The sequence below is a fragment of the Gammaproteobacteria bacterium genome (assembly GCA_009838035.1).
Lineage (GTDB): Bacteria > Pseudomonadota > Gammaproteobacteria > Steroidobacterales > Foliamicaceae > Foliamicus.
On sequence record VXSK01000002.1, the window covers coordinates 288,358 to 346,028 of the forward strand.

Sequence of the window (57,671 nt, forward strand, 5' to 3'; positions counted from 1 at the left end):
CGGCATGCCCACCGGAACGGCGCCCAGAGCCTCGATCGTGGCGGCGCTGGCGTGCGAAGGGACTCGAATCTTCACACCCGAAAGGTCCTCGAGCCTGCGTATCGGCCGATTGGTGGTGTGGATGTGGGCGGGCGCGGTGGTATGAAACACCAGGGGAACGGTATCCGGGTACTCATCCTGCATCCATTTGCGATAGAACTCCATCATGGCCTGGCTGGTCGCTTCCGCGCCGCTGCATACGAACGGCAGTTCGAACACCTCCGTCAATGGAAATCGTCCCGGCGAGTAGCCCGGCGAGGTCCAGACGATGTCCACAACGCCATCGCGAGCCTGTCCATAGAGGTCCGATAACTTGCCGCCCAACTGCATCGCCGGAAACACCTGAACCCGCACCTTCCCGCCGGAGCGCTCCTCGAGTTCCCTGGCCCATGGAACAAGAAACGAACGCACGGAAAGGGCATTGGGAGAATTGAAGGTATGCAGCCGAAGCGTGATCGGTTCGGCGTCTGCAGCACTCGGCAACGCGCACAGCATTAGCGCGGCAGCCAAGCCGATCGACAAACGGCCAAGCCCGTGATCGCGGCAGGAAATCGTTTGCGAAGGTTGTGCGCTTGCCATTGAGAATCACTAGCCCTGCGTGTGCGAAAATGCCTCGACGAGCAGCGGGGGGTCTCGCCAGGTACCCCGGCGGCCAACATACAGTACCCGATTATTCGCCGCTGCGCTCCTCAGGAACAGGAATCAGGACATGGGACCCGACGAATCCGGCACGCGCTCCCGGAACCGCCTCCATCCGGACGCGAAGATCCCGTTTCCGCTCAGCATGGGGCTCGCCCTGCAGATTACCTGCCTGGTACTGCCCGGCGCGGTGATGATCCCGACGGTCGTGTTCCGGGCCGCCGGCCAGCCCGAGGAGGTCCTGCTTTGGGCCGTGTTCGCCTCCGTTGCGATCTGCGGCGTTACCGCGATAGTCCAGGCCCGGCGGATCGGCCGGTTCGGCGCAGGCTACATCCTCGCAATCGGAACATCCGGGGCCGCCATCGCCGTCAGCATCGCCGCTCTCGCTGCCGGCGGCCCCGCATTGCTCGGTACCCTGGTCGTCATTCTCGCCCTGGTCCAGTTCGCGTTCGCCGCACGCCTATCGCTGTTCCGGCGCATCCTCACGCCTACCGTAACGGGGACGGTGCTGATGCTGACGCCCGTCACGGTCATGCCGATCATGTTCGACCAGCTGGCCAATGTGCCGAGCGGCACGCCACCGCTGGGTGCGCCGCTCAGCGCGTTGACGACCCTGGTCGTCATTGTCGGCATCACACTCACGGCAAAGGGCCGGGCTCGGCTGTGGGCGCCGATCATCGGAATCGTCGCGGGCTCGACCGTCGCCGGGACATTCGGTCTGTATGATTTTGAGCGCGTCTCTCTGGCTCCCTGGATCGGCACTCCAAGTCCCGCATGGGCGGCCCTGGACCTGCGTTTCACTCCCGACTTCTGGGCTCTGCTTCCTGCATTCGTGTTCGTCGCCCTGGTCTGCACGATGCAAACCATCGGCGGGGCCGTTGCGATCCAGCGCGTGTCCTGGCCCGAGAGTCGCGCTGTGGATTTTCGCTCGGTACAGGGTGCCGTGGCTGCCGACGGGGTGGGCAACCTGCTGTCGGGCCTGGCGGGCACGATGCCGCTTGGGTTCCGGCCTACAGGCGCGTCCATGGTCGAGATTACCGGAGTCAGCTCTCGCCGCATCGGCCTTGCCCTCGGGGCGACACTGATCGTTCTGGCATTCGTTCCCAAGGCTCTGGCCGTGATTCTTGCCCTGCCGGGTCCGGTCATCACGGCCTTTATCACCGTCACCATGGCGACGATCTTCATTATCGGCATGAGGGTGATCATTCAGGACGGAATCGATTTTCGGAAAAGCCTGATTGCCGGCGTCTCGTTCTGGATCGGCGTGGCTTTTCAGAGCGACGCAATCACTCTCGAGCAGGTCTCGGAATTTGCGGCCGCTCTATTGAAAAACGGGATGCTGACCGGAGGCATGGTTGCGGTCGTCATGACCACTTTCCTTGAGCTGACGAAACCGCGCCGCCGCCGGATGGAAGTGGAACTCGATCCCTCCGTACTTCGTGAAATCCGGAAGTTCATCGGTACATTCGCATCGCGAAGAGGTTGGAACACGCAGATGAGGGATCGCCTTGATGCCGTCTGCGAAGAAACACTGCTGACTCTCCAGCAACAGGAGGAGCCCGGTGCAACCAGCGGGCGGCGGCTCCTCCTCACGGCGCGTATTGAAGACGGCGGAGCGGTGCTGGAGTTCGTTGCCTCGAAAGGGGAACAGAACATTCAGGATCGGATAGCGCTGCTGGGCGAGGCCAACGCAGCAGCAATGATCGAACAGGACGTCTCGCTGCGGCTGTTGCGGCACCTCGCCTCCTCGGTCCGCCATCAGCAGTACCATGACACGGATATCGTGACCGTTCGTGTGGAACCCCCCGGAGGGCGGATGGCCCGTGGGATGTAGCGGGACGGTCGATTGACAGACAGGAATGAGTTGGCCTATTGTCATCGCGACACGTTATCCAGTGCGGGGGAATTCTTATGCACGTCGTCGCTTTCGTCACTCACAAGCCGGGACTGGTACAGGAAGGCAGCGAAATTCAGGGCGCTTATACCGACTATCTGCGTGATCATCCTGAACACCCGGAAATTACCGTTCTCCACGCCGGACCGACCCTGGCCGACGACGCTGAGACCATCGTGGGCTTGCTATTGGTTGTCGAAGCGCCCTCATTGGAGGCGGCGCGTGCGTTTCTGGCTGACAGCCCCTACGGCAAGGCGGATGTCTTTGCAGAAACCCGGATCCAGCCCTGGAACTGGAAAACGGGCAGCCCGGGATAGTGACCTGTCCCTGCTGATGGGGCCATTTATTCGCTAGTGGCCTGACTCGGAAAAGCAGGCTAAAGACACTGTGTCTGAGGCGGTTGCAACTCCGTCGCCTCCAGAACTCCTTATCCGGTTGTGAATCGGCATTCCGGGACGCGCGCGAACTTATGGACATCCAGGACCTGATCATCGACGACCGAAAACGCGGGTTTTTTCGGGTCCATCGATCATGCATGACCTCCCACGATCTGTTCCGCCGGGAACGGGAATTGATCTTCGACCGGTGCTGGATCTACCTCGGACACGAATCGGAAGTGGAGAACCCCGGAGATTACCGCCAGCGCACGGTGGCCGGCCGGCCGCTGTTTTTCATCCGAAGCAAAGACGGCCGTGTACGGGTGTTCCTCAATTCCTGCCCGCACCGCGGTGCATTGATCTGCCGCCGCAACGCCGGGAATGCCAAAGTTCTGCAATGCTTCTATCACGCCTGGTCTTTCAACACCAGCGGTGAGCTGATCGGCGTTCCCGGACAGGACGCCTACGGCCCCCACTTCCAAAGAAGTGAACACGGGCTGAAGGAGCCGCCCAGGGTCGAAAGCTACCGGGGTTTTTACTTTGTGAGTTTCAATCCAGACGTCGAAGACCTCGTGACCTACCTGGCGGGGGCGAGAGATTATCTTGACCTGGTCGTCGACCAGGCCGAGGAAGGAATGCGGGTGATTTCCGGCTCCAACAAGTACGCGATAAATGCCAACTGGAAGCTGCTGGCCGAGAACAGCCTTGACGGATACCACCTGATCCCGACGCACCGGACTTACGTGGATTACATGTCCGGCCTTGGAACGGACGACAGCGGCGACACGCTGGCCACCCGCCCGCCCGGCGCGGGGCTGGCACTGGGCAATGGCCACTGCGTGTCGGAGAACATATCCCGGAACGGCCGCCCCATCGCCCGCTGGCATCCGGTATTCGGCGAGGAGGCCAAGCCGCGGATAGCGCGGATCCGCCGCCGCCTGGTGCAGAAGTACGGAGAAGAGCGCGCCTACCGGATGGCCGACACCTCCCGCAATCTGCTCATCTATCCGAACCTGTTGATTATGGATTTCGTGGCCATCAGCATCCGGTATATCGAACCTCTGGCTCCGGACAGAATGGAGGTGACAGCCTGGCATCTTGTGCCCAGGGAGGAGTCAGGCGACACGCTGGCCACCCGGCTCGACAGCTATCTGACCTTCCTCGGACCCGGTGGCTTTGCCACACCGGACGACGTGGAAGTCCTGGAATCATGTCAGATAGGATTCCGGGCCTCCGGTACCGAGTGGTCCGACATCTCAAGGGGTATGCTCAAGCCCAACCCGGGAACGGCGGATGAGCTCCAGATGAGGGGATTCTGGCGGCAGTGGCACGCCAATATGCAGGGCCTGAGTCAAGCCAACGTGCAGGACGGACAACCTGTGGAATCGCAAGCCGCAACGGCTTCGGAAACCGGCCACCGTGACCGTAGCCGGACCAGTGGACGATGACAGCCAACAGCAACCCCGCGTTGCGAGCAAGCGTAGAGGAATTCCTTTTCCGGGAAGCGGCTCTTCTGGATGAATGGAGACTGGCAGAGTGGGTCCATCTGTTTACGGACGACGCCCGCTACGTGGTTCCCTCCACGGATTTGCCGGAAGGCGACCCCGCGCGCGACCTGGTGTTCATCGACGACGACATCGTCCGTCTGCGCGCCCGCGCGGCGCGGCTGAATAGCCGGCATTCTCATCGCGAGAATCCGCGGTCGCGAACCCGCCGGTTTGTTTCAAACGTGCGGGTAGAAGAAACCGACGACGGACAACTCTCCGTTTTCGCGAACGTCCTGGTTTACCGTTTCCGCAGCGGCGAAGGAGCGCCCTACGTCGGCACCATCGAATACATCCTGCGCAGAGACGGCAGCGATTTGAGAATTGCGTACCGCCGCGCAGTGCTGGATCTGGAAGACCTCTCCTGGCACGGTGCGGTCAGCATCATATTTTGAATGACAGGTGATCCGGGCTTCCGGGATTTCAATGACTGAATCGAGCATCGATAAAGGGCTGCGTTTTGAAGCGAACGACCGGCCTTCCCTGCCCCTCACTATCGGCCTGGGGTTGCAGAACACGGCGCTGACGCTGGCCGGCGTCGTGCTGACTCCCACAATCCTCATCACAACCGCCGGCGCGGGCGATGCCTATCTCCGTTGGGCCCTGTTCGCCGCGCTGGTGGTCAGCGGCATGGCCACGTTCATTCAGGCCGTGCGATTCGGCCGCATCGGCGCCGGTTACATCCTGGTGATGGGCAGCACCACGGCTTATCTGGCGGTCGGCATAAGCGCCGTGCGCAGCGGAGGTCCCGAGCTGATGGCCACGCTGATTGTCGTGGCTGCCTTCACGCAGTTCATTCTCGGCTCGAGGATGGCCATGTTGCGGCGCGTGTTTACGCCGACGGTTGCCGGCACGGTGCTCATGCTGATACCCGTGAGCATCGCCCCGATCATTTACGGCAAGCTGATCAATGTACCGGCAGGCGTCGCACCCGCTGCGGCGCCGGTAACTGCGCTGGTGACGCTTGCCGCCTCCGTTCTACTGGCGCTCAGATTGTCCGGCATCTGGCGGCTCTGGGCTCCCGCGATCGGCCTGGTATCCGGGAGCCTCGCGGGCGCGTGGTTCGGAATCTACGACACCGCGCGCGTTGCGGCCGCGCCCTGGATGGGGCTGCCGGATTTCAGTGCCTATCCGGGGCTTGACCTCAGCTTCGACGCCACTTTCTGGGCGCTGCTTCCGGGTTTCATCCTGGTCACGCTGGTCGGCGCCCTTGACACGCTGGGCGACGCGATCGCGATCCAGCGCGTGTCATGGCGCAAGCCGCGCGCAACCGACTTCCGCTCGATCCAGGGCGCAATCTATGCCGATGGGGTCGGCAACCTCCTGTCCGGATTGGGCGGGACGGTACCGAACACCACTTACGGCAATTGCATCGCAGTTGTGGAAATCACCGGAGTGGCCGCCCGCCGTGTCGGCGTCTGCGTCGGGGCTGTTTTCGCTGTCCTGGCTTTCCTGCCGAAAATCGTCGCCGTGGTTGTCGCAATACCGGGACCGGTCGTGGGGGCTTACCTGGCCGTAATCATGGCGCTCATTTTCGTTCTTGGACTGCGAATCGTGATTGCCGATGGATTCGATTACCGCAAGCGCCTGATCGTCGGATTCGCTGTCGTTGTGGGCATATTGTTCCAGTTCGACCTGGTCTATCCGGCTCTTCAGGAAGGAGCGTGGGGTGAGATTCTCGGTCAGGGCATGACGGTCGGAGGCATCACCGTCATTCTTCTCTCGGCCTTCGTGGATCTGACCCGGTCCAGACCGCTGCGCCTGCGGACCACGCTTTCCGTCGCGGCGGTTCCGGCAATCGATGCGTTCCTGCACGATTTCGCCCAACGGGCGCGTCTGGATGAACGGACCACGTTCCGGCTTCGCGCGGTCGGCGAAGAAGTCCTGCATATCCTGCTGGACGACCGGGTGGAGGAGGCCGAGCGCGACCTGTTGCTGATTGCGCGGGCGGACGGTCTGGCCACGGACCTGGAATTCATCGCCGGCGGCTCGGAATTCAATCTGGAAGACCAGCTCGCGATGCTGAGCGAGGGAGGCGCCGACCTCCCCAACGAGTCCGAGGTGCCGCTGCGCCTGCTGCGCCATTACGCCACTTCGGTCCGACACCAGCAATATCACGGAACGGACATCGCCACGATCCGCATCGAACCGGAGGGGGCCCCCAGCGGCGAAACGCGGGCTAGTTCCTGACGAAATGGCCCAGGTAATGGCGGCTTTCCGCTCGAGTGCCGCCTTCGCTTACGCAAGCATCGTGAACCAAGCGCTCGGAACAGCAGACGTACGCGACATTCGCCGACTGCAGCATCCGCAAACAGGGAGCCTGTCGGGTATTCCGGATATAAGCGTCGGCCACTTCGCCGGGATGGAGGCGTTCCGGTGAAGCCACGGACTCCGCCATTTCTTCGATGGGTACCGGCACCAGATAGACATACCGGTCCGCGGGGCCCCTGTTCACGACGATCCGGTTCCGGCTTTTCCATCGTGAGGACACTTCGAGCCCGTCCCACGAGTCGAGGTGCAAGCCCAACCTCAACCCCGATACCCGATCCACCGTAATCGAAGGATGATTCGCGTCGTCGATGGACGGGTCGAGCGCGGCGACAGGCGACAGGCTGAGAAATGGCGAGAAGTCCAGCGCTCGCTCGGATTTCAGGTCGCAGGGAAAGATTGCGACAAAGTCCAGTGCGGCCTCGATTGACAGTTCGTCAAGAGAAGCGGTGAACTTGTTGATTTCGACTTTATTCATCCTTCGAAAGTCGACCGGCAATCTTGCGTCAGGCCGATAGTCAACGGCATTCGGGTAATACTCCTGCGCGCAGACCAGCGTTTCGCTGACCGAAATCAGGTCGTGTGCATCGCCCAGCCTGCGGTCAATGTAGATTTTCATTGAAGATTTGGCGGCGCCGGCGCGATAGCGCAGCGACCCCGCCAACTCAGACCAGGTCTGCGCCGACCTTTTCCAGCGGTTCGCCGTGCAGGGCCAAGTGCCTCACGACGTGGGTATAGAACTTGTCCAGCCCTTCGCAATAGACCGTGGGGTTGTCGAACCCATTGCCGCTGGCATACCGGTGCACCGGCTGGCCGCCGCCGCAGACGTCACGCCAACAGCAGTCGGAACATTCAGGCGCCGGCGTCTTCTTGAAGTGCTCGAATTCGTGAAACAGCGGGTCCGCGATGATTTCCCCAATGCTGGCGCTCTTCAGGTCCCGGTAGTCATACCCGTTCCAGTACTTCGTGGATCTCAGCGTGTCGTCCGGCCCGACTCCCCCGTCGGACGACACGGTAATCAGCAGATGGTCCGGGGCATCCCTCCCGTCGCCGAACAGGAAGTTGCCCTGCCCGTAGAGCCGCGCCAGAAAATGATCGATGAACCGAACGCCCACCGACTCCTCGTCATTCGCCATCCTGTCGAAAACCTCGATCAGGAAATTGCCGTAGGCTTCCGCGTTGCCGGAAAAATTGTCGTGATTCAGATCAGGCAGCAGGAAGTCGAGCTGACGCACGTTCAGGTCATGCCGGAAGTGATCGTAGATTTCCCCGGGATCGAATTCCGCCCCGATGACGGCCAGGACTGCCGGAGGTTGATTCAGGTGTTCCTGACACAGTGCCAGACCGCGAACGGTCGCCTGGTAAGACGACCTTCCGTTGTGGTCGAGGCGATGGGCGTCGTTGTGCGCCTTTGCCCCGTCCAGGCTGACACCCACCTGAATGCGATGCTTGTTGAAAATCTCTATCCACTCGAGATCAACCAGCATTCCATTGGTCTGGATTGTCATCGACACATCAACGATGGGATCCAGATTTGACCTGATTTCTTCGCAGATCCGGTCGAGCCGGGCTTTCGGCATCAGAAGCGGTTCGCCGCCATGCAGGTGAATCGCTATTCGCTGAAGTTCGTACTCCTCGGCGAATTCCCTGAGCCTTTGCACCAGCAGCGCAACCGTGTCATTCGCTATGAGCGCCGAGTGGCCCTTGTAGCTGTCGTCTCCTGCATTGAAGAAATAGCAGTAATCGCAATTCAGATTGCATCGCTCGGTAATCTTCAGTATCACTTCCAGCGTATTCAACTCGCGGAAGTTCACTGTTCTTCCTTCAGTAGCCACAGGCACGCTCGCTTTTACTCCCTGAAGCTTCTCCAGCTTCAGGGCCAGGCAACAGGCTCAGGACAGTCGGGTTTCTGCTACTTAAGCATCCGGCGCAGGTGGCGCCGAAACAAAATTGCCGCCTGCCACTGCCTGACGTCCCGCCGCGACAGCATCGTCCACGGGCGGAGCGGAGACAAAATTGCCGCCTGCTACCGCACGGCTTCCCGTCGCCACGGCATCGTCCATGGGTGGCGCAGAAACGAAATTGCCGCCTGCTCCCGAATAGCTCGAGATCTTCGTCCGCAGATTCGGACCGATTGCCTTGCCCGCTGCTTCCTTCTGGTCATTGGCGGAGATTCCCAGCTTCTCCCGGAGCTTTCGCACCTTCATGTCTTCCATAGTTCCCCTCGCTTATTTGCCAAAAGTGATTTCATTCTACATGCTCACGACGTCCCCGGAGCAGACACTTTGGCGGTCCCGTTCTGGAGCTCACGGAGCTTTCGCCAGCGATTGTATTGATTCGCTCTCGCCGGATCGTTGTTTTCTTCATCCTTCAGCCAAAAAGCGAACCAGTCAACGGCCCCTTGCTGCGACTCCAGGCGCTCCCAGGGGCGCTCGGGGTTGTGACTCGCCTCAGGCAGTACGATCATCTCCACCGGTCGGCCGAGCTTGCGCAGGAGAATATAGGTGTCCCAATACGAAGGGATCTGGTGCGATTCGATACGGAGCGGCGTGATCATTTCCTCAAGGTTGAACACGGGGTTCCGCTCAATCCAACTCGTGACCCCATCACCGACCGGAGCACCGTCCAACATCCGCTCATAGTCCCGCTGAAAGCCGCCGAAACCATAGCCGGTCATGTACATCCACCAGCCGAAATCGCTCACATCGGCAACAACGGCGGCCGCGAACTCGAAGTCCCCCATCGTCAGCGCGTGCTGCACGTAAAAACCGGTCCGGCTGAAACCCGTAATGCCAACCCGTTCCGGATCGATGAGCCCCATTCCGTCCAACACGCGAACGGCGTCGATATAGGAGGCGGACACCTCCTCGGCCTCCTTGGGAAGCTGCAGCGATTCGCGCGGGCCGTCGGGCACCTGTAGCACCACGAAGCCCTCGTTGGCAAGCGCCCGCGCAGCCATGGCGGCCGACATGCCGCGCGGCCCGTCCACGAGGAATTCCCACTCATGAAAGCCATGGGTCTGGACCACCAGCGGATACCGCCGACCCTCTTCGAAGCCTATGGGACGGAGCAGTCCCCCCATCCAGGTCCGGCCTCCCGACTCCCAGTCAAAGGACTCCACGACGCCGATTGCAAGATCCCGCAACTGTGGATTGAAATCGGTGATTTTCCGGCTCTTCCCGCTAGGGCTGTGCGTGGCCACGATCTCGGGCGGCTCATTCAGCTCCAGAGCCAGCGAGAAACTCAATCGCGGGCCGTCGTCTTCATCCTGTTCGCCACCTTCGATTGGCGTCCATCCCGACTCCCCTCTGAAGACCGTTACCGGCGGACCAAAGCGTGACCCGAGCGTTACGGTGGTCAGTGCGCTGTCGGCGTCGAGCGAGTTGTGCTCGCCCAGCGCAACGATTTCCAGGCTGCCGGACTCAACTTCAATTTCGATCGTCGCGTGCTTGCCCCCGGTTTCCGCGTCGCCGGCCGAGAATGGCACGAATTGATCGGACACCACGACACGCCGCGAGTCGGGCGACCATCGGATGACGGACGTCAGGCCATTGGGCGAATCAAGCAGCGGACGCGTTTCGCCGGTCTGCATGTCCACCAGCATCAACTGCGTCATCCAGAGAATGGTCACGCCCTCTTCGCGCATGCCGGCGATCATGTCGGACAGCAAACCCCAGTCGAGTTCATACCAGTGGTCCGGTATGACCGGCATTCGCCTGGGAACGATCGCCCATTGTCCCGACGGCGATACCGACATAACCGGGTTGACGAGCGTCTGCGGGGCAAGGTCCACGGTGACCGTTTCGCCACCACCAGTGCGGGCCACGAACACCCCGTGAGGATAGATGTCGCTGATGATGTCGCGCCCCTCATTCATCAGGGTCCAGACCGGCTCGAAGTCGTGGACATAACCGTACTTCTGCCGCCGGAGCCGTTCCGCTTCGTCATCCGCCGGCACGAGAACGAGCAAGCCGCCTTCGCCAGCGCCCGCGGCAAAGTCGATCACGCCTTCGGGATCGTCAGTCCATTGCCGCATTTCGCCGAACCCGGGATCGACGCTGAACACCTGCGGTTGCCCACTCGGGTTCTCGGCCACGAACATCAGCGTTGGACCGTCCGCGAGCCACCTGACTTTCTGGATCGCGGGCCGGTTCGTGGAAGAAGAAAAACGGGCGATAACGCGACCCGGCCAGGCGCTTCTGCCGTCGCCGATCACAAAGGCTTCGACTTCGTGGAGCGGAAACAGCCAAAGCGAGTAATCGACGGTTTCGTTGTCGATATTGCCTTTCTTGGTGACGGCGGTGAGGTATTCGCCTCCGGGCGAAACATTGAACTCCAGGGCCAGGTAGCCGTAGGCCTGCAAGTTCGGCTCGGCCAGCCGGGTCATCTCGATGGAATCCCTGACCGTGAACGGCTCCCTGGCCGTGCAGACCGCCGAAACCGCCAACGCTACCGGGAGCAGGAACGCGCCTGCCAGTCGTGGTTTCCGCATTCAGCGCTCCTCGCTATCGGCGCCCAGGTACCGGCCGTACCAGTCGAAAATCCGCGACCACATGTCGCGGATATTCGCCGGCGAGTTGTAGACATGGCCTTCGCCCCAGTAACGCACGAACAGGGCGTCCTTGTTCTCACGCAGCAGGGCCGTAAACATCTGCTCGCCCTCCGTCATAGACACGTAATCGCGGTCGCCCTGCATGATCATCACCGGCGTCTCGATATCGGGCGCGGTGAACAGAGGGCTGTTCCTGAGGTAACGCTCCGGATCGTCCCATGGCGGCGCACCCATGCCGCCCTGACTGGTTTCCGACCAGCTCGCGCCGAAAAGGCGCGGCCCGTTCAACTCCGCGGCTTCACGCAGGCGCACATCAAAAACGCCGTACATGCTGATCAGATTGGCGGGCCCGGCAAGCGCGACCGCCGCCTTGAAACGGTCGGTCTGGGCAATCGCGCCCAGCGTCGCGTAGCCGCCGTAACTCTGTCCCTGGATCGCCAGTCTGTCCCCATTCGAATAGCCAGCCTCGATGGCGAGGTCGACCACCTCAAGGATTCGGTCCGCCAGTCCCTTGAGCGGGTCCCGCGGCACCTCGTGGTAGGCCTCCGGGAGACTGGGGAAGAGGACCGCATAACCCCGTGCGGCCAGCAGGTGCCAGTTCAGCGCATGCATGTCCCAAGGGTCGAACCGGTGCCATTCGTTGCGATATACCCCACCGGGATAGACATCGACGATCGTGGGCAGACTTGCGCCCTCGCGATAGCCGGGCGGCATGAGGATCCAGGAATAGAGCTGCCGCCCGTCCGCACCCTCGTGATCGATGCGAACGGGAGTGCCGGCCGCAACGCCCTCAAGATGCCGGTTAATTCTCATCAGCTCGCGGCATTCGCCACCACGCGCGCATGCACTCAATACGCCAACGTTTCCCGCAACGTCTCGGTACAGCACGCGTCCAGCGGTGAAAGACGCGGCTATGGGCGTTGCGCGCTCCGATGGCGCAACCACGCTGCGGACGGTTCCGTCCGCCGCATCCAGAAATACAATTTCGCCGTTGTCTCCCTGCAATACAAGCTGCGGATCGTAGCCTGCAGCAAACGGAGATGGCGGCCCGAAGCCGTCATGCGCCTGCCAGGTCTTGAGCGGGAAATCGATATCCACCGTCAGCAGGGTGCGTCGGCCATCGGAACCGATCGACCACACATCGCCGTCTGCGAGCGCGATGAGACGGTTACCGAGCACCGCTATGAGGTGAATAGGAGAGTCGCCGAACTCGCCGCTCAGCTTTCGCGCCTCTCCGGCCGGGGAAACAATGAACCACTCAGGCCTCGCCTCCCCTTCCGGGTCCGAAGCGAACACGGCCAGGCTGTCTCCGAACCAAGCGGTCTGCGGCGCCAACAGTAATTGCAGAGGTCCGGCGCGGGTGACGAGCTTCAGTCCCCCCAGTTTTACCGGCTCGGCCCCGTCGGAGTGCGCGTCGAAGCGCCAAAGCCTCCCGGTGCTCCAGGCCTCGCCGAGCAGGCGTGCAAAAAACACCAGGGACTGGCCATCCGGCGACCACTTTGCGGTACCCATCGCTATATCGCAGTCGGGGCAAGGCAGAACGGGGGCGCTTCCTTCTCCCGTTTCGATCACCAGCAGGTCTCTGTGCACTCCGCCGAGGGCCGCGTGCTCCAGAGGCAGTGTCGGGTCAGGCGCCAACGGCCGGGTGCGTACCGCTGCGAACCGGCGCCGATCAGGCGAAAGTTCCCAGGACTCGAAATTGCCGTCCGCCATTGTTGTGGTGGCTCCGGTCTGTGCATCAGCCAGCACCAGTTTTCCCTGTACTTTCCGGGATTCGGTAAGCAGGTACTCGCCGCTCCCGATCTCGCTTGACGTCGCCATCCTTCCCCTTCTCGCCTTTTGCCACTCGGCATACAGCTCGTCGCGCGATTCGGCGTGCAGGTAAACACCCAAGGGCAATGATCCCTCCCGGGTCGTGGCAAATCCCAGCGTCGAGTCCGATATCCAGACAGGCCCCACGTAGAGAACGCTTGCTTCCGGTATGGCCTTGAGGGCCACGGAGCCGCCCTTCACAAAGTCGTGGATTCCCGTCACGAAATGGCTGCTGCCCACACGGAAGTACTGGAGTCGGCTGCCGCCCGGCGAAAGGGTTCCGATCCTGTAACCGTCGCCCGGTACCTGCGGGAAAGCGGACCTCGGGACCGCGTCTCCTTCCAGATCGGCAACAAGGATCCTGGAACGCTGCTGCCCGCGCACGAAGACGCGGCTGAAATCCTGCATGTCTTCGTAGGCGGGAAAATGCTCGAAATACACGTGGCGGCCGGTGGGGCCGAACACCGCATGGCCGAAGTCCTCGTTGCGGAGCATGTGGTCCACCGTAAAGACCTCGGCCGCCGTGGCCGCTCCGACGGAGAGCAATGCACCGCAGACGAACGCGTGGGTAATATTCTTCATGTGTGGAGTCTCAATTGGCCGGCGCCGCTCGCGAAGCACAGATCTCCATGTGCAGATCAGCAACCTGCGCGAGAGATTTCCGGCAGCGATCCGCCGGAAAGCAGAGCCTTTACCAGCGATTCACCAGACGCAATGAGACATAGCGGCCCATCGCGTTCGCGTTTGTTGCATCATAAAGAAGACCCGTCGAATTACCCGCCACCTTGGGTGGGCTTCGGTCAAACAGGTTGGTAACGCTGAAGGTCGCGGAAAAACCACCCAATACCGGCATTGAAGCCAGTTCGGCGCCATCGAGCCGAAGGCTCAGATCCACGGTAGTGTGGGATCTGATCGCCTGCTCCGGATTAATCAAGACATCCACATAGTTGTCCGTGTAGTTAACATACACATTGCCGCTCAACAGGCCTCGGTCGAGTCCGGCCCGGGCACGGAATTGCATGTTTACCGGCCGGCCCGCACGATCGAGTTCGGATCGGAACGGAGAAACCACGGTAACCGCGCGATCAAACTCGAAATAGTACGAAGCGTTGAATCCGACGGAAAGTACACCGAAGCTGGTGGAACGCTGTGAATTGACGGATAGATCCAGCCCCCTGATTCTTTCGAGTCCTATGTTCTGCCGCTGATTGTTGAACAGCACGAGCCCAGGCAAAGCGACAAGCGGATCGTCCACTCCGTGCGCGTAGGGAAGACCGCTCTGGTTGAAGAAGCGAAAGGCTTCCGGCAGGGACGTATTTGCCAGGGCAACGTCGACTAACGCGTTTACCTGCTCGCGGGTCGGCATCCGCGTGATGACGGGAGCATAGATTGCTTCGTTGTTCAGGGAAGCGAAGGCGTCGTTGATGCCCGTGGGTTCGTCGATCCGGTTCTCGTAATCGATATCGAAATAAGAGAGGGTAAGGGTGGTGTTGTCGAGGAATTCGGGTTCATAATCGAGCGAGAGCGTAAACGTTTCCGCTTCTTCCGGCGTCAGGTCGGACGAAGCGCCCGCCAAAACCAGAATCGGCGCAAATCCTCCGGGCGCCATCGGATCGGGGCCCATTCTCAGGATGGCTTGCGCGGAATCCGGCGCAAAATCGAACAGGAACAACGACGGCGCGCGAAAGGACGTGCCCCAGGTGCCGCGCAGGGTCACTTGTTCGCCCGGCGCGTAAATCACCCCTACCTGCGGCTCCGTCGTATCGCCGATGTCGCTGTAATCGTCGTAACGGACTGCTGCATTGATCTCGAAACGGCGCAGTCCGGGCTGATCACCGTCAGTTATGAATGGAAGGCGTAGCTCGCCGTACCCCGAAGATACGTCGCGGTCGATGTCGGTGGTCACCCCGCGGCCATCGAACCTTAGTTCCCTGAACACCTCAGTCCGGTGTTCAATCCCGAGCGCAAACAGAACGTCAGTGGTCCCCATCGTAAGGGCCGTGCCATCGAGATCCAGGCTCAATTGAGTGCTTCGCACGGACTCTTCGCCGGCCGTCTCCCGGTCGCCGAATGAGCCGCCGCTGATTGCCTTGAACCACGAATCACGCTCTCCGTAAGTGCCCGTGAACTGCAGGTTCCAGTCGCCTCTGAAGCCGACCGTCAGACCGGCGGTGCCCCGGAACGAGTCGCCCCGAGTTTCAGTTGCATTGAGAAGCGTGAAGGGGCCCACCGTCCGATTGGACTCGGAGTAACTCTCTTCTTCGGTAAAGATGATGTCGCCCTGCAAACGGATGTTGTCGGCAAGATCGTAATGACCCGCAACAAAAGCGGTTTGGCGATCCCGTTCCGGCAGGAGGTCCCACTCGTCGGCAGTGGGCAGCGACGAGCCAAACGGGAACGGTACGCCTTCGCCTGCGACACCCGCGGCGGTCGCGTCCAGACGGGAGTTGTTCTGATAATCGTAGGCAAGGACAAAACCCGCGTTTTCGAATTCCATGCCTCCAACCACGCTGGCCTGCCGCCGGTCGCCGCCATCGCGACCAAAACCACCATAGACTTGCGCTTCCAGGCCGTCATAGGACTTGCGTGTAACGAGATTCACTACGCCCGCTACGGCGTCGGAGCCGTAAATCGCCGAGGCGCCGCCGGTGAGGACATCGACACGTTCAATCACGGACAAGGGGATGGCGCCCACGTCGAACACCCTGCCGTTGATTGCAGCGGGATAACGGCGCCCGTTTAGCAAGCTTAGAGTGGATTCTGGGCCGAGCCCCCTGAGCGAGATCGCCGTGGTGCCGTCAACATTGGAGTTCGCGATTCGCGAAACACCCGCGGCGTACCTTCCGGATGCGGATATTTCCCCAAGGTTCTGCGGCAGCGCCTCGAGGAAGTCCTCGACGCTGTTCATTCCGGAGTCATAAAACTCGTCGCGAGTGAACGAAACCGAAGGGCTCAGGGTTTCTATTCCGCGGATGCGCGTGCCCGTGACCACGATTTCTTCCAGGGCCAGGGCATCACGATCAACCTCGGGTTCTGCAGTTTCGGCGGTAACCGGCTGAGCCTGCGCCAACCGTGCCGGTTCGACGGTCTGCGCCCCCGCCAGCCGAGGTGATTCGGGCCGAGGATTGTTGCTACCGATCGAAGCTTCCATAATGTCGGCGCTGCGCCCCTTTATCGTTACTGCTTCGCCCACGGTGCTGAATTTCAGGCCGGTGCCGTCGAGCAAGGCCACAAGAACCTTTTCCGCCGTTCCCTCGCCGGTGAAGCCCGAAGTCTCGACCCCTTCAAGCGACCGGGCCGCGACGACAAGTTGCAGTTTTGCCTGTACCGAGAATTCGAGGAGCGCAACGTCCAGAGGCTGCGGATCAATGTCGAATTGCCTGCTCTCGGCGGGTTCGGCCTGCAGGAGCGGAACGGCGCCGAAAACCAGCGATACTGCCAAGGCGACACGAATTAAACAGGATTCACTTTGGCGCATGTTGTTCTCCTCACTAAGGTCTGCCGCATCACTGCCCGGCTTCGCGTGGCCGTTTGCGGATAACGACTTTGTTTTCGTCCACCAGCTGCACCTCAAGATCAAATACGTCCTCAAGGGCCTGCAGCCAGTCGCCGGTCTGGTCCTGAAACACCGATCCGGTAAAGAGCATTTCTTCAATCTCGGCGTCAAGAATCATGATTTCCTTGCCGGAATAGCGGCTCACACCCTCCATGACGTACTGGAGGGGTTCCGCCCGATAGCGCAGAAGCCCGGCCTGCCACTGCGTTGCCTCGGTGGGATCGTTCAGTTCGACCACACTCAGTTCCGTTGGGCCGACCACGGCCTGGGCGCCGACCCCAATCCGCGCGGCCGTCTGTTGACGGTATGACGGCGCGTCTCGCGCACCGGCATGGGCCCCGTCAACCGTGCGCCTGACCTCAACACTCCCCTCGGTCACGGTCACGACGACCCGATTGGCATCGCGGCGCACGTTGAATACCGTCCCCAGCGCCGTAATGGTCCCGGCGCCCGCCATGACGATGAAGGGACGGCCTGCATCTTCCACTACACGGAAAAGGGCCTCGCCGGTTTCCAGCATGACGACGCGCTGCTCAGCGGAAAAGTTCACGGAAAGCGACGACCTGGCCCCCATCGCAATGGCGGACCCGTCGGGCAGCGTGATGCTTTGATGTTCCGCGACCTCGGTCTGGTGGGCCTGAATGGATTCATCCGCCTGCGGCGGCAGCACGTAGAAACGGACCAGCAATACGCCAGCGGCCATCACGGCGGCGGCGACTGCCGCTGTCGCGGAGCGGCGAACCCAGGGAGGCATTGCTGCCCAACGGCCCCATAAGTCGAGCGCCGCGATGCCCGCCGCCGCCCCCGCCTTCCCGGAAGAATCCGCGGCTGCCGGTGCAGGACGAACGCGCTCACGCCCGGGATGTGACGGCACCGGAATGTCCTTCAGATCATCGGCGTAATCCTCCACTCGGCGCGAAAGCCGCTCCACCTCGGCAAACGCCTGTCTGTTGCGCGCGTCTCGGTTGATCCACGCCTCCCATCGAAGCAGTTCGCCAGCGGAAATATCCGGCTCCTGCAATTTCATCAGCCATGCGGCCGCTTGTTCCCGTCTGTTGCTCATGGTTCCTTGTGGGTATCGAAGACCTGGGCTAGGTTCGGATCCGGTGCCGCGGATTCCAGCCTTTCCGCGCAGTGGGCCAGCGCGCGCGCAACGTATAGCCGCACCATGCGCACCGACAGCTCCATCCTCGTTGCTGTCTCCGCAATCGAGAGCTGATGGACCTTGTATAAGAGAAAGGCGGTTCTGCACCGGGGCGGCAACTCCGCGAGCGCCTCCCGGACTATCGCAAGTTCCTGCGCTGCAAGCACCGCCTTTTCCGGGGAGGGGCTGGACTCCTCGGCGCCGACAAACGCGGTCTTGCGCAGTGAGGCGCGACGCTTGCGCTGCTTCAGCCGGTCATTGGCAAGATTGGCCGCCACGCGAAAGAGATAGGCCCGGAAGTGATTGACCGCGTCCGGCTCATTCAGCCCCAGGAGCCTGACGTAGGCCTCCTGAGCTATTTCCCGCGCTTCCTCGTCGGAATGAAGCCGGGCAGCAAGGAACCGCACCAGGGCGGCATTGTGCTCCTCAAAGAGCGAGACTACGCGTTCCCTGGGATCTTTCGTTCCGCGCCCTGATGCCGCCCGAGTAGAGGTCGGGTCATCGACTCGCTCGCTCTGGTTGTTCTTTCGCACGCTCTGACCCTAGTCCCCTTAATACTAAGACGACCGAGCAGCCAATTGGTGCAATGCACAATGCGATGCTATCGAAGCCCCGACAGCCAAAAGCAGACGTCTGGTTCGGACAGGATGAGCGCGACGGCAACTCCGCTCGCGACGGCAATCCCGCGCGCGCCGGGGCGCCTGTGTTTCACGCTTGCCGCTGTGGAACGCTGGTTCACGCGACCCTGCCCGTCTGACTGAAACCGGCGCTCAGCCGTCCTCTTCGGTCTCGGGCGCCATGTTCGCCTGAGCCCCTGCGTCCGCGCGTAGCGCAAGTTGGCCCTCTATTCTTGCGGCCCTTTCGCGCAGACTCACAAGGTCACCGCTGATGTTCTCGAGACGGACGTTGACCTCCGCAAAGCGGCCATTGACTTCCGCAAAGCCGCTGCGAAGTTCGGCCCTGACATCGGCCATATCGCTGCGCTGCTGTGCCTGTCCCTGAAAAACCGCGCCCAACAGAAGGGCTACCGCGGCAATCGCCGCGGACACCTTTCCAGCGCTGATCCATGCGCTCTTGCTCACTGCACTACCCTTACGGCGGACAAACAATACGTTTGACAATATCACAGCAGCGCCACAAGGTCGCGTTGAAATACTCGACAAATCATTCAATAAGGCGCACGCCGCCGTGTTTGTCTTGGTATCCACTATACTTCCCGACTTGATTGCATTGCAATCATCACGTAAATTTGGATTGCCGGACTGTCGGAGCGCATGACCATGGCAAGCATCACGATCCGAAATCTCGACGACAGAGTGAAGACGCAGTTGCGCGTGCGGGCGGCGGGCAACGGGCGTTCCATGGAAGAGGAAGCGCGGTTGATCCTGCGCGAGGCCGTCGGGCGCAAGCCGAGTTCCAAAAACCTTGCGAGTATCGCCCGCTCGTACTTTGGCCCGGACAATGGTGTGGATCTGGAACTGCCTCCGCGCGGTCCGATGCGCGAGCCGCCATCCTTCGATTGAGCGTCGCTCGTGTCTGTGCTGTTGGACACCAACGTCGTGTCCGAGTTGATTCGCAAGTCGCCCCACCCTGCCGTCAATGCGTGGGCCGCCGGCCATCCGCTCGAAGATCTGTTCTTCTCGGCGGTCGGCGAAGCGGAGCTACGCTACGGCGCAGCGATTCTGACCGCCGGCCGGCGCCGGGAAACGCTGATTGCGAATATCGAACGGATGCTGCGCGAGGCCTTCGATGGCCGGGTGCTGCCGTTCGACAGCGATGCGGCGCGTGATTATGCGGAAATTGCCGCCGCGCGCCGCTCGGCCGGGCGCCCTATTACGCCGGCGGACTGCCAGATCGCGGCGATCGCCCGCTCTCGCGGCATGACCGTAGCGACGCGCAACGTCCGGGACTTCGAGAATCTCGGCGTCGAGATCATGGATCCCTGGTCGCCCCCATGACCGGTAGCACCGAAGCGTCCGTTGACTTCCGCAAAGCCGTTGCGAAGCTCGGCCCTGACATCGGCCATATCGCTACGCTGTTGGGCCTGTCCCTGAAAAACCGCGCCCAGCAAAAGAGCGACCGAGGCGGTCGCCGCAGACACCTTCCCGGCGCTGATCCATGCGCTCTTGCTCACTGCACTACCCTGGAGGGAACGGTCATCATTACTGCAACTCCATTAGTTTTGAAAAAGGTCCGCGTGTGTTCCGGTGCGGCGAAGAATCAAAAGGGTCTTCGCTAATCTCGTAAATCAGTATCCAGTCTCCAGCCAGATGAAGATCCCAGGCTTCTTTGAAGTTGCCTGACAACTTGTGAGGCCGGGCCTTGGGTGGTAGTGGCTGGCCCCTCGCCAGGGAATCAACGATGGCTTCAAGCCTTCGGACGTCCCAGCCTCGTTTCTTGAATCTTTTGTAGTCTTGGCGAAATCTCTTCGTGTAGGCAATTTCTCTCATCGGTCCTCTTGATCGGCGTCGCTGGCCGCTTCAAGGTCAGAGAAGACCGCGCGTGCGGACGGGAATCGTTTCAGTTTCTCCGCAGGTTCCGCCAGTGCGTCAATCGTGCCGGCGTTTGGGATTCGCGCGTCAAAGGGCAAGCCCTTGCGCATCACGAGTTGTCGCAAGGACATGCGAATGAATTCGGTGGGTTTCAAACTGCCTCAACCCTGATTGATGCGGAAATGTCATTCATCCGGCACGTCCTCGATGATAACGACAGGCTCGCCACGGTTCCTCTCACTGGCAAGCGGAGAAAGCGTCACATCCACCAAGCGGTAGCCCCCGCCGATGGACACAAGAAGCGAAAGCTCCGGCGACTCGCAGTAGAACTCGATGCGTTGCCGCAAACGAGCATCGTCCACCCACCGGCGAACATCAAGCGGCCTGTCGCCCGGCTCCCATCCCACAGCCTCAGCCATGAACTCCGCCCTGTTCTCATCATCCGCAAGAACACGACCCAACCGCTCGGTGTATCGCGCGCAATCCGCCTCCCTGGCAGACAAATCAGACGGCTTCTCCTTTTCAGGAATCTCGCCCTCCATGACGTTGACGTTCATGCAATCCGCTATCGAACCGCCCTTGGCAATGCAATCCTGAATAGCCTTCGCACGCGCGTCTGCGTCTTCGTCCGCCAACCCCGCATTCGCCAGCAGCGCGACGGCGAACAAGGTCAGCGTCAGTCTCCTCATGGCTCTCTCTCCTCGAAAAATGCCCGGGGCCGGACTCGAACCGGCACGGGGTTTCCCCCGGGGGATTTTCTTACCCGCTACGGCTTTCGCCGCGGGACGCGCGTCGCAACGCGCTCCCTTTGGGGTCTGGACTTTCCCTCTGCCCTATCGCCGTTCCGCGACGTAGGCCGGAGCCGTCAAGTCTCTACACTTTCCCCGTGAAACCGGGGCTTAGCTCGGGATTGCCACCACCTTGCGTGCTGAGGTTTCCCCGAATTTGACTCCTGGTGCATCGGGCGGTTTCCCGACCGGCGCTCAATATCAAGTCCCCTGCGTATACCCATTTCGCCACCCGGGCACAGGCGGCGAAGTTTAGCAAAGTCCCGTCAGCCGGCTGGCAGAACGTCGCGCAGCAGCCCCCAGAGCACGATCAGGATCAGGATGGGCGCCAGCCACAGGAGGGCGCGCCAGATCGTGAGAAGCGAACCGCTCAAGGACGTTTCCACGCGTGCGGAACCCAGCGACCAAAAATAGCCCAGGAACACGGCCAGCAGCAGGGCGTTGACCGGGAGCAGCAGGTTGGCGACCAGGAAATCGACGAGCTGGAAAAGGCCCATCTCGCTGAAAATGCCGCCCAGCGGCTTCACGTCGGCCCATACGTTGAAAGAGAGCACGAAGACCATGCCGACCGGCCAGGTCAGGCATCCCATCAGCAGCGTTGCCAGCGGACGCGAGAGGAACGTGTCCCGCGACAGCCAGGCCACGGCCGGCTCGATCATGCCGAATCCGGTCGTGATCGCGGCCAGGCTCAGCATCACGAAGAACAGAGTCCCCAGGAGCACGCCGCCGGGCATGCCCGCGAACGCGACCGGCAGAGTCTCGAAGATCAGCCCGGGACCGCTGTTGGCTTCCAGGCCCACGGCGAAAACGATGGGGAAGATCGCCATTCCCGCGAGCAGGGCCACCAGCGAGTCGGCGCCGGCAATGATCGCGCCGGCCCGCGGCAGCGACACGCGTTGCGGCACGTAGGCCCCGTAGGTGATGAGCATGCCCACGCCGATCGCCAGCGAAAAGAGCGCCTGCCCGAGCGCCATCAGCACGCCGTCCAGCGTAAGGGCCGAGAAGTCGGCGCTGAACAGGAACGCCATGCCGTTGCCGAAGTCGCCGGCGACCGCGGCCCAGCCCACCAGCAACAGCAGCAGCGCGAAAAGGCCCGGCATCATCAACTTGCTGGCCCGTTCCAGCCCCTTTCGGACCCCGCCGGCGATGACCGCCACGACGATGGCGATGAACAGCCCGTGCCAGAACATGAGACGCCAGGGATCGCTCAGCAGTTCTCCGAAAAGCGCCTGTGAGCCCTCGGCGCTGATGCCCCGGAACGTGCCCTGCGCCGCCAGCAGCGTGTAGTTCAGCGACCAGCCGGCGACGATGCTGTAGTAGGTGATGCCCACCAGGGGAACGAGGATCGACAACCAGCCGATAAGCACCCAGGCGCCGCTTCGCCCTTCGCGCGAGGCCACTTCGCGCATCGTGTGCACAGCATTGCGACCGCCGCGCCGCCCCAGGGCGAGTTCGCCGATCACCAGCGGCAGGCCCAGCAGCAACACCCAGCCGACATACACCAGGACGAAAGCGCTGCCGCCATTGCTGCCGGCAATGTAGGGGAAGCGCCACAGGTTGCCGAGACCGACCGCGGCCCCCACCGAGGCCAGGATAAAGCCCCGCGTCGAGGACCAGGTTTCCGTCTTCATGGCGAACGGCGGTCAGCGGCGCGCTGCGCTCGCTGCCGGTACCGCGCTTCGATGAAATCGAGGCGCTCCCTGGAGACGCCCCGGCGAACGCTGTCCTCAATGCCGAACACGAGCCAGCGGTCGTCTTCCTGTCGGTATTCCGGCCATTGCAGGCGGCTGCCCCCGTTCGGATTGCCGTTGCGCGCGAAGTCGAGCCAATAGCCGAACAGGCGGCCCGCCAGCGCCTGCTGCCTGGCATCGGGCAGATCCGCGCCGGAAAAGAGCAGCCTGCGGTCGTAACCGTGCGGCGCGCCCGGCGAGTCGTTCGGGGGCCCGGCGACGGGCACATCCAGGTAGTAGATCCAGGCCGGGGAGTTCCTGCGCGCCGTCCCCAGCGCCAGAGTCCGCGCGGCAAACAGATAGCGATTGTCGCCGAACAGGCGCTTTATGCCGATATCCGGAGACTTGTCGAAGTCTTCCCGGTAAAGCGCCCGCGCGGCCGGATAGTCCGCGCCCCAGATGCGTTTGTACGCTTCCGTCGATATCCCCGAAACCGGCATGATGATGCCTTCGTAGCTGGTTCCGCCGGTCATGACGGGCACATCGTGCTGTTGGCCGGCCAGGAACAGGATGCCGGGTTCTTCACGCAGCGTGACGCCATCGACCAGCGGCAGGTGAAATCCCTCCACGGCTCTCATCAGCGCCATGGCGTCCAGGGCCCGCAACTCTTCGGCCGTGTCGGCATCGGGAGCAACGTGTTCGATCAGCTCCCGGGCCAGCGATTCCGCTCTCTGCGCCGGATCCAGGTCCATGCCCAGCGGGGCGGGCGTGGGAGCGTTTCCGGTACGCGGAAGGGCCCAGGTTCCATAACCGCTCTGCGCAATGGCGCCGTGGAACAGCCCTCGCGCCGCGTCGTTCGCCAGCAGCATGCTCACCGCCATACCGCCGGCGGACACGCCGAAGACGGTGACCCTGCCGGGATCGCCTCCGAACGCCGAAATGTTGTCCCGCACCCATTCCAGCGCCATGACCATGTCCAGCAGGCCAAAGTTTGCCACCGGGCCCTCCAGCGCCGGATGCGCGAAGAAACCCAGCGGTCCCAGCCGGTAATTGATCGAAACGAAGACGACGCCCCGCGCCGCGAACAATCCGCCCGGCACATCGCTGGAGCCCGCAACGAAGCCGCCTCCGTGAATCCAGACCATGACGGGACGTGCGTCGTCGTCAACGTCGGGCGTCCAGACATTGAGCGTCAGGCAGTCTTCGTCCATTGACCTGGCGGGCCGGACCTGCGGACAGGACGGACCGAAATCGAGCGCCTGGCGAACGCCATTGTGCTTCGCCGCGGCCTGCGGCGGCAGCCAGCGCCGATCTCCCGCCGGCGGCATGCCGTAGGGAATGCCGCGATAAACATGCACGCCATTCTCGACGGTCCCTTCAAATGCGCCTTGCGGCGTTTCAACTACGTTTTCGGCGGGCGCCGCACCAGCCTCCAGCACCCAAAGAAGAACGGCGCCAAGTAAAAGGCGGGCGCCCACCCTGCAGCTGGCTGGAACCTGCATTCTCGTGCCGCGCCGACCGTGCCGTTTTATCTTCGGCGAGCGGTCAAGAAGGCGTGCATGCGATCCATCGCTTCTTCGATCCGATCATAGGGCTCGGCGCCGAAACACACGCGAAGGTGCCCAGCCCCAGCCTGTCCGTAGAACGATCCCTCCTCCACGCAGACGCTGGTCTCCTTGAGCAGCGCCCGCGCCAGGGCAGCGTCGTCCCAGCCGGTTCCGGTAATGTCCGGAAAGGCGTAGATGCTGCCTTCCGGCGCCGGACAGCGCACGCCCGGCATCGCATTCATGCGTTCCACCACAAGGTCGCGGCGGCGGCAGTCTTCGCGCACCATTTCCTCGACCGCCTCCTGGGAACCGGACACGGCCGCGCGTCCGCCCTCCTGGATGAACACGTTGACGTGAGCGATGTCGTTCTTCGAGATCTTCAGCATGGCGTCGATGAACCGCCTGGGCGCCGCCGCGTAGCCCATTCGCCAACCGTCCATCGCGTACGCCTTGGTAAAGGCGAAGTGCGTAATGGTCCGCTCCCACATGCCCGGCAGCGAAGCGATGCTGATATGCCGGGCGCCGTCGAAGACGATCTGTTCATAGACCTCGTCGGACATCACCAGAAGGTCGTTTTCGATCGCGATGTCCGCCAGTTCCTGCAGTTCTTCGCGGGTATAGACGCGTCCCGTGGGGTTGGCCGGGTTGACCAGGACGATCATGCGCGTGCGGAGGGTCAGTCGTTCGCGGATCGCCGCGCCGTCGAGCGCAAAATCCCGCGACCGGTCGAGCGGCGCCGTCACCACCACGCCTCCCGCCAGTTCGATTTTGTTGATGTGCTGCGGGTAATACGGAGAAAGCAGCATGACCTCGTCACCTGGATCCAGGGCGGCCATGCAACTGACGTAGGCCCCGTGCGTCAGGCCGCTGGTCACCAGGATTTCGTTGAGGGCCGCCTCAATGCCGTTCCGGGCGGCCAGCTTCTCCGCCAGCGCCCGGCGAAACGGCTCATTTCCCAGGAAGTCCCCGTAATGCACCATGCCGGAGTCCAGCGCCGCCTTGCAGGCCTCCTTGATATGCGCCGGCGTGTCGAAACTGGGCATGCCCACTTCGAGGTGGATGACGTCGACGCCCCGCGCCATCAGCGGCAGGGCTTCTTCGTACATGCCGAAGCTCTTCTCGGAGCTCTGCACGATCCGGTCTGCGGGCCATTTCATAGGCGAGATTGTCGCATCAGCGGTCCCGGTACACCGAGGCCGGCCGCTCGACGAAAGGTTCGCGCCAGCCGGGGAAGCGGTCGCGGAATATGTGGTTCTGTCCATAGTGCGTGTCGAGCAGGATCGCCTTGGCCGAGCCCCCGCGCCACAGGTCGTATTCCGGCGCCGAATATTGCGCAAAGAAGTCGGTAAGCCGTCCGTCCAGTTCCGCCACCACGTCCGCGTGCGCCGGATCGTCGATGAGATTGCGCTTTTCTCCGGGATCGTCGATCAGGTCAAACAGCGTGTGCGGCTCGCCGGTATCGAACCTCTTCATGTACTTCCAGCGCCCGGAGCGCACGACGCGAACCGTAACGAACTCGAAAAACGCCGTGCTGTCCCATTCCGGTTCCGCGCCCCGCAGCATCGAGGCAAAGCTGCGCCCTCCGGAGTTGCGGATCTCCAGCTCCTCGAGCCCCAGGTACTCGAGCAGCGTCGGGAGCACGTCCACCTGGTTGATGAATTCCTCGCGCACCGCCCCCTCGGGCACCCGTCCGGGCTGCGAGAACATCAGCGGCACCTCCATGTTGACCTCATGCACGGTGAACGGAAAGCTCCAGGAGGTATTGCCCCAGAGGCCTCCGTGTCCGAACCGCGAGCCCTGGTCGGAGGTGTAGATGACCAGCGTGTCGTCGCGCAGCCCCTGTTCCTCTAGCGCTTCCATAAGCCGCCCTACCCCGTCGTCCACCATCGTCGTTTCGGCAGCCGTATTGATCATCGCAACCGGGTTGTTGATCGCGTTGATCGCCCGCCAGGCGGTGGTGCCTTCGCGGACCATTTCGCCAGTCGGGCTCTTGCCCCGTGCCCAGGCTTCCAGGTAGGGATGAATGGGCTCGTGCGGCATCGACGGCGGGTTCTGACGATAGCGCTCCGCGTGCCGGTTGCGGGGCGGGAACAGCACCGTAGGGGGCAGCATGTAGGGCCCGTTGTACGACAGGTACAGGAAGAAGGGCTCCCCGGCGCCCGGCCGCTGCCCGATGAACTCGATCGCCTTGTCCGTCCAGAAATCCGTAAGGTGCTTCTCCACGCGGTAATGCCGGCCGTTGTCGATGACTTCCTGGTCGTAGAAGGTCGTGGTGTGGCCGGACGGGAAAGTCACCCACCACGAGAACCCCAGTTGCGGGCGCTCGTGCCGTCCCAGGTGGTACTTGCCCACCAGCCCGGTGAAGTAGCCGGCGTCCGCCAGCGTCTGCGGCAGGTTGCGGAACTCCTCGATCGCCGACCAGCCTTCCAGCTCCGGCTGCGGAGGCAAGGCCACGTGTATGCCCGTCTGCGAGGGCATCAGGCCGGTCAGCAGGGCGGCGCGCGTTGGCGAACAAACGCCGCTGGCAGCGAAAGCGTGGCGGAACAGCACCCCCGAACGGGCCAGCGCGTCGATATTGGGCGTTGCGATCTCGCTGTTGCCGTAGGCGCCCAGCAGGCGCGCGGCCTGGTTGTCCGCAACGATCAGGATGACGTTCGGACGCTGCGCGGCGGACGATTCCTGCGCGGCCGCGACTGGAAACACCACGGCCAGGAGAAGTGCGAGGCTGGCGAATGCTCCGGCGGGTTTGATGGTGCTCCTCATGCGCCCGGAGAATACCCGCAAGCAATCGCGGAGTGCAAAAAACGGGCGCTAGAATTATCGGGTCCGCCGCAATCGGCCGGCACACCCGGAAACACAGCAATGAGCAGCACAACCCAAAAGCCCGTAATCGCGAAGTACAAGCCGTATTACGCCGAGCTGAAGAAAGACAAGCGATATTTCTGGTGCGCCTGCGGGCGGTCGAAAAACCAGCCGTATTGCGACGGCTCGCACAAGGGGACCGGCTTCGCGCCAATTCCCTACAAGGCGCTCAAGGAAGGCGAAGAGGTGCTGTTCTGCGGCTGCAAGCACACGGGGGAAGCCCCGTTCTGCGACGGCAGCCATAACAACCTGCTGGAAGAGTACGAGACCGAAGACCCCCTAAGTCCGGAGAACCGCGCGATACCCGAGGCCACCCGGGCCGGACCCGGCCGCGTGGTTCTTGATGGCGGCTGCCAGGTCGCGCGGGTCGAACAATTGCCCGATGAGGGCGCCGGCGTCATCGAAGTCCGCAAACTGATCGGCGCGGAGGACGGCGCTCGCCATCAATCTCAATTTCACCTTTCGCTCGGACCCGGCTATACGCAGGCCATGGAATTTCCGGGCTGCCAGGTGCTCCTTTTCGTGAAGGACGAGTCGGGTGTTCTCTCCATCGGCAACCGGGATTTTGCGCTGACGCCCCGCACCGGCGCATTCGTGCGCCCCGGAGAGGCATTCGCGCTGAGCGCTCCGCCCGACCGGCCGCTCAAGGTGTATGCCAGCACCTTCCCGCAATTCGAGGGCCCCCGGTGGCTTCAGAAACTGCCGGACCGCTTCGACACGGACTACCCGGACCGCACCATCGCCATGGACAGGGCCAACGCGACCCCCATGGCCGACCGCTTCTTCCAGGTGCTGATCGACAAGCGCCAGGGATTCGAGAACGGCGCCCAGTTCATCGGCGAGATTCCATGGTCAAAGGCCGTTGCCCACCGGCACCTTTACGAGGAAACGCTGATCATGGTTTCAGGCGAAGGCTGCCTTTGGACGGACAACGTCAAGACACCGGTCGCGACAGGCGACGTCATTTTTCTGCCGCCAAAGCAGCGCCACTCGCTGGAATGCACCAGTGAGGACGGGATGCTGGTGGCCGGAGTGATCTTCCCCGGCGACAATCCGTCAATCAACTACTAGAAACAGCGGAAATTAACCGGTCGGCTTCACGAAAAGAAGCGTGAAGCGGTCGCTTTCGCCGATCGCCAGACTCCTGATCCGCTGCGCCTCGTCCACTTCGGGCCAGCCTTCAAGCGCCAGGTAGCGAAGCGTGGGCGGCAGGCGCCAGACGCGCTTTTCGTAGTCCTTGTCGTCCATCGGATTGTTGTTGATGTCGCTGGTCGCGACCAGTTGCCATCCGGCCTCTTCGGCAAGCCTGATGGTATAGCCCTCGTTGACGTAACCGGACTCGGCCTTGGGATCCTGCCGGATCAATGGATTCCCGCGGTGTTCCACGATCCCCAGGTGGCCGCCGGGCTTCGCCGATACGTACATCATTTCCAGCATGTCGTGGATGCTGCCGCTGGTCATCCAGTTATGGATGTTCCTGAAGGTCAGCACCAGGTCGGCCGAACCCGGCTCGATGGGCCTGAAATTGTCCCCGCTGATGGCAACGACCTCGGCGTCGCCGTACAGAGCCCTGTCGGCGTCGATCAATTCCTCGAGTTCGTTGTAAGCGCCCTTCGCCCACTCGCTGGTATCAGGGCCCCACATCGTTGCGAAGTACTTGCCCGTGCCGGCGACAACAGGCGCGATGATCTCCGTATACCAACCGCCGGTCGCGTTGATTTCCAGCACGGTCATGTCTTCGGCGAGGCCAAGGAAAGTCAGCGTTTCGTAGGGGTTGCGATAGGCGTCCCTGGCTCTTTTCTCCGCCGATCGATGCTCGCCGGTGATGGCGGCCCGCAGGCGCGCATCAGTGGAATCTCCGTCATGGCCGTCTGCGAGAGCGGCTGATCCGGAGAATGCCGCAACAAGCGCCATGGCAAGCACCGGAGATCGTCGTATGAGCTTCATTTGCAGTTCCTTCGTGAATCCGAACGCCGTCTGGAGGCCAGGGCCGGAATTGAACCGGCGTCCACGGATTTGCAGTCCGCTGCATCGCCACTCTGCCACCTGGCCCGGCTGTTCCGCAGGCCGCGCCTTGCCGCGCTGAATCCTGCCGGAAAAATGGAGCGGGAAACGGGACTTGAACCCGCGACCCCAACCTTGGCAAGGTTGTGCTCTACCACTGAGCTATTCCCGCTCGAAGCGGCGCTGAGTCTAGCAGTAACGCCGCTCCCGATTCAATAGACGCTCCCCTGGGAGCGAAGGCATGTCCTTCGCGGCATGTCCCTCACTCCCGGGCCTCGATTTCCTTCCGCAGCATCCCGATCAGCATGGTCCGATAGAAGTCGTCCGTGGCCTCGGCGGCGGCGGCCAGAAACTCCAGCATTTCCGCCGGATCAACCAGGCCTTCGCACCCGTCGAAACCGCCGTCCAGCGCATAGTGGGCAAACCCGACCTGCGCGGCAAGCCGCCCATACTCCGCCGAGCGCCGAATCAGGCGTCCGGCCCTGCAGGCGTCCCCTCCGGTATCGGGGTAGCCAAGATATTGCATGTAGCCGCTCACGAACAGCGCCTGCGGATATTCCGCGGCCACGGCGACCTCCATGTGCGGCCATCCCTTTCCGGTCTGCCCGCTGTATGTGTAGACGCGGGCAAGCTGATATCGCAGCCTGGGGTTGTCCGGGTCCTCGGCTACCGCCGCCTCGCAGGCCGCGATCGCGCTGGGAAAGTCCATTTCCGCCTGCGACACGCCGGGCGCCACCTTGTTCGGATCCAATGGGTGCGCGGTCGCCAGGTCGCACGGCGTAACGTTCTGCGAATACGGCGATGCATCCCATTCAAGCGTTTCGGCGGAAATCCCGCCGAACGCCAGCAGTCCGCAAACGGCAATCAGTTTCTTCATTTCTTCTCTCCCTCAAGTGCCGCGACCTCTTTCTTGAGCATCGCGATGAGCATGCTTTCGTAGAAGCCGCTGTTCGATTCCTCCGCCGCCTCGAGAAACACCATGAGTTCCTCCGGGTCGATGGTCACGTCGCAGCCCGCGAAAGCGCCATCCAGAGCGTAGCGCGTGAATCCGACCTGTCCCGCAAGCCGGCCGTATTGCGCGGAACGCCGAAACAGGCTGCCCGCCCGGCATACGTCTTTCCTGGCCTTGTTGATTCCCAGAAAATGCAGGTAGCCGTTAACGAACAGCGCCTGCGGATAGTCCGCTGCAATGGCCGCTTCGCGATGCGGGTAGGCCTTCTCGCCCTGCCCGCTGTACCCGTACACCCGCGCCAGCTGATACCTCAGCCGCGGATTGCCGGGATCGTCCTCCACCGCCGCCTCGCAGGCCGCCATGGCCCCGGCGAAGTCCATGTCCTGCTGCGACACGCCCGGCGCCACCGAATACGGATCGTCGCCGTGCGAAGCCTCGATATCGCAGGGCGTGACTTCCTGCGAGTACGTCGAGGTGTCCCACTCAAGGGTTTCAGCCGAAGCTCCTGCGGCAACAAGCATTCCGCAGGCTAACCAGCTTGCTCTCATATTTCCTCCTCCGGATGGGTGCGGTTGCGCTAGTGAACGGGCATGAGCCGGCCGCGCGCGATGACGCGGTCGATCGTCCTGGTATTGCGAATGTCGGTTACCGGGTTGGCGTCCAGCAACACGAGGTCGGCGCGCATTCCCGGGGCAATCGCACCCATTTCATCCTCAAGCGAGAAGAACTTCGCCGGCTGAACCGTGGCGGCGCCCAGGGCGTCGAGTGGCGTCAGCCCGGCGGCCACCAGCACCTCCAGTTCGTTGTGCAGGCTGTACCCGGGAATGGCGAGCGCTATCGGCGTGTCCGTGCCCGCGCCGACCGGCACGCCGGCTTCGTGCATGCGGGCGATCATGTCCAGCGTGTACTGCGCGACGGTGAGATCGCGCTGCGCCGGGTCCCGGCTGACCCACGGCGAGGGCGAAGGACCGCTCCATTCGTCCTGCACCGCCTGCGGTATTCCGGCGAGCGCCACCGGCCAGTCGTCCCGGTCGAATACGGGAAACATGGAAAGCGCGTTCAGGCGCGCCGTCGGAACCTGAATGGTGTTTCGCAGCGTTCCCAGAACTTCGGCGCATTGCGCTTCATCGAAAGCGGCGATCGCTGCCCTGCGCTGCAGGCTGTGCAGGAACGTGCGCAGCTTCATGCCGGAGCTTTCTTCACCTGCCGACAGTTGCTGCCGGCGCGTTTCGAGCAGCCCGTCGGAGTTTGCGGCGCAGTCCAGCTCGACATTCCGCAGGTGCTCCATCGAGTTCACATGCGGGCCGGCCGTGGAGGCGCGCATGGAAAGGGGCACGTGGGCGGCAATCGGCAGGCCGTGCGTCCCCGCCGCCTCGACCAACGCCGCAAACACTTCTGGGCTGACCATCTCGTAGATCTTGATGAAGTCCACGCCCTGCGACTTGAGTTCCGCGACCCTGGAACGGGCGGTCCCGGCCTCCGGGTTGGGGACGCCAATTTCCGGCGCGTCGATCCCGTCGTAAACCACCGTAGTGCCGTCAAGCAACGGTCCGCTGAAGAACACCCGCGGCGCAACCGCGCCTTCCGCGCGCATGCGCTCCACCACGGGCGCCATCCTCTCCATCAACCCGCCGGTATCGCGCACGCTGGTGATTCCGTAACGGATGAACATCTCCGGCATCGTGGCCGTGAACCGCTCGTCGAAGGTCAGGTGAACGTGCATGTCCCACAAACCCGGAATCAGGAACTTGCCCGTGCCGTCAATCACTTCGTAGGCGCCGCTGAAATATGTGGAATCGGCAGGACCGACCAGCACGATCCGGTCGCCGTCGATGAGCACCGTTTGTTCCGGCCGCTCACCGGACACGGCATCGATCACGGTAACGTTACTGATCGCAATGCCGGATTGAGGACCCTCGGGCGCGGGCGCGCAGGCCCCGGCGGCCAGCAGGATCGGCACGACGCCGGCAACGAGCCTGGCTCGCGCATTCATGAGGCGGAGGTGCTGCGCATGGCCGTCCTGGCCCGGAACATGTACAGGGCGCCCGTGAGCAGGGTCAGCGCCGCCGAAAGGAGCAGCAGTACATATCCGAATTCGTACATCGGCAGTAACCACAGCGGTTTTTCGTACAGCATGCAGGCCAGCGCCACCATCTGCCCGATGGACTTGTACTTGGCCAGGCGGATTACGTTCACCCGGCCCCGCTGACCGAGCGCCGCCATCCATTCCCGCAGCGCCGAGACGGCCACCTCCCGGCCGATGATCACGATCGCCACCAGCGCCAGCACCATCCCGGGGTTGGCCTGAACCAGCAGCAGCAGCGCCGCGATGACCAGCAGCTTGTCCGCCACGGGATCCAGGAAAGCCCCGAAACGCGATCCCTGGTCGAAGCGCCTCGCCACCCAGCCGTCCGCCCAATCGGTGAGCGCGGCCGCGCCGAACACCAGGCCGGCAACCGGGTGCGCCCAGGGATACGGCAGGTAGTAAAGGGCCACGATGCTGGGCATGGCGGCGACCCGGAACCACGTCAGGATGATCGCGAGGTTCATGCCGCCACTATAGCCAATTCGCCCCCGCACCGGCTCATGGATCAGTGCAGCGCGCCGTAGATTCTTTGCGCAAGTTCCGGGCCGATTCCGGGCAGCTTGCGCAAATCCTCCACGGGAGCGGCCTCGACGCCGCGCAATCCGCCGAAATGCCGCAGAAGCTGGCGCCGGCGCTTCGGCCCCAGCCCCGGCACTTCCTCCAGAACCGACGACTTGCGCGCGCCGTGGCGGCGCCGGCGGTGGCCTTCCAGCGCAAAGCGGTGGGCTTCGTCGCGTATTCGCGCAATCAGTTTCAGCGCCGCGGAGCCCGACCCGGGAATCAATGGCCGGGCGAGATCCGGCATGTAGATACGCTCGCGGCCCTCGCGGCGCCCGAAACCCTTGGCCACGGCCGCCACCGGCATGCTCGACAGCCCCAACGCTTCCAGTTCGGCGCGCGCCGCGTTCAGTTGTCCGCGACCGCCATCGATCAGCAGCAGCTCCGGCAGCGGCGATTCTTCCCGTACCAGCCGGCCGTAGCGCCGGCGCACGGCCTCGGCAATGGCGCCGTAGTCGTCGCCGCTATCGGCGCCGCGGATATTGAACCGCCGGTACTCGGAACGGCTGGCGCCCTCGGGCGAGAAGACCACGCAGGACGCAACCGGCGACTCGCCGCCGGTGTGGCTGATGTCGAAGCACTCGATTCGCTCCGGCGGGCGCATCAGGCGGAGTTCCCTGGCCAGTGCCTTCAACTGGGAAGCGAGTCCCCGCGCGCCCGCAGCCTGCTGCAGCGCCCCGGCGTCCGCGTTCCTGCGCGCCAGTTCGACCCAGCGCCGGCGCCATCCGCGCACGTTCCAGCGCACCGCCACCCGGTGGCCGCTCTGCATACCCAGCGCGCTCTCCAGCAGGTCCCGCCGGCTGACCGGTCCGCCGGAGATGACTTCCCGCGGCGCGCCGCGCTCGAAGTAATGCTGCGAAATGAAGGCGCCCAGAACTTCGCCGGATTCGACGCCGGGCACGACCCGCGGAAAGAAGAGCCGGCTGCCGGTCAGCGTGCCGCGCCGGATCCACAACACGGCCACGCAGAAGACGCCGCCGCTTTCGGCCACTGCGACCACGTCCAGGTTGCGCGCCGCGCCGCCCGCCACCGACTGGCTGGCCTGTATCCGCTGAAGCGCGGCCACCCGGTCGCGCAGCAGCGCCGCGCGTTCGTAATCCAGTTCCTCCGCCGCACGCTCCATGCGCCCCAGCAGGTCCTCCAGCACCGCTTCGTTCTTGCCTTCCAGGAACAAGAGCGCCTGGCTTGCGTCGGCGGCATATTCCTCTTCGCTCACCAGACCCACGCAGGGCGCCGTGCAACGGTCCAGCTGATACTGCAGGCAGGGCCGCTCGCGGTAGCGGAAATAGGAGTCCTCGCACAGCCGAATCCGGAACAGCTTCTGCGCCTGGCCCAGCGCGCTGCGCACCGCCGCGGCGTTGGAATAAGGGCCCAGGTAACGGCCCTTGCCGCGCCGCGCGCCGCGATGAAATGCAAAGCGCGGAAACGGGTCGCGGGTGGTCGCGTAGATGTACGGATAACTCTTGTCGTCGCGCAGATAGATGTTGAACCGCGGCTTGTGACGCTTGATCAGGTTGCATTCCAGCAGCAACGCTTCCTGCTCCGTCTCCGTGACGGTCACTTCCACCCGCCGGGTGCGGTTCATCAGTTTCTGAATGCGCGGCTGATGGCTGCGCGATCCGAAGTACGACGCGACACGGCGCCTGAGGTTCTTGGCCTTGCCCACGTATAGAACGGCATTCTTGCCGTCCAGCATCCGGTAGACGCCGCAGCTTCGGGTCAGGCTCTCGAGGAATTTCCCCGGATTGAAGTCTTCTGTCCTATCGGCGCCCATCGGCACCGATATTAGTGTGCTGTCCGGCAACTAGGCAGCCGCCTGTTGCGTGATCAGCATGGCCAGTTCCATCGCCTGCTCGTAATTCAGGCGCGGATCGACCTGAGTGCGGTAGCTCCTGTCGAGATCGCCCTCGTTCAGCCCCCGCGCTCCGCCCACGCATTCGGTGACGTTCTCGCCGGTCAGTTCCAGGTGCACGCCGCCGAGGACGGTGCCGGCGCTCGAATGCAGTTCGAACGCCTGCCGCAATTCCGCTTCGATGTTCTCGAGCCGGCGCGTCTTGCGGCCGTTGGACGCTGTTTCAGTATTGCCGTGCATGGGGTCGCACATCCACAGGACCCGTGCGCCGGCGCGCTGCACCGCATCGATCAGGGGCGGCAGAACCTCGCCGACCTTGCCCGCGCCCATGCGGTGGATCAGCGTTATGCGTCCCGGCTGGTTGTCCGGATTCAGGATTCGGAGCAGTTCCAGCAGCCACTCCGGCGTCATCCCCGGGCCGATCTTGATCCCCATGGGATTGGCCACCCCGCGGAAGAACTCCACGTGCCCGCCGTCGGGTTGCGCCGTACGCATGCCGATCCAGGGGAAATGGGCGGTCAGGTCGTACCACAGTCCACGGTGATCCAGGAATCGAGTCTGGGACTGCTCGTAGTGCAGCAGCAGCCCCTCATGCGAGGTATAGAAATCAGTGCGGCGCAGGCGGCTCAGGTCGCGTCCGGTGGAGTGCTCGATGAAATCCAGAGAGCGGGTAATCCGGTCCACGATTACTTCGTAAGCCTTGGACTGGGGAGAATGATTGACCCAGTCCAGGTCCCAGTTCTCCGGGTGATGCAGATCGGCGAACCCGCCGTCCACCAGCGAGCGGATGAAATTCAGCGTCAATGCGGCGCGCTCGTAGCCGCGCAGCAGCAGCCTGGGGTCCGGCTCCCGGTCGCCGGTCGTGAACGATTCCCGGTTGACCAGGTCGCCGCGGAAACTCGGCAGCGACACCTGCTGGCGCGATTCCACCGCCGCCGAACGCGGCTTGGCGTACTGCCCCGCCATGCGCCCGATCCGCACGATCGGCTTGCGCAGCCCGTAGCTCAGCACCAGGCTCATCTGCAGCAGAACCTTGAGCCGGCTCACGATGATGTCGGAAGTGCATTCCTCGAAGGTTTCGGCGCAGTCGCCGCCCTGCAGCACGAAGCTCTCGCCCCGCTGTGCCTCCGCGATGGCCTCGCGCAGCGACTCGACCTCCCAGCTGGTCACGATGGGCGGCAGCGCGGACAGCTCCTTCAGCGCCGCGTCCAGCGCCTCGGTGTTGCGGTATTCCGGCTGCTGCTGGGTTTCCCGGCCGAGCCAGCCGTCCGGACTCCACTCGTCCGTCGCCTGTTTGTCGGTCAGCGCAAAAGCCATTTTTGGTCTCCCGTGCGGTTTTGCTGGGCGAACCCCGAATTCTAACGGCGAACACCCTTGCGTGCTATGATGCTACGCCCTTTATGCAAGCACGTTCCAAAGCGCGCAGGTTCCTGTTTTCGTCCGCCTTGCTGGTCCTTGCGGGCGTATTTTTGTCGCGCGCGGGCCCGGCGCAGGACGCGCCGGACGAGCTTGTCGAAGAGGAGTCTTCGGGCCTGGCGCTGGTGCTTACGATCGACGACGCCATCAGCGTAGCGACCGCCGAATTTTTCATCACCAGCCTCGAGACCGCGCAGGAGCGCAATGCCAGAATCCTGGTTCTCGAACTGGACACGCCCGGCGGCCTGATGGTCGCGATGGAAGACATGATCAAGGCAATCCTGGCTTCCGACGTGCCGGTGGCGGTGCACGTGACGCCGAGCGGAGCGAAGGCGGCCAGCGCGGGCACCTACATCCTCTACGCCAGCCATGTCGCCGCCATGAACCGCACGACTACGCTGGGCGCCGCGACACCGGTGAGCATGGGCCAGGCCGGCGGCGCGGCCGCGTCCATCGGGGCGGTTCTGCTCGACGAACACGAAACGGCCGACGGCGAAGGCGATGAGACGGGCGAATCGCAGGAAGAAGCGGGGGAAGATGCCGCCGGCGAAGACGGCGATTCCTCCGAAGACGCCGAAGAGCCTCCAGGCAGGACCGCGGAGGAAATCGACGCCGAAGCCATGAAGCGCAAGGTCGTCAACGACGCGGTGGCGCGGATACGCTCGCTCGCCAACCTGCGCGGGCGCAACGCCGACTGGGCCGAGCAGGCGGTGCGCGAGGGCGTGACGCTGGAGTCCGAGGAAGCGGTGGAAATGAACGTGGCCGACTTCATCGCCAACGATTTGACGGAACTGCTTGAGAAGGCGGACGGTCGGGAAGTGGACGTGAACGGCGAGATGGTCCTCCTGCAAACGGCCGGAGCGGAGGTCGAGCGGCTGGAGCCCGACTGGCGCACCCGCTTCCTGTCGATCCTGACCAACCCGAACGTGGCTTACCTGCTGCTGATCGTCGGTCTTTACGGACTGCTGCTGGAAGGTTATAACCCCGGCACATGGATACCGGGAGTCATCGGGGCCATCAGCCTGCTGCTGGCGGCCTACGCGCTGAGCATATTGCCGGTCAATTACGCGGGGCTTGCGCTCATGGCTTTGGGGGTGGGCCTTATCGTTGCGGAATCCATTACGCCCAGCTTCGGCGTGATGGGATTTGGAGGAGTCGTGGCATTCGTTGTTGGATCGATCATTCTGTTTGACACCGGCATTCCCGGATTCGAGGCGCCGCTGCGCGTGATCGGGGGCGTGGGGCTGGCAGCCGGGCTGCTCATGTTCGGCCTGGTCGTGGTGCTGGCCCGCAGCCGGCGCCGGCCTGTGGTCAGCGGGGCGGAAAGCCTGGTGGGCCGGAGAGCCGTGGTCCTGGAGGATTTTGAAAGCGCCGGGCCGGTGCTGGTTCAGGGCGAGCGCTGGCATGCCACCAGCGAGTCACCGGTCAGGAAAGGCCAGGAACTTTACGTGCAGTCGGTGGACCGGCTGCGGCTGGAAATCGGCGATTCGCCGCCTGCGCGCGAGGCGCGTCCAAACTTATTCTCTTTGTTGAAGAAAACGGGATAAGGAGTTAATAATGTTGACTTATCTTATTGCGGGAATCATCGTTCTCGTACTCATAGTCGCCTCGGTGCGAATCCTCTCGGAGTACGAGCGCGGGGTGATTTTCCTGCTCGGCCGGTTCTGGAAGGTCAAGGGGCCGGGACTGATCATCGTGATCCCGCTGGTCCAACGGATGGTTCGCGTGGACCTCCGCGTCATCGTGATGGACGTGCCCACCCAGGACGTGATCTCACGCGACAACGTATCGGTGAAAGTCAATGCGGTGGTGTATTTCCGTATCGTGGACCCCGAGCGGGCCATCATCCAGGTGGCGAACGTTTTCGAGGCCACCAGCCAGCTTGCGCAGACAACCCTGCGCTCCGTGCTGGGCCAGCATGAACTGGACGAAATGCTGTCCGAACGCGACAAGCTCAACCAGGACATCCAGGTGATCCTCGATCAGCACACCGACGCCTGGGGCATCAAGGTCTCGAATGTGGAGATCAAGCACGTCGACCTGGACGAGAGCATGATCCGGGCGATCGCCGCCCAGGCCGAGGCCGAGCGGGCCCGGCGCGCCAAGGTCATTCACGCCGAAGGCGAGAGTCAGGCTGCCGGACAATTGTCGGAAGCCGCGTCCAAACTGGCCGAACAGGGACAAGCCTTGCAGTTGCGTTACCTGCAAACGCTTACCGAGGTGGCGAATGAGGGCACTTCCACCATCGTGTTCCCGTTGCCGATAGACCTCATTGAGCCTCTGCTGAAGATGGCCGGCAAGAAATCATGAGTCGGGAATACGACATCATCGTAGTCGGCGCCGGTTCCGCCGGTTTGCCGGCGGCGATCTTCGCGGCCCAGGGCGGCGCCCGCGTTCTACAGATCGACGCCGACACGCGTGTCGGCGGGACGCTCTACTGGTCTTCCGGCCAGATCAGCGCCGCGGGCACGCGCCAGCAGGCTGCTTTGGGCATCGAGGACAGCGCCGAGGAGCACTACCAGGACGCCCAGCGCATCGCCTATGGCGGCATAGACCCGGTCCTCGGGCGGCTGGCCACAGGCGGCGCCGCGGAGACCCTGCACTGGCTCATGGACCTGGGACTCGAGCTGGCGCCGGAAACGCCCGTCGCGGGAATGGTGCACGAGCCCTATACGACGCGCCGTTACGTCTGGGGCCACGAGCAGGCCATTTCGATTCTCAAGGTGATCGAGCCGGTGCACCGGGAACTGGTGGCGTCGGGGGCGATCGACTTGCGGCTGCAGACCCGCATGACCGGCCTGCTCACTTCCGCTTCCGGGGCCGTGGTCGGAATCAAGGCCCAATGCAACGGTCAGGAACTCGAATTCCGGGCGCCGAACGTGGCGCTGACCACCGGCGGGTACGCCGCCAATCCCGAGCTGTGGAACGAAGTCACGCCCTACCCCCTGCATTCCCACTGCAACCCGTTTTCGCGGGGAGAAGGGATTATTGCGGCGCGCGACATCGGCGCCAGGATCGATCACACCGACCAGTTTCTGGCCACCTTCGCGGGCTTCCTGCAGGATCCGAACGACCCCTTGAGCGCCTGGTTCTTCCAGCTGGCGCCGGCCTACCGCGCGCCATGGGAAATATACGTGGACGGCCAGGGCAAGCGGTTTCTGCGCGAAGACCACCCGAGCATTCACTACAGCGAGACCTCGCTGTTGAAGCAGCCCGGCATGCGCATGGTCATCGTGTTCGACGAAGGCATACGCCAGAACGCACCGAGCATGACCGTTCTGGACAAACAGGGCCGCGACCTGCGCCCCGAGTTCAACACCCACCCCGCGTTCCAGAAGGCCGACTCCATCGAGGAACTGGCCGGCCGGTTCGATATCCCGCCGGAAAACCTCGCGGAAACGGTCGCGCGCTACAACGAAGCCGTCGATAATCACGAGGACCCCGACTACAATCGCCTGTTCCTGCCGCGCCGCATCGACCGAGCGCCGTTTTACGGCATTGAAGCGTTGGGCGTGACCGTGATCAGCCCCGGCGGCGTCAATGTCAACGGCGACCTGCAGGTCGTGGACGAATCCGACAAGCCGATCGGCGGCCTCTACGCGGCCGGTGAAATACTCGGCTTCACGCGCCTTTCGGGCGCCGCCTTCGTCGGCGGCATGTCGCTGATGCCGGCCATGACCTTCGGCCGCATGATCGGCGAACAGACCGCCGCCCAATTGCAGGCCCGCGCCGCGTAAAAGAGGGAGTGGGGGCACGTCCCCCTCGGCGCCGTCGACCTCACCTGGGAGCGAGGGCATCGCCCTCGCGGCGTCCCGCCCTCCGCCCCACGGCGTTATCAGTAGCCGATGTGCTGCTGGATCGGGTCCTGCGGCGGTATTACCTGGCTGGCTTCCTGTGCCTTGGCCGCCCGGGCGGACGCCGGCGCATCGCAGCTTCCCGTTTCGATGAAGCGCAAGGCCGCGGCTATACGCCCCTCTTCCGCCGTTCCGAGCTGACTGGCCCGGTCATCGGGAACCTCGCACTCTACGGCCAGACCGTCGTAGTAGTCCTCAAACCCGTCGGCGTTGACGGTTGCGAACGAAACAGGCCACATGATTCCCAGGCCGGACCGCCGGTTGCCCGGATCCTCCAGGCAAAAGTCGAATCCGTATTGACCCACCGGCTTACCGTAGGTTCGCTCTCCGATCAATGTCACGTTTTCATGGGGCTGCATCGCCGTGGCCACAAGTTCGCTGGCGGATGCGGAGCTTCGGCTCGTGATGAACACGACGTTTTCCAGGTCCCGCAGCGACGATTCGTTCTCGCACTTGGCGACCAGTTCCTGCGAACCATAGACCCCGCAGCCGAAATAAGCGGTCTCGTTCCAGCCGAAACCCTCCAGCAAGTCGTTGTGAATTCGCCTTGACAGGACGGTCCGGCGGCCGCCTTCAAAGAGTTCTGGACCCCCGATCAATGTAGCCAGACCGTAAGCGATCGGAACGCTGCCTCCACCGTTGTAGCGCAAATCCACGATCAGGTGCCGAACGCCCTGCCGGTTGAACTCGGCAAACTCCTCAAGCAGCCGCTCGTTGGCGTCGCCGAAAAACGTCCTGAAATGAACGTACCCGGCTTTGCCCGCGCCGGTATCGAATACGGTAGCGTGTTCCTCCGGTACCGTCGGGATGGTAACCAGGTCTTTGGCTACGTCCAGGGTTGACCGGTCACCGTTCACTTTTTCCAGCTCGAAGGTCACTTCGCGCCCCTCCTCGTTAGGGCCGAACTCGGCGCCGATCTGATCGAAGCTCAAGCTGTCGATCGCCTTGCCGTTGAGCGAGAGAATCTTGTCGCCACGCTGGAAGCCGGCCTTCCCCGCAGGAGAATTCTGATACACATCAAGGATCTCAAGGTGCACCGGTTCGGTGTTTTGATCGACGATATAAATTATTCGAAAACCGAATACGTAGGCCTCTCCGGCAAATATCATGTCCGATCGAATTTTGGTCAGCCAGTAACTGAAGCCCCTGTCATGGGTCTCCGGCTTCCAGCGGAGCTCGTCCAGCATGGCGTCGAGGGTATTGTGGTCCTCCAGAACAAGGTCCCCGTACTTGGCTGCCTGCTCGCTCTCGTCATTGAAGTAATAGACCTCCTCCATGAGATCGAATACTGCCTTTCGGGCTGCCGGATAGGTACAAGCGCTGGCGCCGAACCAATCCTGACTCAGGGCGAGGGACTGCGGTGAATTCGAAGCGGCGGACGCCGTCACCGTGACTTCAAGTTCCCTGTCCGCGCCGCCATTCAGACCATACCGAACCACGATTTCTCCGGAGTCCGTTCCGGATTCGCCGCTCTCGATAAAGGCCCAGTCCACGTCTTCCGGCAGGCTCGCGGTCCAATCCATCGTGCCGTATCCCGTATTGCTGACCTGCACGGTCACGCTTCCCCCATCCCCCTCGAGATCGGTGCTGACCACGGACAGATCAATGACTGGAGGCGCCTCCGCCTGGCTGATCGTCACGGTCCGCGAGGCGGACCCGCTCGCCGAGACGGTCAACTCGAACTCTCTTGCGGCGCCATCATTCGCATCCACCTCGATTTGAACGGTCCCTGCATTGGTTCCGCTGGAGCCGCTTGAAATACGTGCCCAATCGACGCCAGAGGGGATCGATGCCGTCCAGTTGAGCGACCCGCCGCCGCTGTTGGACACGCTTACCGAAACGTTCTCGCCGCCCGCGTCCGCGTCAATGCTGGTTGCGGAAACACTGAGACTGGGAGGCGGGCCATCATCTCCTGAACCTCCGCAGGCCGCCAGAAAAATGCCGGCCGCAATCGAAACGATGGAAGTTCGTAAGGAAAACTCGTTCAGATCTTTGAGAATGCGCATTGTCGGGCCGGATCCTATTCCGGCTTGTGGCAGTGCCAGGTCTTGACCACCAGGAACTGACGCGGTCCCGGAGTGATCTCGAAACCGGCGGACTTCAGCAGGCCGTCGAAGTCGTTCTCCATCAGGTCGATCGACCAGGGCTCGCCGTTGTCGCGATGGTCCATTTCGAACATGTAGCGCGATTCCGGAGTCATCGGATCGCCGACCGGGAAATCGTAGATGTTGAACACGCCGCCGGGGCGCAGGATCCGGTAGATCTCGTGCACCACCTTCTCGGTGGCGCTGAACGGAATCTCGTGAAACAGGATGTAGCTGTTGATGACGTCGAAATGGCCTTCGTCGAAACCGGTGGACTCTCCCCTGGCCTGCCTGAAGCGCACGGGCAGGTTCATGCCCTTGGCGCGCTTGTGCGCGTATCGCAGCAGCGGTTCGGACGGGTCCAGGCCCCACACCTCGGCATCGGGATAGCGCTGCTTGAGCGCGGTGGCGCACTGGCCGATGCCCGTCGCCATGTCGAGCGCGCGCTCCACGCCGCCGCTCAGCGGCTCCTGGCCGCAGGCGACCAGGCCGTTGTGGATCATGTCGCCGGCGTTGAAGCCCATGTAGAACGCGTTGGTCCCATGGTGATAGACCTCGCCCGCCAGTGCGTCGCCGACATAGCCGCCCGGTTGAAGGTGAAAGTCGAACTTGATGTAGTCCGGCATCTCGAGGTCCGGGTTCAGCTCCAGCAGGGAAACGTCCGATTCCTCCTGCAACTCCCGCTCCATCCGTTCGCGGTCGCCGTCGACGGCGCTGAAGGCGGAGTCCCAGGTCATTTCCTGGAGGCTGCGCAGCATCCGGTTGCGAATCTGCGTGTCGGGGATGCGGTCCATGACGCGGCAAATCGCTTCCACGTCGTCCACCTGGATGCCCGCCTCCTTCAGGGCCGCGCTTCCCGCCGCGCGCGACTTGGCGCTGACGCCCCCGGCGGTGATCATCGTGCGCAAACTCAAGGCGAAGCCGAGGCGTTGCTCGGCGTCCAGGGATGGAAGGCGGTTCAGGCCGCCCAGTTGTCCTCGATCCATTTCTCTCTCCGTTTGTGTGCGGTCCCGCAGCCAGGGCGTGTCAGCGCCCTAGGGTTCCGGCGGGGCCTCCTGCACTTCCCCGCCCCGGGCGAATCCGGCATATACCCGCCGGACGAAGGCGTCCCGCCGCGCGGCCTCGGCCTCGATTTCTTCGGCGGACGGCATGTAAAGCTCCACGGCGTCATCGGGCAAGGCGCCGGCATCGGCCAGCACCTTCTCCAGCAGTTCCAGGCGGCGCCTTGTGGTCCACAATTCGCTGCCGAGCTGCATCACGGTTTCAACCAGGTGGTCCAGCACCGGATGGTCAAAATATTGCGGATCGTTCATTTGCGTCTCGCGTGACTGCCGACGGAAGCCCGTGCGGCGGATATTCTAACGTCGCCCACGCTCCTGCCCGCAAGAATAATGGTAACCTTATGGGGCTTAACGCTTGGGCGCCAATGCCGGTTCTCCGCGAACCGCAGTTCGACAATTCCGCGGTTCCGCGTAGTTCGGCCAAGAACGGGAGAAAACACCATGAGCGAAAAAGTCGAGAAAGGGCGCAGCAGGGCCGCGCCTTTCATCGCGGCGGACACGGATGCCGCCATATTCCTGGGTAACCCGCACATCGACAACCTGATGTCCGTCGTGATCGCGCTCGGAGCGGAAATCTGGGCCGACCGCCAGCGCATCAAGGTTATCGAACGGCTGATGGAAACCGAAGGCATGGCTACGACTGAAATGGTCGAGGCCTACGTGCCGACCGACGCCGAGAAAGAGGCTTGGGAAGCGGAACGTATGGAAATGGTCGAGCGGGTCTACAGCGTCCTGTCGCGCGATACGTCGAGCGCACGTCCGTTCGGCGAAGAACGCCAGTTCTAGGAGGTAGCGAAAAATGATCAACAGACGATCCGTAATGGGTTTGTTCGCCGGGGCAGCATCCCTGGTGGCAGCGCCATTCGCGAGCCGCGCAGCGCAGCAACGCACCGCGCCGCCGGCGATGGGATTTTTCGAAACGCGGGACGATCTGCCGCCCCCGCCCAAGACGACCGGGAACGTACCGGGCACTCTGGCGCCGCGGGGCCGCAACGGGCGCATGGAACGCCTGCCGGAAATCGACCTGGAAAGCCGGATGGATTTCCTGATGTCGGTACGGACCTTCGCCAACCAGACATTGAGCCAGGCCGCCGGCCGGCGCGCAAACGATATTCTGGCCAGCAAGGGCATTTCTCCGGACACGGAACTGCCGATGCAGGAAGCCATCGCCCTGCTGCAGGACGATCCCGTCGTAAGCGCAAGGACCCGGACCTGGATGTCGGTGCAGCAGCTTTCCTGGAACAACATGAAAGCCGAGTGCGAAAACAATGCCGACACCTACCTGAGCGAGATGGAAGCGGTCGACAACCGCGGTCCCGGAACCCTGGAACTGAACCCCGACCTCGAGATGCCCGACTACACGCGCCACGAGATCCACATCCAGCCGGGCGGCTACGTGGGCAACGACTTCGCAGGGCACATGTACGACTACGGCACCAACGGCTTCTATACCGGGCGCAACGACCAGGATGCGTTGCACATGACAGCGGCCTTCGGGCTGCCGATACCGGAGGACGGCAAGGTCAAGCGCATTCTGGACCTCGGCACCGGCGTCGGCCAACTGGCCATGGCGCTGAAGGAGCGTTTCCCGGATGCAGAAGTCTGGGGCATCGATGTCGGCGGGCCAATGGTGCGGTACGGCCATCTGCGCGCGGTGGAAAGGGGGTTGGACGTCAATTTCGCCCAGCGCCTGGCGGAAGACACGCGCTTCCCCGACAACCACTTCGACCTGGTGACCAGCTACATCATGCTTCATGAAGTCTCGCCCCAGGGCACGAAGGACATCGTCAACGAGGCCTTCCGCATCACGCGCCCGGGCGGAATCTTCTACCCCATCGACTTCAACCTGAAGAACCCGTTTCCCCGGACGGCATACGGCCAGTACCGGCGCTGGTGGGACCATCGCTGGAACAACGAGGTGTGGACGATCAAGTACCGCACCAACGGGCTGCAGGACCTTGTCCGCGCCGCCGGGTTCGATCTGAACGAGGAGGGGCCGGTCGCCCTGCCGCGGTTCGGCGTGATGAACGCCACCAAGCCCGCATAACGGCGTGCGCGACAGGAACGGGAAGCTTACCCGCCGGCAGACGCTCGCGGGGGCTGGCGCCGCGCTCGTCGCTTCGGCGGCGGGGTCGGTCGCGAAGGCCGAGGCCGGGGAAGAATCCAAGACCTTCATCCTCGTGCACGGCACCTGGCTGGGCGGCTGGAGCTGGCAGTTCGTGCGCCGCATCCTGGAGCGGGCCGGCCACGACGTATACGCGCCTTCGCTGACCGGCTGCGGCGACCGCGCCCACACGACAAGTCCGGACGTGGGTCTCGACACCCATATCCAGGACATCGTCAACATCATCGACTTCGAGAGCCTCGATGACGTCATCCTCGTCGGACATTCCTTCGCCGGCATGGTCATTACCGGCGTCGCGGATGCAAGGCGCGAGCGCATACGGCGCATCGTCTTCTTCGATGCGCTGGTCCCGGCGGGCGACCGCATGAGCGGCGTGAGCCGCACGCCGGAGGGCGAACTCTCCGAGTACTTCATCAAGCGCATGGAAAAGTTCGTCGACGGCTACCGGATGGACTATTTCGACTCCTACCCCCTCGAGATGGTGGTGCCGGATTCCGAACCCGAGCTCCAGGCGCTCCTGAAGGACAAGATCACGCTCCACCCGATGCGCGCCTGGAGCGATGTGCTGGAGTTGAAAAACGGCGGCTGGGAGGGCCTGCCGCGCACCTATATTCACTGCGTGGGCCAGGAATATTCCATGACCAGCGACTTCATGGTCGGCCCCGCGCGCGGTCCCGGTTGGCAATTCATCGAACTGGACATCCCGCGCGGCGGCATGCTGACCCACCCGGAACTGGTCGCCGAGACCTTCGTCAATCTGACCTGATGCGCCGGGCACTGGTCCTGGCGACGGCCCTCGCCTGGGCTGCAGCCGCGAACGGCCAGATTGCGCCGGAGATTCGCGCGCTCCATGATCGCGTGTTTACCTTCGACGCCCACGTGGACATTCCCCTCACGTTCGCGACGGCGGAATCGGACCCGGGCGTGGACGGATTCGAACCGGTGGACCTGCCGAAGATGGAACGCGGCGGGCTGGACGCCGCCGCCTTTGCCGTATTTGCCTCACACGGACCGCTGGACGAAACCGGCTACGCGCGGGCGCTCGAACAGGCCCGCACCAAGGCCGCGGCCATCCGCCGCATGGCTCTCGAAATGTATCCGCAGCGCATCGGCCTCGCGTTGACGGCGGACGATCTGCGCACCCATACGGCCGAAGGACGGCGCAGCGCTCTGATGTCCATGCTGAACGCCTACAGCCTGGGCGCAGGGGGAGAGCACCTCGATGAGTTTTTCGCTGCTGGCGTGCGCATGGTCGGATTCACCCACCTCGGGCACAACCAGTTTGCCGATTCGGCACGCCCCAGCCCTCGATTGGGCGATGTCCCGGCACGGCACGGGGGCCTGTCGGACGCGGGCCGGAACCTGGTGGCCCGTCTGAACGACTTGGGCGTGATCATCGACGTATCGCAGATCACCGAGGATGCCCTGCTACAGACTGTCGCCCTGAGCCGCGCACCGGTCGTGGCGTCGCACGTGGGCGTGAAGGCGCTGGTGGACCATCCTCGCAACCTGAGCGACCGGGCCCTTGAGGCGGTTGGGTCCTCCGGTGGCGTCGTGCACATAGTCGCCTTCGACGGATACCTCAAGGAACCCAGCCCCGAACGCTCCAATGCCATTCTCGATCTGTTGAGCCGCAACCGACGCGAGACCGTCGAGCAGCGCGAGACCTACTTCCGCGAAACACAGGAAATCAACGAGCGCCTGCCCGGCGCATCCGTATCCGACCTCGTGGACCAGGTGGATTACGTCGTGTATCTGCTGGGTATCGACCACGTGGGGCTGGCCACGGATTTCAACCATGGAGGCGGCATCGCCGGCTGGCGGGACGAAGGCGACGCGGCCAATGTGACGACGGAACTGGTACGCCGCGGCTACTCCGAACAGGACGTCGCGAAGATCTGGGGCGGCAACTTTCTGCGCGTGTTCGAACAGGTAAGCGCCCTGTCTCGCTCTACACGGCCGCCCCCGGCAGCAGAGCGGTGAGCACACGCTCGACTGCATGGACGGTCTTCCGGACGTCGTCGGGCTGGGTAGCCCAGGAGCAGACGCTAATCCGCATCGCGCGCATGCCACGCCAGTGGGTACCGCCGAACCATGCCGTTCCTTCGGCCTGAATGGCGGCGATCACCCGGTCGGTGAATCCGTCGTGATCGGTACCGGCGGGGTCCCGAAATCGGACCAGCCCCTGATTGATGACCGCGGGCGAGAGGACCTCGGTACCGGGAAGGGAGCCGATGCCCTCTACGAGATTCGCTGCGGCATCGCTGCATCGCTCGACGATGTCAGCGATCCCGCGGCGGCCGAGCGCCTTCACCGCGGCGTACACAGGGACACCTCGACCGCGACGGGACCACTCGGGGGTCCAATTGAGTTGGTCCCGAGCGCTGGCGGCGTGGGTCAGGTACGGAGCCCGGATGCTCATGGCAGCGCGATGCGCCTCCCGGTGGCGGATAGCTACGAAGCCGATATCGAACGGCGTGTTGAGCCATTTGTGGGCGTCGGTCGCCCACGAGTCGGCCCCTTCGACACCGTCGAGCAAGTGGGCGAAACGCGGCGACACCTTCGCCCATAGCCCGAACGCGCCATCAACATGCACCCAAGTGTTGCCACGCGAGCGACAGAGCGGCATCACGGTCCGGAATTCATCGAAGTTCCCGGTGTTGATATCGCCGGCAGAAAGGCAGACCGCTACTGGGGCATCCTCCAGTTCAGTTAGCAACGCCGCGAGTGCCGGAACATCCAGTCGGTCGGCCGTGGTGGGCACGAGGTGGAGATGCTTCGATCCGAGCCCCAATATCCGCACCGCCCGGTCCACTGAGTGGTGTCCGTGCGTGCCCGTGACGACGTGCAGTTGGGGGGCGTTCCCGAGCCCCTCGCGCTCCGGATCATGTCCGCAGCCGAGGAGCAGGTAGCGGCGGGCGGCGGCCAGGGCCGTCACGTGAGCGAGTTGGCACCCCGAGGTAAAGGCGAACGACGAGTGGTCGGGAAGGCCCAACAGTTCGATGACCCAGCGGCCGGCGATTTCCTCAATCACCGCTTCGGCGGGGGAACAAGCCGCCAATGTCGCGTTCTGATCCCAGGCGGACACCAGCCAGTCCGCCGCCAGCGCCGCAGGATGTGCGCCACCAATGACCCAACCGTAGAAGCGTCCACCGGCGCATCCAAGCAGTCCGCCCTCTACGTTTGCGACGAGATCGTCGATGACGGACACGGGGTCCGAGCTATACTCCGGCAGGGGGCTGTCGAGGCGGCGCCGCAACTCCGGAGGAGTGCGACTGGCGGCTACCGGCCGCTGGTCGACCTCCGCGAGCCAGTCGATGGCGTGCTCGGCGGCTGCGCGCAGTGCGGGCCCCACGGAAGTCAGGGTTGGCGCGTAGGGCTGTTCCTCTTTGATGGGAAGCAGGCGGTTCATGACGCACTCCCGGCTTGGCCTATTTCGGTGCCGCCGATGAGATGGCGACTCGCCTCCCACGCCAGCATGCAGCGTTTCCGCGTAACGCCCCCGGCGTAGTTCCCCGTAATCCCTCCCGCGCGAATCACGCGGTGGCACGGGATGAGGAATGCGATCGGGTTTTTCCCCACCGCGTTCCCCGTCGCCCGAGCCGCCTGCGCGCCGCAGACCTCTTCACCCAAACGGCCGTATGTGACGACCTGCCCGGGCGGTACGCGCAGCAGGGCGCGCCAGACGGCCAGCTGGAAGTTGGTCCCGCGCACATGTACGGTCAACGGGCGGCCCTCGGCTTCGAATGGCGCCGCGAAGATGGACCGCGCCAGCGCCGTTGCCATCAATTCATCACCTTCGAACGACGCCCGCGCCCAGGTGCGGCGGAGAGTTTCTTTCTCGGCGGAAACGTCCCCGTCAGCCGCAAACCCAACCCGGCAGACGCCGCGCTCGGTCCAGGCTACGAACACAGGCCCGAACGGTGATTCTCCAGTGCCGAAGCGAACCGTCAGCCCTGCGCCCCTGCTCCGGTACTCTCCCGGCGTGACCGCTTCCACGGTGACGAAGTGATCGTGGAGTCTGCCCGGGCCGGTGAGCCCGCTCCCATAGGCTGCCGCGAGCACGGACTCGGAGTTGTCGAGCAGTTTCTTCGCGTGCTGAACGGTAAGAAACTCGAGAAAGCGCTTTGGCGTGACGCCGGCCCAGCGCGAGAACAGCCGATGCAGATGGCTTTGGCTCAGACCAACGTGCGCCGCCAGGTCCGCGAGCTCGGGCTGGCGCCTGCGATGCCTGGCCAGATAGCGAATCGCGGCCTCGATTCGATCGTAGTCGGTCGTGTACATGCGGTACTCCGGGAAGCGGTCATCGGCGGTGAATTCCCGTAACGTAAACACTCCTGATGCCGAAATCGACCCGATCCTTGCTATGCGACGTCGGCGCGAGAGGCTCGCGGCGGCCGTGAGTGGTCTTCGGCGCAAGTATCTCGATGGTGTTCCGGCGAACCGGGCGAATCGTCATTCAGGCGTCAGCCGATCGTCGATATCCTCGAATCCCGCGCGCAAACCGATGGTCTGTCCGACCTTGAACTTGATCGGGCGGTGCGTCGTATCCACCCAAAGATTCGAGTGCGTTTCGTACCCCTCGCCGGTACCGTCCAGCGAGCCTTTCTCGTCAAACACGAAATGACGAACGGTGATCTCCGATCCGTCGGCGCGGGCAACGCTGAAGTCCCGCGCATGATCGATGCTTACGACCACGTCGAATGACCGCATGTCCTGGTTCAAGACGAAAGCCATCCAGCGGAAATCCTGCACGCCCGCCCTGTCGGCGTCGTAGCGCCGCGACATCGTGAATTGCGGTATGGCGCCCGGCATCATGTCCATCAGACATCCCGACGGGCACTCTCCCTCGTAGGTCACCCGTTCGCCGGACTCGTATGCAACGGACATCGTGGCCGCTTCGGCGGCTCTCGTCAGAGTCACCTCAAACACGCGCCCGTCGGCATGCTTTCCCCAACCCGCTGCGCCTGTGGCCTGTTCGTCGGCGTCATAGTCCCAGCGCGCGGGAATTTCAAAACTGTTGTCCGCGGCGGTCACCCTACTGACGATTGTCCGGCCCCCATCCGCGCGACGGATAACCTGGAATTCTTCGCTGCTGATGGCCTCGCCCAGGCGCGACACATTCATGACGCCGCTGTCGATCACCTCGTCCCCCGGGGACGGCGTGTAATAGCGCGAATCCACAACATCGGCAAACGCGCTGCCCACTGCAAGAGCGGTTATTCCGAGAAATAAGCTAAGGCGATGATGCATCGAAGTGCTCCGAGGTGAGGTCGAAAACTGTGTCGGTCATCCAGCGCTTGAAGCCGTCATTGTCCATGAACTGTTTGAACAACTGGCTGTCGTCCTTCATCATCGAAGTCATCACGCGCAGAAGGGCCTTGTCGTGTTCGATACGCGTGTTCTCCCGGTCGGAGTGCTGCCGGGCGTTCCTGAACGCGGTATCTCCGGCCACGCGCGAAGGGATTTCCTCCGTGATGAGCCGCTTCACTCGGTCACCGTCGTCCCAGGCGATGTCGCCGAACAGGTCATTGAACTGGTTGATGATGTTAGACAGCCGGTCGAGTTCCGGATCGGGCCGGTGGCCGCCTCCGCGAGTCGGCACCGGATCGACTTCGGCATCTTCATCAGGCAGCAGGATCTTCCGTACCGCCTGTCTCTCGACTCGATAGCTGTCCATGTCGATGGCGTCCAGAATGCCCTTGGACAGGTCCTCCTCCCGCGGCGCTGGAAGTTTGGGAATCAGGAAGTTGAGAAAGATCGAACGCTGCTCCCAGGCAGCGTTGGTCCAGGGCAGTACGCAGGACAGAAAGTTGTAAGTCCGCACGAAGCCCTTGGCCCTGCCCTTGAAATCGACCTGTCCGTCCTCGTCGAGTTCGTTCTTATACACCGCCACGCAGGCATCGAGAATCGGATCAAGCTGGTTGCGGTCGGCGCCGTCAAGGTACAGCCGCGCAAAGCCTTCAACCTGTTCGGGTGAATAAACCTGCGCGCCGTCCAGATCGGCCTGCAAATCATGCAGTTTGTTGGGATCGGTCTCGTCGGCGAGGACCGTTGCGCGGTAGTAGTCCGCAAACGCCTCACGGATAGTCTCCGCGTCGTTCAGGAAATCCAGCACGAATACATCGTGCTTTTTCGGATGCGCGCGGTTGAGGCGCGACAGGGTCTGCACCGCCTGAATCCCGGACAGCGTCTTATCCACGTACAGGGTGTGCAGCAACGGCTCATCATAGCCGGTCTGAAACTTGTCGGCGCAGACGAGAAAGCGGTAGGGACTCTCTCGGAACTTTTCCGGGATCGAGCGGGAGGGAAACCCGTTGAGCGACGCTTCACTGACCTTCACGCCGCCGAACTCATGCTCTCCGGAGAAGGCCGCAATGGCCCGATACGGGCTCTTGCGCTCCTGGAGATACTCGCGAATAGCCTGGAAATACTGGACCGCACGCTTGATCCCGTTGGTGACCACCATCGCCCGCGCCTCGTTGCCGATCTTGCGCTGCGCCAGCACCTGGTCGTGAAAGTGGTCCACCATGATCTCGGCCTTCAGGCGGATGGCGTGGCCGTGGCCCTCCACAAAGCGCCGCAGCTTCTTCTGCGCCTTCTTCGTGTCGAACTCGGGGTCATCCTCGATGGTCTTGGCGAGCTTGTAGTAGCTCCGGACCGGCGTGTAGTGCGCGAGCACGTCAAGGATGAAGCCTTCCTGGATCGCCTGTTTCATCGTGTAGCTGTGGAAAGCCCGGTGCTTGACCGTGCCGTCTGGCTGCGGGTCGGCCGCGCCGAATATCTCCAGCGTCTTGTTCTTGGGCGTAGCGGTGAAGGCGAAGTAACTGGCGTTGGGAAGAAGCTTGCGCTGCTCCATCAGTTGGTTGATCCGGTCCTCGAAGCTGTCGCCCTCGCCTTCCGCGCCGGCTTCGGACAGCGCCTGCGCCATCGCAGCGCTGGTGCGCCCGCCCTGGCTGGAATGGGCCTCGTCGATGAGGATGGCGAAGCGTCGCCTGCGCTGCTGGTTGCCGATCTCGTCGAGAATGAACGGAAACTTCTGCACGGTCGAGATGATGATCTTCTTGCCCGACTCAATGAAGCGCCGCAGATCGCCTGAGCGGTCGGCATGGCCTACGGTGGCGCCAACCTGAGCGTACTGCCGGATGGTGTCGTTGATCTGCTTATCGAGGATGCGGCGGTCGGTGACCACGATAACGGAGTCGAAGATCGGGGCGCCGACCTCGCCGAGGCCGATCAACTGGTGCGCCAGCCAGGCGATGGAGTTGCTCTTGCCGCTGCCGGCCGAGTGCTGAATCAGGTAGCACTGCCCTGCCCCATGCTTGGCGGCATCCGCGAGCAAACGGCGTACGGCGTCGCGTTGATGGAACCGGGGCCAGATCTGCTTGCGCGTCTTTCTGCCCGTTTTCTCATCTTTAGTCTCCACGATCTGGGCGTAGTTTTCGAGGATGTCGGTCAGACTTTCGCGGGTCAGCACTTCCCGCCACAGGTAATCAGTCTTGATTCCGTCCGGATTGGGCGGATTGCCAGCGCCGTCGTTCCAGCCGCGGTTGAATGGCAGGAACCACGAGGCCTTGCCTTTCAACGCGGTACAAAAGCGCACTTCAGACTCATCCACGGCGAAGTGGGCGACACAGCGGCCAAGCTCAAACAGCTTCTCGCGTGGATTCCGATCTCTCCGGTATTGCTCGACCGCGTCGTTCACGGTCTGCTTGGTGAGGTTGTTCTTGAGCTCAAAGGTAATGACCGGAAGGCCGTTGATGAACATCGCGATGTCCAGCGCCCGCTGCGTCTCGTCGCGGCTGTAGCGAAGCTGTCGCGTGACCGTGAAGCGGTTCCACTCGAAACGCTCTTGAGCCTGTACATTGCCGGGCGACGGCGTCCCATAGAAGAGCGCGAGGTCGTGCGCGCCGTGCCGGATTCCGTGCCGAAGCACGTCGATCGTTCCTCGTTTTGCGATTTCTCCCTGCAGCCGCGCGAGGAACCTGCGCCGGGTCGGGCCGTCGCCGTCGAGCACGAAGGCGGTGGCGGCCTCCGGCTGCGTAGTTTCGAGGAAGGCGGCAAGCTGAGGCCAATCAACGCAGTACTCGCGGTCGTAATGCTGGTAACTGCCGCAACTCCAGCCGACGCCGCCGTAGCCCGAGGCAGGCTCGGTGACCTCGCCTGCCGCGGGTGGGCGGCAGGCTTCGCCAGCCAGTTCCGTACAGATCAGGCTTTCGAGGCCGTATTCGGAAGTGTCTGTGGTCACGATCCCGCCATCAAATAACCGTCAAATAAAACTGGTGTGGTGGAAATTCTTATATATCAATATATTAAGAAAATTTCACACGTGCAAGGCAGGGCGCGTGGCGGTAGCTTGTCAAATAGACTGACCGGTTCTAATGCTGCCCTGCGTCGTGACCACAAAACAACGACGCCCGCCCGCGCGACGCGGAGAGCTGTGTCGCTTGGTGCCTACTGTGTGCGGCGCAGTTGTTCGAGCCAATGCTTAATCTCCCGATCCTGCCATGTCGTAATTCCGTTTGACACGTTGTTGTCAAAATATTCAACGTGCGCATTTTCTTGGTGTTCTGCCCATGCGCTGGCAATCATCTGGGCTGACGGGTAGTCGCCACTATTGATTGTCGGGTCTGTCGCCGTCCCGAGCAGTGCGTCGAATTCGAGTTCTGCACCGTCTAGCAGTTGCGGCCAGGGAATGTTTAAGATGCCGCACTCGGACACCGCCGCAGGCTCTCCCCTAGCATGCTTCAACTGCGGATAGCGGCATTCATGGGCAACATGCACCTTCCAGTCCGCCAGAACGCCGCGTGGGAGTTCCCGCCTCGGGTTTGGTAGTAGCGCCACGCATCCCCACGACGCACAAATTTGCTCCATTCGCTCACAGTTATTCTCAGCTGCCCAGAGGTACCTTGCTTCTTCCAGCAGATCATCAAACGTAGTCGCGCGCTGCCTGCACGGTACCGCAATGGCCTGACCGAATTTCTCCTTCTCTATACCTGCTGAAAAGACCATCGAGTACGTGTCTCCGCGCGTCGACGAAAGCCGGCCATAGCGGATGGGCGCCCTCACGCGCAGCGGATTGATACCGACAAGTCGGTCGCGACGCCAATCTTTCCTTGCCTGATCCCAGTAGAGCGAGCCGATCATCAGAACACCGATCTTCATGCATGCGCGCCCGACGGCAGTGTCTAGCAGGTACCAAAGATCAGCGCTATGTGGATTGGGTGGTTGAGGAAGTATGTAGAGACATCGGTCGTCATACTAAGGTCGTCAAATAACCATCAAATAAAGCACTTGGACTAAAAATATATATCTTTCAAAGTATTAAGTTGATTTCATGTGCGCAAGATAAGTGTCGTCACAACAACTTATCAAATGATCTGCTCGGTTTTATTCGCAGCAGCCCAGAACGGTATGTAGGCGCGGCTCCGAAAACCTGCCGCCTCATCCTCAATGACAATCACTCCAGCTTTCAGTGCGTCTCCAAGGAGACGGGAGACGACGGCGGAGTTGGCATTTGAGATGCCGAACCGCTCGCGCAATGTTGCGTTGGTCGTCTTCTCGCCCATGATGTAGCGCAGGCAAGAATGCTGATAGACTGCGCGAATCCTGTCCATCTTGGACATCTCCTTGAAGTCCCTGCGCGCAAAGACCGTCACGCGCGTTGCGCCTGGAGGAGTCTCAAACAAAGGCGGTGGAAGTTGGGCGAGTTCAATGGAGAGCATCGCCTTGTCAATCCCACTTCCGCGTTCCTCGCAGATACCAATGCGCCGCATGAGGCCCGCCATGGCTTCGTTCCGCGAACGAGGTGGAGCATCAATCATCCGTTCCGCGGCGACGAGTGATTCGCCGGGGTTAGAGATTTCGATGCGGTCGGCGAAGACCTCCACCATCGGTCCCGTGCCAGTCGCGGCAAGGTCTTGGTGAATGAGCATATTGGCGATGAGCTCGCGGACGGCGACATTGGGGAATGCTGCCACATTTTCGCGAATTCCGTTATGAATCACCTCCCTGCTTGGCAACAATGCATCCATGTAGTCGATCAGACGCTCAAAGCCGCTGGCGTAACCGCTATTGAACACATGTTCGCGGGTGGTCTCCATTCTGCTCTTGCCGGGATATTGGATCACGCGGACAGTCTTGCGCGCTAGGACCGGAAAATTCCCGAGGTCCTCCGCAAACAGGAGGGCACCGAGGTTAGCCACGCCCCAACTGTTCGCCTCGTTTTGGCGAAGCAGGCCGTCGCTGCTTAGTGTGCCAGCCGCCAGCGCGAGATCCTGTGGCACGGGAAATTTGAGCAGCCTGAAATAGGCAGGCCAGTCCAGCAACCCCAACGCATCACTGGCCTCCATCCCGTCCAGATTGACCCGACCCTCATACGGAGTTTTATCGAAGATACGCCATAGCGCGCGTTCGCGCTCGGGTACCTCTCGCAAGGGCTTGGTGACCGAGCCCACCCGGATATAGTCCACGTTCCGGAATATCACAGGGACATTTACTGCGGCGTGAACCTCTGCCACAACGATACGATTGTCGTCTACTTCAACGACGTGGAACCCGAACTGGATTTTGGGATTCAGCAACCGCAAGAGCCAGGTTTCAAGCGGCTCGTTGCCCTTCTTGGCCGTCTTCGGATCGAAAGTGGTGCCGACAAGTTCGCCGGTCTTGTCTACCACTCCCCACATCAGATACCCGAACGGCTCTTCGTTGAGCGCTGCACCGTTGGCAAGCGCGGAAATATATCGACCTACTTCCTCGGGGTTGACGTAGTTTCGCTTGTATTCGATCCACTCCGTCTCACCGTCTGGTCGGCACAAGTTCCGCACAATAGCGGCGAAGTCCTTCAGGGGAAGGATCGGCGTCATTCGTTGAACGCGCCTTCGGCTTCGAATGCACCGGGGTCCCCTGGTAACACCATCCTTGCCTCACGCACATCTAGCTTGCCGGTGACAGCGTCGGCGATAAGGCGCGTGCGATATTCGCATAGCAGCGAGATTTCATTCCTAGCAGTCCGTTGGGTTGCCTGGATATGCCGACGTCTCGTTATAACGTGGTCTACGATTCGTAACTGGTCGTGTAACGAAGGAATTCCCACCACCCTTGCTGCTGCCCTCCGGAGATTAACTCGTTGTCGAGTCGCGCCAGTCGATAGATACCCTGAAACTAAAGGTGCAGTTGCAGTTAGCTGGTAAGCGAGGAAATGAGGCTCGACGACATCACGATTGAGTCGGAAACGAAAGCAATCCGCTTTCACCATAGCCGGAGCGACACCGGCTGGCGCGACGCACGCCCGTCCCGCTGGATGACTACTGTCGCCCAGTCCAGCAATCAGAACGTCGCCCTCCTCGACTGAATGGTCACCAAGGGTGGCGTAATGATCGGCTGAGATGTACGCCGCATCTGAGGCGTCAAATTCGCCATGTCCAATGTTCTGAAGTCGAATGACCCTCGTACCCTCACTAGTATAGTGAGTGGACTTCAACCCGGAGCCAAAGGGACCGTCACATCTACATACAGTTAGTCGCTGCAACGATAAGGCATTCCAATCTTCGGGAATATCGCCTACGTAATCGACACCAGAGGGCTTGTATGCAGGGTACGGCTGGCCCGTGCGCACATCGATCCGGCCCGTAACGGCGTCGTGGACGACAACCTGCTTCTGTTCCTCCAGCAGTTCGATCAGCTTCTCCTTGGCGCGAATGTAGCGTTCAATGCGGCCGGTCGCGTGTTCCAGGAAGCACGCGATGTCTGTTTGTTCCGACAAAGGTGGTACGCAAACGTGGATCCTCCTGAAGTCCTCTGGGCGAAGACTCCACATGTCTGAAGTAATGCCATATGAGAATCGCTCGGCTTCCTTTGCGAAGGTCGGTGTTCGGAACAGATAATGCAAATAGGAAGGATTCGTTAAGGATGTCTCCAGCGGCTGCTGCACGACATATGCTGGGCTTACTATGCCCTTGTGTTTCGAAACTCCGATAGCACCTTGCCAAGCCCGCATTTTGTTGTACGCAATGTCACCCGGCTGAACTAACTTGTAAGCAGATTTATCGGCTCGCGACTGGTCTTTCATCGAAGAGTCTTGGAGCAGATCATCTTGAAAAATAACGCCGCTCGAAATCGTTACCGATAACATTCGTTCATTGGCGTGACCAGATCGCTTCGCTTCACGAAGAATGGCTCTGTTGGGAAGCACTCTCCAATGCGCCGGAACATCCCCTAACCACTCACTGCCGGAGTTCTTCATCACAGCATATGGCTTGAGTTCAGCGCTCATGACAGCATCTGGAACCACGCCTTGATCTTGAGCGACATCAGTCGGCGCCGCTCGGCAAGGAAGTCGTCGTATCCGGGAACGTCCCCGTGAATTAAGCACTCGGGCAGGCAGTTTTCAACGAGGTTTTCAGAGAGACGGTCCCGGTCACTAATCCCACCGTACTGCCGATCACCTCCGTTGACCTGTTCCAACAGTTGAGCGAAATAGATTCCAGGCGGTGT

General features: G+C 62.5%; 49 protein-coding genes, 2 tRNA genes and 1 pseudogene (2 of these 52 only partly in view). 15 read left to right on the forward strand and 37 right to left on the reverse strand.

The annotated features are described in order from the left end of the window. Nucleotides 1–618 carry the 5' portion of a TRAP transporter substrate-binding protein gene (locus F4Y72_01310; GenBank protein ID MXZ26927.1) on the reverse strand. The gene continues 453 nt to the left of window position 1, outside the view, so only the first 618 of its 1,071 coding nucleotides appear in the window; it begins with the start codon at nt 616–618; the stop codon falls past the left edge of the window. Nucleotides 619–748: 130 nt separating this feature from the next. On the opposite strand from F4Y72_01310, the gene F4Y72_01315 reads away from it, so the two are divergent. From F4Y72_01315 to F4Y72_01335, 5 genes are all read left to right on the forward strand, one after another. Then, complete coding sequence (locus tag F4Y72_01315; GenBank protein MXZ26928.1) at nt 749–2,512, forward strand: hypothetical protein; 1,764 nt, start codon at nt 749–751, stop codon at nt 2,510–2,512. A 77-nt stretch (nt 2,513–2,589) separates the two neighbouring features. Further along, nucleotides 2,590–2,889: a YciI family protein gene (locus tag F4Y72_01320; GenBank protein MXZ26929.1), complete on the forward strand. Its 300-nt coding sequence runs from the start codon at nt 2,590–2,592 to the stop codon at nt 2,887–2,889. A 152-nt stretch (nt 2,890–3,041) separates the two neighbouring features. Continuing rightward, nucleotides 3,042–4,397 carry a Rieske 2Fe-2S domain-containing protein gene (locus F4Y72_01325; GenBank protein MXZ26930.1) on the forward strand — a complete coding sequence of 452 codons (1,356 nt, stop codon included), beginning with the start codon at nt 3,042–3,044 and terminating at the stop codon, nt 4,395–4,397. Then, on the forward strand, nt 4,394–4,888 hold the full coding sequence (locus tag F4Y72_01330; protein ID MXZ26931.1) for an aromatic-ring-hydroxylating dioxygenase subunit beta: 495 nt from the start codon (nt 4,394–4,396) through the stop codon (nt 4,886–4,888). Before F4Y72_01325 ends, F4Y72_01330 begins: the two co-directional genes overlap by 4 nt. A gap of 31 nt (nt 4,889–4,919) precedes the next feature. Then, nucleotides 4,920–6,683 carry a hypothetical protein gene (locus F4Y72_01335; protein ID MXZ26932.1) on the forward strand — a complete coding sequence of 588 codons (1,764 nt, stop codon included), beginning with the start codon at nt 4,920–4,922 and terminating at the stop codon, nt 6,681–6,683. On the opposite strand, the gene F4Y72_01340 is transcribed toward F4Y72_01335, so the two are convergent. From F4Y72_01340 to F4Y72_01380, 9 genes are all read right to left on the reverse strand, one after another. Continuing rightward, nucleotides 6,673–7,380, reverse strand: coding sequence for a hypothetical protein (locus tag F4Y72_01340; protein MXZ26933.1), 708 nt, complete (start codon nt 7,378–7,380; stop codon nt 6,673–6,675). The two genes, F4Y72_01335 and F4Y72_01340, sit on opposite strands and share 11 nt — an antisense overlap. Nucleotides 7,381–7,426: 46 nt before the next feature. After that, nucleotides 7,427–8,644 carry a radical SAM protein gene (locus F4Y72_01345; GenBank protein MXZ26934.1) on the reverse strand — a complete coding sequence of 406 codons (1,218 nt, stop codon included), beginning with the start codon at nt 8,642–8,644 and terminating at the stop codon, nt 7,427–7,429. Nucleotides 8,645–8,677: 33 nt separating this feature from the next. After that, on the reverse strand, nt 8,678–8,977 hold the full coding sequence (locus F4Y72_01350) for a hypothetical protein (GenBank protein ID MXZ26935.1): 300 nt from the start codon (nt 8,975–8,977) through the stop codon (nt 8,678–8,680). Between the two features lie 44 nt (nt 8,978–9,021). Then, complete coding sequence (locus F4Y72_01355) at nt 9,022–11,253, reverse strand: prolyl oligopeptidase family serine peptidase (protein ID MXZ26936.1); 2,232 nt, start codon at nt 11,251–11,253, stop codon at nt 9,022–9,024. Beyond that, entirely contained in the window at nt 11,254–13,707 is a 2,454-nt protein-coding gene (locus tag F4Y72_01360) for a S9 family peptidase (GenBank protein MXZ26937.1), read from the reverse strand. It abuts the gene before it with no gap. Between the two features lie 109 nt (nt 13,708–13,816). Further along, entirely contained in the window at nt 13,817–16,705 is a 2,889-nt protein-coding gene (locus F4Y72_01365; GenBank protein ID MXZ26938.1) for a TonB-dependent receptor, read from the reverse strand. Continuing rightward, nucleotides 16,632–17,744 (reverse strand): DUF4880 domain-containing protein, encoded by a 1,113-nt coding sequence (locus F4Y72_01370; protein MXZ26939.1) that lies wholly within the window; start codon nt 17,742–17,744, stop codon nt 16,632–16,634. Before F4Y72_01370 ends, F4Y72_01365 begins: the two co-directional genes overlap by 74 nt. After that, nucleotides 17,741–18,358, reverse strand: a complete 618-nt coding sequence (locus tag F4Y72_01375) for an RNA polymerase sigma factor (protein MXZ26940.1) — start codon at nt 18,356–18,358, stop codon at nt 17,741–17,743. Before F4Y72_01375 ends, F4Y72_01370 begins: the two co-directional genes overlap by 4 nt. Nucleotides 18,359–18,595: 237 nt before the next feature. Next, a complete protein-coding gene (locus F4Y72_01380) occupies nt 18,596–18,907 on the reverse strand; it encodes a hypothetical protein (GenBank protein MXZ26941.1) in 312 nt (103 codons plus the stop codon). A 198-nt stretch (nt 18,908–19,105) separates the two neighbouring features. Between F4Y72_01380 and F4Y72_01385 the strand changes: the two genes are divergently transcribed. Together F4Y72_01385 and F4Y72_01390 are read left to right on the forward strand one after the other, a co-directional pair. Then, complete coding sequence (locus F4Y72_01385; protein MXZ26942.1) at nt 19,106–19,348, forward strand: plasmid stabilization protein; 243 nt, start codon at nt 19,106–19,108, stop codon at nt 19,346–19,348. Between the two features lie 9 nt (nt 19,349–19,357). Further along, on the forward strand, nt 19,358–19,783 hold the full coding sequence (locus F4Y72_01390; GenBank protein ID MXZ26943.1) for a type II toxin-antitoxin system VapC family toxin: 426 nt from the start codon (nt 19,358–19,360) through the stop codon (nt 19,781–19,783). A 218-nt stretch (nt 19,784–20,001) separates the two neighbouring features. On the opposite strand, the pseudogene F4Y72_01395 reads toward F4Y72_01390, so the two are convergent. The 7 genes and pseudogenes from F4Y72_01395 to F4Y72_01425 all read right to left on the reverse strand — a co-directional run bounded on the left by F4Y72_01395 (nt 20,002) and on the right by F4Y72_01425 (nt 27,085). Further along, nucleotides 20,002–20,275 (reverse strand): annotated as a pseudogene (locus F4Y72_01395) (type II toxin-antitoxin system YafQ family toxin). Next, nucleotides 20,272–20,472 (reverse strand): hypothetical protein, encoded by a 201-nt coding sequence (locus F4Y72_01400; GenBank protein MXZ26944.1) that lies wholly within the window; start codon nt 20,470–20,472, stop codon nt 20,272–20,274. The pseudogene F4Y72_01395 and the gene F4Y72_01400 overlap by 4 nt, the downstream one beginning before the upstream one ends. 30 nt (nt 20,473–20,502) lie before the next feature. Continuing rightward, nucleotides 20,503–21,006, reverse strand: coding sequence for a hypothetical protein (locus F4Y72_01405; protein ID MXZ26945.1), 504 nt, complete (start codon nt 21,004–21,006; stop codon nt 20,503–20,505). A 365-nt stretch (nt 21,007–21,371) separates the two neighbouring features. Continuing rightward, entirely contained in the window at nt 21,372–22,736 is a 1,365-nt protein-coding gene (locus F4Y72_01410; protein ID MXZ26946.1) for a sodium-dependent transporter, read from the reverse strand. Then, nucleotides 22,733–24,277 carry a carboxylesterase family protein gene (locus F4Y72_01415; GenBank protein ID MXZ26947.1) on the reverse strand — a complete coding sequence of 515 codons (1,545 nt, stop codon included), beginning with the start codon at nt 24,275–24,277 and terminating at the stop codon, nt 22,733–22,735. The genes F4Y72_01410 and F4Y72_01415 overlap by 4 nt, the downstream gene beginning before the upstream one ends. A gap of 26 nt (nt 24,278–24,303) precedes the next feature. Then, nucleotides 24,304–25,479: a pyridoxal phosphate-dependent aminotransferase gene (locus F4Y72_01420; GenBank protein ID MXZ26948.1), complete on the reverse strand. Its 1,176-nt coding sequence runs from the start codon at nt 25,477–25,479 to the stop codon at nt 24,304–24,306. Between the two features lie 16 nt (nt 25,480–25,495). Further along, entirely contained in the window at nt 25,496–27,085 is a 1,590-nt protein-coding gene (locus F4Y72_01425; GenBank protein MXZ26949.1) for a sulfatase-like hydrolase/transferase, read from the reverse strand. A 99-nt stretch (nt 27,086–27,184) separates the two neighbouring features. On the opposite strand from F4Y72_01425, the gene F4Y72_01430 reads away from it, so the two are divergent. Further along, nucleotides 27,185–28,255: a cupin domain-containing protein gene (locus F4Y72_01430; GenBank protein ID MXZ26950.1), complete on the forward strand. Its 1,071-nt coding sequence runs from the start codon at nt 27,185–27,187 to the stop codon at nt 28,253–28,255. 12 nt (nt 28,256–28,267) lie between these two features. On the opposite strand, the gene F4Y72_01435 is transcribed toward F4Y72_01430, so the two are convergent. From F4Y72_01435 to F4Y72_01475, 9 genes are all read right to left on the reverse strand, one after another. Beyond that, nucleotides 28,268–29,131 carry a class I SAM-dependent methyltransferase gene (locus F4Y72_01435; GenBank protein ID MXZ26951.1) on the reverse strand — a complete coding sequence of 288 codons (864 nt, stop codon included), beginning with the start codon at nt 29,129–29,131 and terminating at the stop codon, nt 28,268–28,270. A 31-nt stretch (nt 29,132–29,162) separates the two neighbouring features. Then, nucleotides 29,163–29,236, reverse strand: a tRNA-Cys gene (locus F4Y72_01440). Nucleotides 29,237–29,285: 49 nt separating this feature from the next. Then, nucleotides 29,286–29,360 (reverse strand) — tRNA-Gly (locus F4Y72_01445). Nucleotides 29,361–29,450: 90 nt separating this feature from the next. After that, nucleotides 29,451–30,065, reverse strand: coding sequence for a hypothetical protein (locus tag F4Y72_01450; GenBank protein ID MXZ26952.1), 615 nt, complete (start codon nt 30,063–30,065; stop codon nt 29,451–29,453). Then, nucleotides 30,062–30,688 carry a tetratricopeptide repeat protein gene (locus F4Y72_01455; GenBank protein ID MXZ26953.1) on the reverse strand — a complete coding sequence of 209 codons (627 nt, stop codon included), beginning with the start codon at nt 30,686–30,688 and terminating at the stop codon, nt 30,062–30,064. Before F4Y72_01455 ends, F4Y72_01450 begins: the two co-directional genes overlap by 4 nt. 29 nt (nt 30,689–30,717) lie before the next feature. Beyond that, entirely contained in the window at nt 30,718–32,133 is a 1,416-nt protein-coding gene (locus F4Y72_01460) for an amidohydrolase family protein (protein MXZ26954.1), read from the reverse strand. Continuing rightward, the gene (gene pgsA, locus F4Y72_01465; protein MXZ26955.1) at nt 32,130–32,690 is read right to left on the reverse strand and encodes a CDP-diacylglycerol--glycerol-3-phosphate 3-phosphatidyltransferase; all 561 of its coding nucleotides are present in this window, start codon (nt 32,688–32,690) and stop codon (nt 32,130–32,132) included. The genes F4Y72_01460 and pgsA overlap by 4 nt, the downstream gene beginning before the upstream one ends. 41 nt (nt 32,691–32,731) lie before the next feature. Continuing rightward, on the reverse strand, nt 32,732–34,558 hold the full coding sequence (gene uvrC / locus F4Y72_01470; protein MXZ26956.1) for an excinuclease ABC subunit UvrC: 1,827 nt from the start codon (nt 34,556–34,558) through the stop codon (nt 32,732–32,734). Nucleotides 34,559–34,588: 30 nt separating this feature from the next. Then, nucleotides 34,589–35,953 (reverse strand): 3-deoxy-7-phosphoheptulonate synthase, encoded by a 1,365-nt coding sequence (locus tag F4Y72_01475; GenBank protein ID MXZ26957.1) that lies wholly within the window; start codon nt 35,951–35,953, stop codon nt 34,589–34,591. An 83-nt stretch (nt 35,954–36,036) separates the two neighbouring features. On the opposite strand from F4Y72_01475, the gene F4Y72_01480 reads away from it, so the two are divergent. From F4Y72_01480 to F4Y72_01490, 3 genes are read left to right on the forward strand one after another with little or no spacing between them, the layout of a single operon-like run. Then, nucleotides 36,037–37,599, forward strand: coding sequence for a nodulation protein NfeD (locus tag F4Y72_01480; GenBank protein MXZ26958.1), 1,563 nt, complete (start codon nt 36,037–36,039; stop codon nt 37,597–37,599). 10 nt (nt 37,600–37,609) lie between these two features. Next, a complete protein-coding gene (locus F4Y72_01485; GenBank protein MXZ26959.1) occupies nt 37,610–38,362 on the forward strand; it encodes a slipin family protein in 753 nt (250 codons plus the stop codon). After that, nucleotides 38,359–39,789, forward strand: coding sequence for an FAD-binding protein (locus tag F4Y72_01490; protein ID MXZ26960.1), 1,431 nt, complete (start codon nt 38,359–38,361; stop codon nt 39,787–39,789). Before F4Y72_01485 ends, F4Y72_01490 begins: the two co-directional genes overlap by 4 nt. A gap of 98 nt (nt 39,790–39,887) precedes the next feature. Here the strand turns inward: F4Y72_01490 and F4Y72_01495 are convergent, their stop codons facing one another. From F4Y72_01495 to F4Y72_01505, 3 genes are read right to left on the reverse strand one after another with little or no spacing between them, the layout of a single operon-like run. Continuing rightward, nucleotides 39,888–41,912, reverse strand: coding sequence for a PDZ domain-containing protein (locus F4Y72_01495; protein MXZ26961.1), 2,025 nt, complete (start codon nt 41,910–41,912; stop codon nt 39,888–39,890). A gap of 14 nt (nt 41,913–41,926) precedes the next feature. Next, nucleotides 41,927–42,976 carry a class I SAM-dependent methyltransferase gene (locus F4Y72_01500; protein ID MXZ26962.1) on the reverse strand — a complete coding sequence of 350 codons (1,050 nt, stop codon included), beginning with the start codon at nt 42,974–42,976 and terminating at the stop codon, nt 41,927–41,929. 48 nt (nt 42,977–43,024) lie between these two features. After that, nucleotides 43,025–43,303 (reverse strand): hypothetical protein, encoded by a 279-nt coding sequence (locus F4Y72_01505; GenBank protein MXZ26963.1) that lies wholly within the window; start codon nt 43,301–43,303, stop codon nt 43,025–43,027. A 189-nt stretch (nt 43,304–43,492) separates the two neighbouring features. Here F4Y72_01505 and F4Y72_01510 point away from each other — a divergent pair, with 189 nt between their 5' ends. The 4 genes from F4Y72_01510 to F4Y72_01525 are packed head-to-tail and all read left to right on the forward strand — an operon-like array spanning nt 43,493 to nt 47,159. Beyond that, nucleotides 43,493–43,837 (forward strand): hypothetical protein, encoded by a 345-nt coding sequence (locus F4Y72_01510; GenBank protein ID MXZ26964.1) that lies wholly within the window; start codon nt 43,493–43,495, stop codon nt 43,835–43,837. A gap of 13 nt (nt 43,838–43,850) precedes the next feature. Next, nucleotides 43,851–45,098, forward strand: a complete 1,248-nt coding sequence (locus F4Y72_01515) for a class I SAM-dependent methyltransferase (protein MXZ26965.1) — start codon at nt 43,851–43,853, stop codon at nt 45,096–45,098. A 4-nt stretch (nt 45,099–45,102) separates the two neighbouring features. Beyond that, a complete protein-coding gene (locus F4Y72_01520; protein ID MXZ26966.1) occupies nt 45,103–45,942 on the forward strand; it encodes an alpha/beta hydrolase in 840 nt (279 codons plus the stop codon). Continuing rightward, nucleotides 45,942–47,159: a membrane dipeptidase gene (locus F4Y72_01525; protein ID MXZ26967.1), complete on the forward strand. Its 1,218-nt coding sequence runs from the start codon at nt 45,942–45,944 to the stop codon at nt 47,157–47,159. The genes F4Y72_01520 and F4Y72_01525 overlap by 1 nt, the downstream gene beginning before the upstream one ends. On the opposite strand, the gene F4Y72_01530 is transcribed toward F4Y72_01525, so the two are convergent. From F4Y72_01530 to F4Y72_01565, 8 genes are all read right to left on the reverse strand, one after another. Continuing rightward, nucleotides 47,128–48,588: an aspartate aminotransferase family protein gene (locus F4Y72_01530; protein MXZ26968.1), complete on the reverse strand. Its 1,461-nt coding sequence runs from the start codon at nt 48,586–48,588 to the stop codon at nt 47,128–47,130. The genes F4Y72_01525 and F4Y72_01530 overlap by 32 nt on opposite strands. After that, a complete protein-coding gene (locus tag F4Y72_01535; protein ID MXZ26969.1) occupies nt 48,585–49,460 on the reverse strand; it encodes a methylated-DNA--[protein]-cysteine S-methyltransferase in 876 nt (291 codons plus the stop codon). Before F4Y72_01535 ends, F4Y72_01530 begins: the two co-directional genes overlap by 4 nt. Nucleotides 49,461–49,631: 171 nt before the next feature. Then, complete coding sequence (locus F4Y72_01540; GenBank protein ID MXZ26970.1) at nt 49,632–50,384, reverse strand: hypothetical protein; 753 nt, start codon at nt 50,382–50,384, stop codon at nt 49,632–49,634. A gap of 28 nt (nt 50,385–50,412) precedes the next feature. Next, a complete protein-coding gene (locus F4Y72_01545) occupies nt 50,413–53,424 on the reverse strand; it encodes a type I restriction endonuclease subunit R (GenBank protein MXZ26971.1) in 3,012 nt (1,003 codons plus the stop codon). Between the two features lie 206 nt (nt 53,425–53,630). Continuing rightward, a complete protein-coding gene (locus F4Y72_01550) occupies nt 53,631–54,341 on the reverse strand; it encodes a hypothetical protein (protein ID MXZ26972.1) in 711 nt (236 codons plus the stop codon). Nucleotides 54,342–54,547: 206 nt separating this feature from the next. Further along, complete coding sequence (locus F4Y72_01555) at nt 54,548–56,041, reverse strand: transcriptional regulator (protein MXZ26973.1); 1,494 nt, start codon at nt 56,039–56,041, stop codon at nt 54,548–54,550. Continuing rightward, nucleotides 56,038–57,450 (reverse strand): hypothetical protein, encoded by a 1,413-nt coding sequence (locus F4Y72_01560; protein ID MXZ26974.1) that lies wholly within the window; start codon nt 57,448–57,450, stop codon nt 56,038–56,040. The genes F4Y72_01555 and F4Y72_01560 overlap by 4 nt, the downstream gene beginning before the upstream one ends. Next, nucleotides 57,447–57,671, reverse strand: partial view of a DUF262 domain-containing protein gene (locus tag F4Y72_01565; protein ID MXZ26975.1) — the 3' end only. It continues 1,575 nt past the right edge of the window; 225 of the gene's 1,800 nt are visible here — the last part of the coding sequence; its start codon lies off the right edge, out of view — the gene reads right to left on this strand; the stop codon is at nt 57,447–57,449. The genes F4Y72_01560 and F4Y72_01565 overlap by 4 nt, the downstream gene beginning before the upstream one ends.

Bases quoted from the DNA above. Each gene is read 5' to 3' on its own strand.
- F4Y72_01415 (MXZ26947.1), bottom strand. From the start codon at position 24,277: ATGCAGGTTCCAGCCAGCTGCAGGGTGGGCGCCCGCCTTTTACTTGGC.
- F4Y72_01350 (MXZ26935.1), bottom strand. From the start codon at position 8,977: ATGGAAGACATGAAGGTGCGAAAGCTCCGGGAGAAGCTGGGAATCTCC.
- F4Y72_01560 (MXZ26974.1), bottom strand. From the start codon at position 57,450: ATGAGCGCTGAACTCAAGCCATATGCTGTGATGAAGAACTCCGGCAGT.
- F4Y72_01315 (MXZ26928.1), top strand. From the start codon at position 749: ATGGGACCCGACGAATCCGGCACGCGCTCCCGGAACCGCCTCCATCCG.
- F4Y72_01420 (MXZ26948.1), bottom strand. From the start codon at position 25,479: ATGAAATGGCCCGCAGACCGGATCGTGCAGAGCTCCGAGAAGAGCTTC.
- F4Y72_01320 (MXZ26929.1), top strand. From the start codon at position 2,590: ATGCACGTCGTCGCTTTCGTCACTCACAAGCCGGGACTGGTACAGGAA.
- F4Y72_01410 (MXZ26946.1), bottom strand. From the start codon at position 22,736: ATGAAGACGGAAACCTGGTCCTCGACGCGGGGCTTTATCCTGGCCTCG.
- F4Y72_01360 (MXZ26937.1), bottom strand. From the start codon at position 13,707: ATGAAGAATATTACCCACGCGTTCGTCTGCGGTGCATTGCTCTCCGTC.
- F4Y72_01430 (MXZ26950.1), top strand. From the start codon at position 27,185: ATGAGCAGCACAACCCAAAAGCCCGTAATCGCGAAGTACAAGCCGTAT.
- F4Y72_01550 (MXZ26972.1), bottom strand. From the start codon at position 54,341: ATGAAGATCGGTGTTCTGATGATCGGCTCGCTCTACTGGGATCAGGCA.
- F4Y72_01515 (MXZ26965.1), top strand. From the start codon at position 43,851: ATGATCAACAGACGATCCGTAATGGGTTTGTTCGCCGGGGCAGCATCC.
- F4Y72_01405 (MXZ26945.1), bottom strand. From the start codon at position 21,006: ATGAGGAGACTGACGCTGACCTTGTTCGCCGTCGCGCTGCTGGCGAAT.
- F4Y72_01435 (MXZ26951.1), bottom strand. From the start codon at position 29,131: ATGAAGCTCATACGACGATCTCCGGTGCTTGCCATGGCGCTTGTTGCG.
- F4Y72_01340 (MXZ26933.1), bottom strand. From the start codon at position 7,380: ATGAAAATCTACATTGACCGCAGGCTGGGCGATGCACACGACCTGATT.
- F4Y72_01455 (MXZ26953.1), bottom strand. From the start codon at position 30,688: ATGAGAGCAAGCTGGTTAGCCTGCGGAATGCTTGTTGCCGCAGGAGCT.
- F4Y72_01485 (MXZ26959.1), top strand. From the start codon at position 37,610: ATGTTGACTTATCTTATTGCGGGAATCATCGTTCTCGTACTCATAGTC.
- F4Y72_01500 (MXZ26962.1), bottom strand. From the start codon at position 42,976: ATGGATCGAGGACAACTGGGCGGCCTGAACCGCCTTCCATCCCTGGAC.
- F4Y72_01505 (MXZ26963.1), bottom strand. From the start codon at position 43,303: ATGAACGATCCGCAATATTTTGACCATCCGGTGCTGGACCACCTGGTT.
- F4Y72_01490 (MXZ26960.1), top strand. From the start codon at position 38,359: ATGAGTCGGGAATACGACATCATCGTAGTCGGCGCCGGTTCCGCCGGT.
- F4Y72_01325 (MXZ26930.1), top strand. From the start codon at position 3,042: ATGGACATCCAGGACCTGATCATCGACGACCGAAAACGCGGGTTTTTT.
- F4Y72_01450 (MXZ26952.1), bottom strand. From the start codon at position 30,065: ATGAAGAAACTGATTGCCGTTTGCGGACTGCTGGCGTTCGGCGGGATT.
- F4Y72_01530 (MXZ26968.1), bottom strand. From the start codon at position 48,588: ATGAACCGCCTGCTTCCCATCAAAGAGGAACAGCCCTACGCGCCAACC.
- F4Y72_01555 (MXZ26973.1), bottom strand. From the start codon at position 56,041: ATGACGCCGATCCTTCCCCTGAAGGACTTCGCCGCTATTGTGCGGAAC.
- F4Y72_01460 (MXZ26954.1), bottom strand. From the start codon at position 32,133: ATGAATGCGCGAGCCAGGCTCGTTGCCGGCGTCGTGCCGATCCTGCTG.
- F4Y72_01510 (MXZ26964.1), top strand. From the start codon at position 43,493: ATGAGCGAAAAAGTCGAGAAAGGGCGCAGCAGGGCCGCGCCTTTCATC.
- F4Y72_01335 (MXZ26932.1), top strand. From the start codon at position 4,920: ATGACTGAATCGAGCATCGATAAAGGGCTGCGTTTTGAAGCGAACGAC.
- F4Y72_01480 (MXZ26958.1), top strand. From the start codon at position 36,037: ATGCAAGCACGTTCCAAAGCGCGCAGGTTCCTGTTTTCGTCCGCCTTG.
- pgsA (MXZ26955.1), bottom strand. From the start codon at position 32,690: ATGAACCTCGCGATCATCCTGACGTGGTTCCGGGTCGCCGCCATGCCC.
- F4Y72_01475 (MXZ26957.1), bottom strand. From the start codon at position 35,953: ATGGCTTTTGCGCTGACCGACAAACAGGCGACGGACGAGTGGAGTCCG.
- F4Y72_01525 (MXZ26967.1), top strand. From the start codon at position 45,942: ATGCGCCGGGCACTGGTCCTGGCGACGGCCCTCGCCTGGGCTGCAGCC.
- F4Y72_01355 (MXZ26936.1), bottom strand. From the start codon at position 11,253: ATGCGGAAACCACGACTGGCAGGCGCGTTCCTGCTCCCGGTAGCGTTG.
- F4Y72_01370 (MXZ26939.1), bottom strand. From the start codon at position 17,744: ATGAGCAACAGACGGGAACAAGCGGCCGCATGGCTGATGAAATTGCAG.
- F4Y72_01330 (MXZ26931.1), top strand. From the start codon at position 4,394: ATGACAGCCAACAGCAACCCCGCGTTGCGAGCAAGCGTAGAGGAATTC.
- F4Y72_01385 (MXZ26942.1), top strand. From the start codon at position 19,106: ATGGCAAGCATCACGATCCGAAATCTCGACGACAGAGTGAAGACGCAG.
- uvrC (MXZ26956.1), bottom strand. From the start codon at position 34,558: ATGGGCGCCGATAGGACAGAAGACTTCAATCCGGGGAAATTCCTCGAG.
- F4Y72_01425 (MXZ26949.1), bottom strand. From the start codon at position 27,085: ATGAGGAGCACCATCAAACCCGCCGGAGCATTCGCCAGCCTCGCACTT.
- F4Y72_01535 (MXZ26969.1), bottom strand. From the start codon at position 49,460: ATGTACACGACCGACTACGATCGAATCGAGGCCGCGATTCGCTATCTG.
- F4Y72_01495 (MXZ26961.1), bottom strand. From the start codon at position 41,912: ATGCGCATTCTCAAAGATCTGAACGAGTTTTCCTTACGAACTTCCATC.